This window comes from Paraburkholderia sp. 2C, from assembly GCF_054589215.1.
In genome coordinates this window covers 88,177-145,847 of the sequence record NZ_BAAILL010000041.1, presented here as the reverse complement: position 1 = coordinate 145,847, position 57,671 = coordinate 88,177, and the positions used below count along the sequence as shown (strand labels likewise).

The 57,671-nt window shown below is 63.8% G+C and carries 47 protein-coding genes; 20 read left to right on the top strand and 27 right to left on the bottom strand.

Annotation, left to right across the window (positions count from 1 at the left end):
* Window positions 1-201: 201 nt before the first annotated feature.
* On the bottom strand, window positions 202-1,011 hold the full coding sequence (locus tag ACYPXD_RS19250) for an SDR family NAD(P)-dependent oxidoreductase (RefSeq protein ID WP_459714584.1): 810 nt from the start codon (window positions 1,009-1,011) through the stop codon (window positions 202-204).
* A 137-nt stretch (window positions 1,012-1,148) separates the two neighbouring features.
* On the opposite strand from ACYPXD_RS19250, the gene ACYPXD_RS19245 reads away from it, so the two are divergent.
* Window positions 1,149-2,087: a GlxA family transcriptional regulator gene (locus ACYPXD_RS19245; RefSeq protein WP_459714581.1), complete on the top strand. Its 939-nt coding sequence runs from the start codon at window positions 1,149-1,151 to the stop codon at window positions 2,085-2,087.
* A gap of 88 nt (window positions 2,088-2,175) precedes the next feature.
* Here ACYPXD_RS19245 and ACYPXD_RS19240 read toward each other — a convergent pair whose 3' ends face one another.
* On the bottom strand, window positions 2,176-3,597 hold the full coding sequence (locus ACYPXD_RS19240) for an aldehyde dehydrogenase family protein (protein WP_459714578.1): 1,422 nt from the start codon (window positions 3,595-3,597) through the stop codon (window positions 2,176-2,178).
* Between the two features lie 114 nt (window positions 3,598-3,711).
* Here ACYPXD_RS19240 and ACYPXD_RS19235 point away from each other — a divergent pair, with 114 nt between their 5' ends.
* Window positions 3,712-4,611, top strand: coding sequence for a LysR family transcriptional regulator (locus ACYPXD_RS19235; protein ID WP_459714576.1), 900 nt, complete (start codon window positions 3,712-3,714; stop codon window positions 4,609-4,611).
* A gap of 57 nt (window positions 4,612-4,668) precedes the next feature.
* Here ACYPXD_RS19235 and ACYPXD_RS19230 read toward each other — a convergent pair whose 3' ends face one another.
* The 7 genes from ACYPXD_RS19230 to ACYPXD_RS19200 all read right to left on the bottom strand — a co-directional run bounded on the left by ACYPXD_RS19230 (window position 4,669) and on the right by ACYPXD_RS19200 (window position 13,189).
* Window positions 4,669-5,508, bottom strand: a complete 840-nt coding sequence (locus ACYPXD_RS19230) for a DUF2242 domain-containing protein (RefSeq protein WP_459714574.1) — start codon at window positions 5,506-5,508, stop codon at window positions 4,669-4,671.
* Window positions 5,509-5,644: 136 nt separating this feature from the next.
* On the bottom strand, window positions 5,645-6,844 hold the full coding sequence (locus ACYPXD_RS19225) for a hybrid sensor histidine kinase/response regulator (protein WP_459714572.1): 1,200 nt from the start codon (window positions 6,842-6,844) through the stop codon (window positions 5,645-5,647).
* A gap of 9 nt (window positions 6,845-6,853) precedes the next feature.
* Entirely contained in the window at window positions 6,854-7,477 is a 624-nt protein-coding gene (locus tag ACYPXD_RS19220; protein WP_459714570.1) for a chemotaxis protein CheB, read from the bottom strand.
* 154 nt (window positions 7,478-7,631) lie between these two features.
* Window positions 7,632-8,480, bottom strand: a complete 849-nt coding sequence (locus tag ACYPXD_RS19215) for a CheR family methyltransferase (protein ID WP_459714567.1) — start codon at window positions 8,478-8,480, stop codon at window positions 7,632-7,634.
* A 61-nt stretch (window positions 8,481-8,541) separates the two neighbouring features.
* Complete coding sequence (locus ACYPXD_RS19210) at window positions 8,542-12,234, bottom strand: response regulator (protein ID WP_459714565.1); 3,693 nt, start codon at window positions 12,232-12,234, stop codon at window positions 8,542-8,544.
* Between the two features lie 293 nt (window positions 12,235-12,527).
* Window positions 12,528-12,893, bottom strand: a complete 366-nt coding sequence (locus tag ACYPXD_RS19205; protein WP_459714942.1) for a DUF4148 domain-containing protein — start codon at window positions 12,891-12,893, stop codon at window positions 12,528-12,530.
* A 53-nt stretch (window positions 12,894-12,946) separates the two neighbouring features.
* Entirely contained in the window at window positions 12,947-13,189 is a 243-nt protein-coding gene (locus tag ACYPXD_RS19200; protein ID WP_459714563.1) for a hypothetical protein, read from the bottom strand.
* A 230-nt stretch (window positions 13,190-13,419) separates the two neighbouring features.
* On the opposite strand from ACYPXD_RS19200, the gene ACYPXD_RS19195 reads away from it, so the two are divergent.
* Window positions 13,420-14,148: a FadR/GntR family transcriptional regulator gene (locus ACYPXD_RS19195; RefSeq protein WP_459714561.1), complete on the top strand. Its 729-nt coding sequence runs from the start codon at window positions 13,420-13,422 to the stop codon at window positions 14,146-14,148.
* Window positions 14,149-14,372: 224 nt separating this feature from the next.
* Here ACYPXD_RS19195 and ACYPXD_RS19190 read toward each other — a convergent pair whose 3' ends face one another.
* Window positions 14,373-16,115, bottom strand: coding sequence for an IlvD/Edd family dehydratase (locus tag ACYPXD_RS19190; protein ID WP_459714559.1), 1,743 nt, complete (start codon window positions 16,113-16,115; stop codon window positions 14,373-14,375).
* Window positions 16,116-16,436: 321 nt separating this feature from the next.
* Between ACYPXD_RS19190 and ACYPXD_RS19185 the strand changes: the two genes are divergently transcribed.
* From ACYPXD_RS19185 to araH, 5 genes are all read left to right on the top strand, one after another.
* The gene (locus tag ACYPXD_RS19185) at window positions 16,437-17,360 is read left to right on the top strand and encodes a dihydrodipicolinate synthase family protein (protein WP_459714557.1); all 924 of its coding nucleotides are present in this window, start codon (window positions 16,437-16,439) and stop codon (window positions 17,358-17,360) included.
* Between the two features lie 36 nt (window positions 17,361-17,396).
* Entirely contained in the window at window positions 17,397-18,326 is a 930-nt protein-coding gene (locus ACYPXD_RS19180) for a Gfo/Idh/MocA family protein (RefSeq protein ID WP_459714555.1), read from the top strand.
* Window positions 18,327-18,532: 206 nt separating this feature from the next.
* Window positions 18,533-19,537, top strand: a complete 1,005-nt coding sequence (locus tag ACYPXD_RS19175; protein ID WP_459714552.1) for an arabinose ABC transporter substrate-binding protein — start codon at window positions 18,533-18,535, stop codon at window positions 19,535-19,537.
* A gap of 93 nt (window positions 19,538-19,630) precedes the next feature.
* Window positions 19,631-21,175, top strand: a complete 1,545-nt coding sequence (araG, locus tag ACYPXD_RS19170) for an L-arabinose ABC transporter ATP-binding protein AraG (protein WP_459714550.1) — start codon at window positions 19,631-19,633, stop codon at window positions 21,173-21,175.
* A gap of 52 nt (window positions 21,176-21,227) precedes the next feature.
* A complete protein-coding gene (araH, locus tag ACYPXD_RS19165) occupies window positions 21,228-22,226 on the top strand; it encodes an L-arabinose ABC transporter permease AraH (RefSeq protein ID WP_459714548.1) in 999 nt (332 codons plus the stop codon).
* Window positions 22,227-22,464: 238 nt separating this feature from the next.
* Here the strand turns inward: araH and ACYPXD_RS19160 are convergent, their stop codons facing one another.
* From ACYPXD_RS19160 to ACYPXD_RS19150, 3 genes are all read right to left on the bottom strand, one after another.
* A complete protein-coding gene (locus tag ACYPXD_RS19160; protein ID WP_459714546.1) occupies window positions 22,465-23,643 on the bottom strand; it encodes an acyltransferase family protein in 1,179 nt (392 codons plus the stop codon).
* Window positions 23,644-23,888: 245 nt separating this feature from the next.
* Entirely contained in the window at window positions 23,889-24,650 is a 762-nt protein-coding gene (locus tag ACYPXD_RS19155; RefSeq protein WP_459714543.1) for an SDR family oxidoreductase, read from the bottom strand.
* Between the two features lie 119 nt (window positions 24,651-24,769).
* Window positions 24,770-25,729, bottom strand: a complete 960-nt coding sequence (locus ACYPXD_RS19150) for a GlxA family transcriptional regulator (protein WP_459714541.1) — start codon at window positions 25,727-25,729, stop codon at window positions 24,770-24,772.
* Between the two features lie 50 nt (window positions 25,730-25,779).
* On the opposite strand from ACYPXD_RS19150, the gene ACYPXD_RS19145 reads away from it, so the two are divergent.
* From ACYPXD_RS19145 to ACYPXD_RS19125, 5 genes are all read left to right on the top strand, one after another.
* Window positions 25,780-26,037, top strand: a complete 258-nt coding sequence (locus ACYPXD_RS19145) for a hypothetical protein (protein ID WP_459714539.1) — start codon at window positions 25,780-25,782, stop codon at window positions 26,035-26,037.
* Between the two features lie 291 nt (window positions 26,038-26,328).
* On the top strand, window positions 26,329-27,246 hold the full coding sequence (locus ACYPXD_RS19140) for a LysR family transcriptional regulator (RefSeq protein ID WP_459714537.1): 918 nt from the start codon (window positions 26,329-26,331) through the stop codon (window positions 27,244-27,246).
* 151 nt (window positions 27,247-27,397) lie between these two features.
* Window positions 27,398-28,591 (top strand): CaiB/BaiF CoA transferase family protein, encoded by a 1,194-nt coding sequence (locus ACYPXD_RS19135; RefSeq protein WP_459714535.1) that lies wholly within the window; start codon window positions 27,398-27,400, stop codon window positions 28,589-28,591.
* Window positions 28,588-29,532: a hydroxymethylglutaryl-CoA lyase gene (locus ACYPXD_RS19130; protein ID WP_459714532.1), complete on the top strand. Its 945-nt coding sequence runs from the start codon at window positions 28,588-28,590 to the stop codon at window positions 29,530-29,532. The genes ACYPXD_RS19135 and ACYPXD_RS19130 overlap by 4 nt, the downstream gene beginning before the upstream one ends.
* Before the next feature lie 130 nt (window positions 29,533-29,662).
* On the top strand, window positions 29,663-30,994 hold the full coding sequence (locus ACYPXD_RS19125; RefSeq protein WP_459714530.1) for an MFS transporter: 1,332 nt from the start codon (window positions 29,663-29,665) through the stop codon (window positions 30,992-30,994).
* A gap of 43 nt (window positions 30,995-31,037) precedes the next feature.
* Here ACYPXD_RS19125 and ACYPXD_RS19120 read toward each other — a convergent pair whose 3' ends face one another.
* Entirely contained in the window at window positions 31,038-32,165 is a 1,128-nt protein-coding gene (locus ACYPXD_RS19120; protein ID WP_459714528.1) for an aminotransferase, read from the bottom strand.
* Window positions 32,162-33,097, bottom strand: coding sequence for a helix-turn-helix domain-containing protein (locus ACYPXD_RS19115; protein WP_459714525.1), 936 nt, complete (start codon window positions 33,095-33,097; stop codon window positions 32,162-32,164). Before ACYPXD_RS19115 ends, ACYPXD_RS19120 begins: the two co-directional genes overlap by 4 nt.
* A gap of 190 nt (window positions 33,098-33,287) precedes the next feature.
* Between ACYPXD_RS19115 and ACYPXD_RS19110 the strand changes: the two genes are divergently transcribed.
* From ACYPXD_RS19110 to ACYPXD_RS19100, 3 genes are all read left to right on the top strand, one after another.
* The gene (locus tag ACYPXD_RS19110) at window positions 33,288-34,187 is read left to right on the top strand and encodes a DMT family transporter (RefSeq protein ID WP_459714523.1); all 900 of its coding nucleotides are present in this window, start codon (window positions 33,288-33,290) and stop codon (window positions 34,185-34,187) included.
* Between the two features lie 313 nt (window positions 34,188-34,500).
* Complete coding sequence (locus tag ACYPXD_RS19105) at window positions 34,501-36,684, top strand: NHL repeat-containing protein (protein WP_459714521.1); 2,184 nt, start codon at window positions 34,501-34,503, stop codon at window positions 36,682-36,684.
* 134 nt (window positions 36,685-36,818) lie between these two features.
* Window positions 36,819-37,091 carry a hypothetical protein gene (locus tag ACYPXD_RS19100; RefSeq protein WP_459714519.1) on the top strand — a complete coding sequence of 91 codons (273 nt, stop codon included), beginning with the start codon at window positions 36,819-36,821 and terminating at the stop codon, window positions 37,089-37,091.
* A 117-nt stretch (window positions 37,092-37,208) separates the two neighbouring features.
* On the opposite strand, the gene ACYPXD_RS19095 is transcribed toward ACYPXD_RS19100, so the two are convergent.
* The 4 genes from ACYPXD_RS19095 to ACYPXD_RS19080 form a co-directional block, all read right to left on the bottom strand.
* Window positions 37,209-38,933, bottom strand: coding sequence for an FAD-dependent oxidoreductase (locus ACYPXD_RS19095; RefSeq protein WP_459714517.1), 1,725 nt, complete (start codon window positions 38,931-38,933; stop codon window positions 37,209-37,211).
* Between the two features lie 91 nt (window positions 38,934-39,024).
* On the bottom strand, window positions 39,025-40,017 hold the full coding sequence (locus ACYPXD_RS19090) for a DedA family protein/thiosulfate sulfurtransferase GlpE (RefSeq protein ID WP_459714515.1): 993 nt from the start codon (window positions 40,015-40,017) through the stop codon (window positions 39,025-39,027).
* A 353-nt stretch (window positions 40,018-40,370) separates the two neighbouring features.
* Window positions 40,371-40,628: a hypothetical protein gene (locus ACYPXD_RS19085; protein ID WP_459714513.1), complete on the bottom strand. Its 258-nt coding sequence runs from the start codon at window positions 40,626-40,628 to the stop codon at window positions 40,371-40,373.
* Between the two features lie 205 nt (window positions 40,629-40,833).
* The gene (locus ACYPXD_RS19080; protein ID WP_459714511.1) at window positions 40,834-41,385 is read right to left on the bottom strand and encodes a DinB family protein; all 552 of its coding nucleotides are present in this window, start codon (window positions 41,383-41,385) and stop codon (window positions 40,834-40,836) included.
* A 551-nt stretch (window positions 41,386-41,936) separates the two neighbouring features.
* Here ACYPXD_RS19080 and ACYPXD_RS19075 point away from each other — a divergent pair.
* Window positions 41,937-45,734: an ATP-binding protein gene (locus ACYPXD_RS19075; protein ID WP_459714508.1), complete on the top strand. Its 3,798-nt coding sequence runs from the start codon at window positions 41,937-41,939 to the stop codon at window positions 45,732-45,734.
* A gap of 20 nt (window positions 45,735-45,754) precedes the next feature.
* Here the strand turns inward: ACYPXD_RS19075 and maiA are convergent, their stop codons facing one another.
* A complete protein-coding gene (gene maiA, locus ACYPXD_RS19070) occupies window positions 45,755-46,432 on the bottom strand; it encodes a maleylacetoacetate isomerase (RefSeq protein WP_459714506.1) in 678 nt (225 codons plus the stop codon).
* 217 nt (window positions 46,433-46,649) lie between these two features.
* Here maiA and ACYPXD_RS19065 point away from each other — a divergent pair, with 217 nt between their 5' ends.
* From ACYPXD_RS19065 to ACYPXD_RS19055, 3 genes are all read left to right on the top strand, one after another.
* A complete protein-coding gene (locus ACYPXD_RS19065) occupies window positions 46,650-47,723 on the top strand; it encodes a catalase family peroxidase (protein ID WP_459714940.1) in 1,074 nt (357 codons plus the stop codon).
* A complete protein-coding gene (locus ACYPXD_RS19060; RefSeq protein ID WP_459714504.1) occupies window positions 47,720-48,286 on the top strand; it encodes a cytochrome b in 567 nt (188 codons plus the stop codon). Before ACYPXD_RS19065 ends, ACYPXD_RS19060 begins: the two co-directional genes overlap by 4 nt.
* A gap of 260 nt (window positions 48,287-48,546) precedes the next feature.
* On the top strand, window positions 48,547-49,959 hold the full coding sequence (locus tag ACYPXD_RS19055; RefSeq protein WP_459714502.1) for an MFS transporter: 1,413 nt from the start codon (window positions 48,547-48,549) through the stop codon (window positions 49,957-49,959).
* Here ACYPXD_RS19055 and ACYPXD_RS19050 read toward each other — a convergent pair.
* The 7 genes from ACYPXD_RS19050 to ACYPXD_RS19020 form a co-directional block, all read right to left on the bottom strand.
* On the bottom strand, window positions 49,859-50,830 hold the full coding sequence (locus ACYPXD_RS19050; protein WP_459714499.1) for a LysR family transcriptional regulator: 972 nt from the start codon (window positions 50,828-50,830) through the stop codon (window positions 49,859-49,861). The two genes, ACYPXD_RS19055 and ACYPXD_RS19050, sit on opposite strands and share 101 nt — an antisense overlap.
* Window positions 50,831-50,970: 140 nt before the next feature.
* On the bottom strand, window positions 50,971-52,548 hold the full coding sequence (locus ACYPXD_RS19045; protein ID WP_459714497.1) for a UbiD family decarboxylase: 1,578 nt from the start codon (window positions 52,546-52,548) through the stop codon (window positions 50,971-50,973).
* Window positions 52,549-52,682: 134 nt separating this feature from the next.
* The gene (locus ACYPXD_RS19040; protein WP_459714495.1) at window positions 52,683-53,408 is read right to left on the bottom strand and encodes an enoyl-CoA hydratase/isomerase family protein; all 726 of its coding nucleotides are present in this window, start codon (window positions 53,406-53,408) and stop codon (window positions 52,683-52,685) included.
* A gap of 76 nt (window positions 53,409-53,484) precedes the next feature.
* Window positions 53,485-55,821 carry a xanthine dehydrogenase family protein molybdopterin-binding subunit gene (locus ACYPXD_RS19035; RefSeq protein WP_459714492.1) on the bottom strand — a complete coding sequence of 779 codons (2,337 nt, stop codon included), beginning with the start codon at window positions 55,819-55,821 and terminating at the stop codon, window positions 53,485-53,487.
* Complete coding sequence (locus ACYPXD_RS19030; RefSeq protein WP_459714490.1) at window positions 55,818-56,333, bottom strand: (2Fe-2S)-binding protein; 516 nt, start codon at window positions 56,331-56,333, stop codon at window positions 55,818-55,820. The genes ACYPXD_RS19035 and ACYPXD_RS19030 overlap by 4 nt, the downstream gene beginning before the upstream one ends.
* A 42-nt stretch (window positions 56,334-56,375) precedes the next feature.
* Window positions 56,376-56,864 (bottom strand): SRPBCC family protein, encoded by a 489-nt coding sequence (locus tag ACYPXD_RS19025; RefSeq protein ID WP_459714488.1) that lies wholly within the window; start codon window positions 56,862-56,864, stop codon window positions 56,376-56,378.
* Window positions 56,865-56,933: 69 nt separating this feature from the next.
* Window positions 56,934-57,671, bottom strand: a 738-nt coding sequence (locus ACYPXD_RS19020; RefSeq protein ID WP_459714486.1) for an FAD binding domain-containing protein, incomplete at its 5' end; no start/stop codon positions are given.

Here is a 57,671-nt window from a genome sequence, read left to right as displayed (position 1 = left end):
CGAAGCGGTTGACGATACATCGGTCGTGTCGCTCTCCGTATCAAACAGTGGTCGAGAAACCGCATCCACGCGCCCGATTCTACGGAGCACTGCATCGGGGCTTGCGATACCGCGTCCACACATTCGCCCCGGCTGGATGCGAAGGCGCCGCGACGTTCGCTCAACGACGCGGCGCCGGTACTCACCGATGCACTACAGGCATTACGTTGCTTGTGCCACCTCAAAACGCTCGGCCGGTTTGCTGCGCGACAGATTCGGCATCAACGCCTGGCGTGCCGCTTCGAATGCGTTCCAGTCGGCCACATCGGGCAGCGACGGGATCGTCACCGTTTCGCCCTGATCGAAGCCGGCGAGCGCGGCGTCGACCATATCGCCCGCGTCCATCACGATCTGCGCGGGCAGGTTTTCGACCGGCTGACCTGCGATGCCCCAGAAGGCGGTGCGCGTGGCGCCCGGCAGCACGGCCTGCGCACGCACGCCCTTGTCGCCGAGTTCATGACGCAGCGACTGCGTGAGCGCGACCACGAACGACTTCGTGCCGCCATACACGCCGTTCAGAATCTCCGGCGCGACACCCGCGATCGACGCGACATTGATAATGCTGCCGCCGCCGCGCGCGACGAAGGCCGGCGCGATGGCGTACGTGAGGCGCGTGAGCGACACGACGTTGAGCTTGATCATCGATTCCATCGCGTCGACGTCCGAGTTCAACAGCGGCAGCGCGGCGCCGATGCCGGCGTTATTGACGAGCATCGTGATGCTCGCGTCGGTGCGCAGCACGTTTTCGACGCGACGGATGTCTTCGTCCTTCGAGAGGTCGGCGGTGACGATTTCCACCGAGCGGCCCGTTTCGTTCGTAATGCGCGTCGCCAGCTCTTCGAGGCGCGAGCGGTTGCGGGCAACCACGATCAGGTCGTAGCCGCGGCGCGCGAGACGTTGCGCGTAGACAGCGCCAATGCCAGTCGATGCGCCCGTGACGACAGCGGTACCTTTGAATGATGTGTTCGACATGTTCAGCCTCCAGTAAGTGAGTGGATTCAGTTCGGTTCGAATGCGATGCGTTGCTGCATGACCCGAAGAATAGGTGCATACTCACACGGCGGCAATGTCATAGATGCCACCTTTTAAGACATGAGTAAGGAATCGCTATGTTGCGCGTGGGCGTGGTGCTGTTTCCGGGCTTTCAGGTGATGAATCTGTCGGTGCTGTCCGTATTCGAATTCGCGAACCGGGTGGCGGACAAGCCGGTATACGAGTCTGTGCTGCTTTCCGAAGACGGCGGTCCGGTGCGGGGTTCGTCGGGGTTTTCGGTGACGACCGAGAAATTCGACGACAGCCCGTTCGACACGCTGCTCGTGGTCGGCGACAACGACGCGCTGGTGTCGCCGCCCGGGGTCGTCGAATTTTTGAAGCGCTCGGCGCCGCATGTCCGGCGCATCGGCTCGACGTGCACGGGCGCGTTCAATCTTGCCGAAGCGGGGCTGCTGGCCGGCCGGCGTGCCACGACGCACTGGTTTTTCGCGGAAAAGATGCGGCGCGATTATCCGGACGTGAAGATCGAGGAAGACCGCATTTTCATCATCGACGGGTCGGTGTGGACCTCGGCGGGCATGAGCGCGTGCGTCGATCTGGCGCTGGCGCTCGTCGAGAAGGACGCCGGCATCGACACGGCGCGCACGGTCGCGCGGCAACTCGTGCTGTATCACCGGCGCGCGGGCGGGCAGTCGCAATTTTCCGCGCTGCTGGACCTCGAGCCGAAATCGGATCGCATTCAGAACGCGCTGACCTATGCGAAGCAGAATCTGCGGGCCGAACTGTCGGTCGACGAACTGGCGAGCGCCGCGCATCTGAGCCCGCGGCAGTTCACGCGTGCGTTCCGCGCGGAAACGGGGCAGACGCCCGCCAAGGCGGTCGAGCGGCTGCGCGTCGAAGCGGCGCGGCTGATGCTCGAAAGCGGGCGCCACGGTGTCGACGTCGTCGCGCACGAGACCGGCTTCGGCGACCGCGAAAGAATGCGGCGCGCGTTTCTGCGCGCGTTCGGCCAGCCGCCGCAGACCATTGCGAGGACGACGAGAAACTTGATGTGAGGCGCGCGGGGTGGGGCGCTGGATCTTGAACAGCGGTGGCTGTGCAACCTGCAGCGGGTGACATTGCCGCGCGCGGCTTCCCGTCGCCCTAAAACGTCCCCATCACCGACTTCGCCTCCAGATAAGCCTCGAACCCCATCGTCCCCATCTCGCGGCCGATGCCCGACTGCTTGAACCCGCCGAATGGCACGGCGGGATCGTGCGTGATCGCGTTGATCATCACGCGGCCCGCGTCGATGCGCGAGACCACGTGGCGCGCCTTCGCCGCGTCGGCCGAGACGACGTAGGCCTGCAACCCGTAAGTCGTGTCGTTCGCGATGGCGATCGCCTCGTCGAGATCGCGATACGCGATGATCGACAGCACCGGACCGAAAATCTCTTCGCGCGCGATCGTCATATCGTTGCGCACGTCGGTGAACACCGTGGGCCGGACGAACCAGCCGGACTTGAGCCCATTGGGCCGCCCTTCGCCGCCCGTCAGCAGACGCGCGCCTTCGTCGATACCAATGCGGATATAGCGCTGCACGCGGTTCCACTGCTTTTCGCTGACCATCGGACCGATCACGGTCGCCGGATCGCGCGGATCGCCCGACTGCGTTTGTTCCGCCGCGGCGCGAATCCGCGCCTCGAATTCCGCGAGGCGCTGCTGCGGCACGAGAATGCGCGTGCCGGCGATGCAAGCCTGCCCGTTGTTCATAAAGCCCGCCTGCAGCGCGAGCGGCACCGCTTCGTCGAAATTGGCATCGTCGAGCACGATGAACGGCGACTTGCCGCCCAGTTCGAGCGTGATGCGCTTGAGCGTATCGGCGCCGGCACGCAGGATCGTCTTGCCAACCACGGTCGAGCCCGTGAACGAAATCTTCGCGACGTCCGGATGCGCGCTGATCGTGGCGCCCACCACCTCGCCGCGCCCCGTGACGATATTGAACACGCCGGCCGGCAGGCCCGCCTCGTGCAGCGCTTCGGTGACGATGCGCGTCTGGATCGCGCTCATCTCGCTCGGCTTGATGACGGCGGTGCAGCCCGCCGCCATCGCGGTCGCGAGCTTGTTGCAGATGAAATGCGCATTCGCGTTCCACGGCGTGATCAGGCCGGCGACACCGACCGGTTGCATCACGAGTTCGCTCGCATTGATGCGCCGCGTGAAATCGTATTGCCGCAGCGTCTTTGCGGCTTCGATCATGGCGGTCTGCGCGTACTTCGCCATCCAGCGCGCGCGGACCACCGGCGAGCCGTATTCGTCGATGATCGCTTCGTAAAGCTCGTCCTCACGCGCGGCGACTGCATTGGCCATGCTTTGCAGCATGTCGAGCCGCTCGCTTTTGCTGGTTTGCGAGAACGACGCAAACGCGCGCTTCGCGGCCGCGATCGCGCGGTTCGCATCATGTTCGTCGGCCAGCCGCACGCGGCCGATCACCTGCTCGGTCGCCGGGTTGAACAGATCGAACATCTCCTCGCCGTGCGGCGTCACAAATTCGCCGTCTATATAGATTTTGTCGATGGTTTGCATGAGTGGGAGGTCCTTTACGTGCATGAATGTGCGGAGTGGCTCTCAAAGATAGGTCCAGTCGGGTGGCCTGACTAGCCATATAATCGAGCACGACTTGTTGAGCAATTTGGGACAATGGAAACTTCCGGGCTGACGGAACTGGAGGCGGTGCTGGCCGTGGCGCGCCACCGCAGCTTTCGCGCGGCGGCGACCGAACTGGGCGTATCGAAGTCGGCGCTCAGCCATGCAATTGCGACGCTGGAAGCGCGCATCGGCGTGCGGCTGTTCAACCGGACCACGCGCAGCGTCTCGTTGACCGAAGCCGGCGCCCAGTTCGCCGACAGCGTCGCGCCCGCGCTCTCGGCGATCCGCACTGCGCTCGAGCAGGCGGGCAGCCACCGTGATACTCCATCGGGCAATTTGCGAATCAATACATCCGCAGGAGCGGCTCGCCAGGCGATGCCGATCTTCATCGAATTCCTGCGCCGCTACCCGGACATGAAACTCGACATCGTCACCGAGGGCCGGATGATCGACATCGTCGTCGAAGGTTTCGATGCGGGCATTCGCCTCGCGGGGTCGGTGCCGCAAGACATGATCGCGGTGCCGTTGGGTCCGATGCTGCGCTTTGCGGTGGCGGGCAGCCCCGCCTATTTCGCGCAGCATCCGCCGCCGCGCACGCCGGCCGATCTTGCCGCGCATCGCTGCATCCGCACGCGCATGCCGAGCGGCGCGATCTATCACTGGGAATTCGAACGCCGTGGCGAGGCGCTGACGGTCGACGTGAAAGGCGCGCTTACGCTCGACAATCCTGAACTGATGCTTTCGGCCGCGCGCGCCGGACTAGGGCTCACGTACCTGACCGAATGGACGGTCGGCGCGGATCTGAAGGCCGGTACGCTGCAACGCGTGCTGGCCGACTGGACGCCGCCATTCGATGGTCTGTGTCTTTACTATCCGGGGCGGCGCCATGTACCCGCGGGGTTGCGGGCGTTGATCGATCTGATTCGCGAGCGCGGCGGGGCGGACGCTTAGGAACAGGCGCTTAGAGACAGGCGCCTGGAGGCAGGCGCCTGGAGGCAGGCGTTAGGCCTACTGCGGCTGCGGCGCGATCGCAGGAGGGCCCGAGGCGGGCGCGGCGGCGCCCGCGTGCTCTGCGATGGGCTCGAGGCCCGGCGCCGGGGCGGCCGCCGCAGCCACCGCGGCGGCGCCATCCGAGGCGGCCGCCGCGGGCAACGCCTTCGCAGGTGTCGCCGTCACGGGAAGCGCGGCGACAGGTGTAGGCGGCGCAATAACTGTCGCGGGCGCCGCAACGAGCGCCGGCGCGGGCAAAGGAAGCGGATCGCCGGGCAACGATGTCGCATCGACTGTGGTGCCCGGCACTGGCGCCGTACGCACGGAGGCCTGCAGATAGCGCCCGACCAGATCGAAGAACCGGTCGTAGAACCTGTCGGACTGGATCGTCTCGCTTGAGATCTTGACCATCGCATCGCTGTTCGAGCGAATCGGCAACGACACTGAGCCGAGAATGCTCAATCCGACGCTGGCCGACGTATCGCTCTTCTTCAGCGCATAGCCGTTTTGCACGGCGTTCGCGTAGACCACGCTTGAATTTGATGCGTCGTCGCCTGCCGCGCACACCACATGGAATTCGACCGTGTAATGCGAGTCGCTGGCCGGCTGGAAATTTTTCGACGCATCGATCGTGTCGGGCCGCGCGGCCGTCGTCATATAGCCCTGGCTCAGCAGCGCGCGCCGCGCCGAATCGCACGCTTCCGCGCTCGACACGCCGAACGTGTGCATGAACGGACTCGAGTCGTTGCTGAGAAACTCGTCCTGCAGCTTCGGTTTGGGCGTGGATGAACACGCGGCAAGCGCGACGGCGAGCCCGGGCAGCAGCGCGAGCGCGAATCGGGATGAACGGGTGAGCATGTTGAAAACGAGCGAGTCAGCAAACAGCGGGCAACGACAGCGTCGACGCGCGACGCCTCGAAACAGCCGGGATGCATTGTAGAGCGGTTCGCCCCGGCGAGGTAAATCCGCGCTGTTTTTGCAACGTCGCGCGCCGTTAGCGCGACACGCCGGGCGCCGCGCGCGGTAATTCGATCGTAAATACGGTGCCGCGTTCCGCATCCGATACGCTGGACACTTTGCCGCCATGCATCTGCACGACTTTACGCACGATATGCAGGCCGAGCCCGAGGCCTCCGCGCGGGCGGGCGTCCGCGGGTTGGCTTTGCGCGAGGCCATCCGCGGGCTGCCGGCCGCTGGCGCCGAGGTTGTCCATCGCGCGCCGGCCCGGCGTCGTGCTGCCGAACGCGTCGAATAGATGCGGCATCACGCTTGCCGGAATCATGCCCTTGTTCGCAATGGTCAGCGTAATGCTGTGCGAGTGTTGGCCTGCTTCGCCGCCGTCGATATCGACGGCAATGCGGCCGTCCTGCGCGCCGTGATGCAACGCATTGCTGATCAGATTGGAAATGGCTTGCCAGAGCAGATCGGTGTCCCAATTGCCGCTGCAGTTGCCACGCGCGTTTAGCGCAATGCGCTCGACGCCTTCCTGCGTTGCGAACTCTTCGATCACCGAACGGCAGAGCGACGCAAGATCGGCGTTGCGCGGCGCCAGCGGCATGCGGCCGCCTTGCAGCCGCGCGAGGTTCAGCAACTGATGCACCATGCGCGACATGCGCAGCGAACTGTTCTTGATGCGGTTTGCGACAGTGGCGGCATGTTCGTCCGGCGCATTGCGCACCAGATATTCGGCCGACGCGAGCACGGTGCCGAGCGGCGTGCGCAGATCGTGCCCGAGCACGGCCATCAGCATCTCGTTCGCTTCGAGCAACTGACGCGTCGCGAGCAGCTGCTCGGCGAGCTGCCGCTTGTGCTGTTCTAGCTGCACGAATACATCGACCTTCGATTGCAGAATGCGCGGATCGAACGGCTTGTGCAGAAAGTCGACCGCGCCCGCTTCGTAGCCGCGGAACGTGCGCGATGCATCTTCGGTGGTGGCGGTGAGAAAGATGATCGGCACATGCGACGTGCGCGGGCTGCCGCGCATCAGCGACGCGAGCTCGAAGCCGCTCATGCCCGGCATATTGACATCGAGAATCGCGAGTGCGGCATCGTGCTTGAGCAGCAGGTCGAGCGCCGCGGTGCCCGAACTGGCGACGAGCAGTTCGACGCCGGGACGCGACAGCAACGCTTCGAGCGCCGTAATGTTATGGGCGATGTCGTCGACGATCAGAATATTGACTGATGAATGCGCCATGGCGTCGGATCACGATGAGGCCTGCAATGCGGCGAGCCGCTGGGCCATGATAGTTGGAGAAAGAATGTCGTCGACCGCTCCCCGAGCGATCGCCGCGCGCGGCATGGTGGCTGAGCTTGCCGTTTGCGGGTCCTGCACCCACGCGACGCCACCCATCGCGCGGATCACTTCGAGGCCGTGCGCGCCGTCGTCGTTCGCGCCCGACAGCAGAATGCCGAGCAGCCGCGACGCGTACACATGCGCCGCCGATTCGAACATCACGTCGATCGACGGCCTCGAGAAGCGCACCGACGAATCGATCGACAGCGCGATCGTGCGCTCGTCGTCGACGAGCATGTGATAGCCGGGCGGCGCGACATGCACGCGGCCCGCGACGACGCTTTCGCCCGAATCGGGTTCGACGACCGGCAGCCTGCAGCGGTATCGGAGCGATTCGGCGAGATAGCTGGGCGTATCGGCCGGCAGATGCGAAACGACGAGCACGGCCGGCGCGAAGTCCATGGGCAGCGACGCCAGCAGCAGCGCCATCACTTCCGTACCGCCTGCCGATCCGCCGAGCACGACCGCGTCGAACGCGCGCGCGGCGCAAGGCGCCTCCGGCGGGGCGGCGGCACTGGCTCGGTCGTCTCGCATACGGGTCCTGTTTGGTCGGTCGATCGGTTGCGCGTGGTGTTCGGTGCCGTGTTCAAGATAAGCGGTTTAACGTCCACCGGGTTTAACGTCAATTTAAACGTCGAATTTAGCGCCGATTGGGGCGCGGTGTTTGACGCTGCATTCGTTGCCGCATTTACCGTTTCTGATAGATGCGTTCGTGTTCGCGAAACTCTTCGAATCCGTCGTAATGATTCGAAAAGCGCAGGCTTTCCTTGCTGCCGAGCCCTAAAAAGCCGCGCCGCACGAGCGAACGCTCGAACAGGCCGAGCGCACGGTCCTGCAAGCCGCGATCGAAATAGATCAGCACATTGCGGCACGACACGAGATGCGCTTCGAGAAACACTTCGTCGGTCGAGAGGCTATGGTCGGCGAACACCACGCGGTCGCTCAGCGAACCGGCGAAGCGCGCCCCGCCATACGCCGCATGGTAATAGTCGGACAGCGAATGCTTGCCGCCCGCGGCGAGGTAGTTGCGCGTAAAGCCGGCTATACGGTCGAGCGCATAAATGCCCGCTTCGGCGCGCGCGAGCGCGCCCGGGTTGATGTCGGTCGCGTAGAACAGCGTGCGTTCGGTCAAACCGGCTTCGTCGAAGAGAATTTTCAGCGACCACAATTCCTCGCCCGTGCTGCAGCCCGCCACCCACACCTTGATCGACGGATACGTTTGCAGCAGCGGCAGCACGTGCTCGCGCAGCGCGAGAAAGTATTGCGGGTCGCGGAACATGTCGCTGACCTGCACCGTCAGGTAGTGAAACAGCCGGCTGAACTCGGTTTCGCTGCGAATGATACGGTCCTGCAGTTGCGACAGCGAGGTCAGGCCGAATTCCTCGAGCGCCTGCGCAAGCCTGCGCCGCAGCGACGACATCGCGTAGTGGCGGAAGTCGTGCTGATACTTGAGGTAGATCGCTTCGAGCAGCAGCTTCAGTTCGATATCGAAATCGTGCATCCGCTGCGGCGACAGCTCGTAGGACGAGCGGCTCATCAGGTTCGGCTCCATGCGATGCTGCTTTCCATTCGATCCGGCACGCGTTCGACCGGGCGCCCTATCGCTGCCGCAGCCATACGCGGCACAGCGAGATCAGCTTGTCGACGTCGATCGGCTTCGAGATATAGTCGTCGGCGCCCGCTTCAAGACAGCGCAGCCGGTCGTGCGCCATCGCCTTCGCGGTGAGCGCGATGATCGGCAACTGCGAGAAACGCGGGTTGGCGCGAATCTGCGCAGTCGCGGTCAGGCCGTCCATCTCCGGCATCATGATGTCCATCAGCACGAGGTCGACGTCGGCGCCCTGTTCGAGCAGATCGAGCGCTTCGCGGCCGTTGCGCGCAATTTCGAGCCTCGCGCCGAGCGGCTCGATCACATGCGACAGCGCGAAGATATTGCGCACGTCGTCTTCGGCGAGCAGGATCGTGCGGCCTTCGAACGCGTTGTCGCGCTGGCGCACGGTGCGCAGCATGCGCTGCTGCTCGGGCGCGAGCGACGATTCGACGCTGTGCAGAAACAGCGTCACTTCATCGAGCAGCCGTTCGGGCGACTTCGCCCCTTTGATGATGATCGACTTCGAATAGCGGCGCAGACGGTGTTCCTCGTCGCCGGACAGCATGCGGCCCGTGTAGACGATCACCGGCAGCGTCTGCAGGGCCGTGTCCGCCGCCATCCGTTCGAGCAGATCGTAGCCGGTGCCGTCGGGCAGCGCGAGATCGGTGACGACGCAATCGAACTGCGTACGGTCGAGTTCTTCGAGTGCTTCCCCGAGCGTCGCCACGGCGACGATCTCGGTGCTGTCGCTTTGCAGCAGCGCGCGGATGCTTTCGCGCATCGCGTGGTCGTCTTCGATCACGAGCACGCGCTTCATATGCTGCTGCAGGCGCGTTTCGAGGCGGCGAATCGCGGCCTCGAGCGTGGTGCGCGCGGTGGGCTTCAGCGTGTAGCCGACCGCGCCCAGGTGCAGCGCTTTTTCCGCATGATCGGTGGCCGACACGATATGAATCGGAATGTGGCGCGTGGCCGGATCGTTCTTCAGCCATTCGAGGACCGTCAAACCCGAGCGGTCCGGCAGGCCGACGTCGAGCAGCACCGCGGTCGGCTGCAGGTCGCGCACCATCGCGACGCCGCTTGCGGCGTCGGTCGCGTGGATGAAGTCGAATTCGAGTTCGTGCGCGAGATCGCGCAGGATTTCGGCGAACGCAAGTTCGTCTTCGATGGCGAGAATCAGGCGCTGGTCGTGCTTGCGGTCGTCGCGGTCGTCGTCGATCGGTTGCCGCGCGGCGTCGGCACGCGAACCGCCGAAGGGGCGCGTGCCGGTAAGCGTGCTGGCCGCCGATGTCTCGGAGGCGCGCGGCGCGGCGCCGCTGTCTGTGCCCGCCGGCGTGGCTGCCGCGCCGCGTTCGGCGGCGCGTGCAAGCGCTGCGGCGGCGCTTGCGTCGCCCACGATGACCGGCGCGCCCGATGCGCCGGATATGCCTGACGCGCCCGACGTGCCCAACGATGTGCCGCCCACATTTCCCGCTGGCGTCGGCGCGGCCTGCGCCATCGTCGCCGCGGCTTCGGCCGGCAACCCGGTCGGCAGCCACAGCGTGAACACGCTGCCGCGGCCAAGGTCGCTGACCACGCCGATGCGTCCGCCGAGCAGCCGCGCGAATTCGCGAGAAATCGATAGCCCAAGGCCGCTGCCGCCGAACTGACGGCTCGTCGAGCCGTCCGCCTGCTGGAACGCGTCGAAAATCATCTCGAGCTTGTCCTCGGCGATGCCGATACCGGTGTCGCGCACGTCGACACGGAGCACGCCCGCTTCGTCGGCGGCGATGTCGAGCACGACCTCGCCGCGCTCGGTGAACTTCAGCGCATTGGCGAGCAGGTTGCGCAGAATCTGCGTCAGACGCTGGCCGTCGGTGACGATCGTATCCGGCACGCCGGGCGCGCGCTGCGCGGAGAATTGCAGATGCTTCGCGGTCGCCATCGGCTCGAACATTTCGCGCAGCGACCGCAGCAGTGCGTCGACCGACACGCTGACCGGCTCGATCGTAATCTGCCCGGCCTCGACCTTCGACAGATCGAGAATGTCGTTGATCAGCACGAGCAGATCGCTGTTCGATGCGTGAATCGTTTCCGCGTAACGCACCTGTTCGTCGGTCAGATTGCCGTTGCGGTTTTCCTGCAGCAGTCTCGCGAGAATCAGCGAGCTATTGAGCGGCGTGCGCAGCTCGTGCGACATGTTCGCGAGGAACTCCGACTTGTAGCGGCTCGACTGTTCGAGCCGCGCGGCGTTCGCGGCGAGTTCGTCCTGCGCGGAAAGCAGATCGGCCTTCTGCCGTTCGAGCCGCTGCGCGTATTCCTCGAGCTGCACGTTCGTCTGTTCGAGTTCCGCCTGCTGGGCTTCGAGCCGCGCTTGCGAGTCGACGAGCGCGCGGCCGCGTTCCTCGAGACCTTCGTTCGACACGCGCAGCTCTTCCTGCTGCACCTGCAATTCCTCGTTGAGCTGCTGCGTTTCGGCGAGCGCATCCTGCAGCCGTTCGCGATACAGCGCCGCTTCGATAAAGTCGCCGATGCTGGTCGACACGAGCTGCAGGAATTCCTGATCGCGCGCGTCGGCGGCCCGCATAAAACCCATTTCGACGATGCCGTTCACGGCGCCGTCGTTTTCGATCGGCTGCACGATCACGCTGGTCGGCGCGCCCGCGCCCGTGCCGGAAACGACCTTGATGTAATTGTCCGGCACCTGGTGAAGGACGATGGTCCGGCGCGACGCCGCGGCCTGGCCGACCAGACTTTCGCCGTCATGGAAGTTGCGCGTGTTCTGTTCGCTCTCCGCGCTGAAGCCGTAGGTCGCAACGCGCCGCAATTCGCCGTTGATCCGGTCGCGCACATACAGCGCGGCGACGACGACGTCGAGGTATTGCGCCAGAAACTCGAGAATCGCCCGGCCGACGAGCGGCGCCGTCGCCTGGCCGATCACTTTCTCCGCGAGCAGCCGCTGGCCGGAACGCAGCCAGACCTGCTGCTGCAGCTGCTCGGTATGCGCAACCTGCTGCTGCAGCACCGCGTCGTAGTTGGCGGAAAGATTCAGCAGATCGCGGCGGCCGCGAAACGCGAGCAGCGCGCTGATCAACAGGCTGAACACCAGGAACACGGCGACGGTCGTGCCGGTCAGGCTGCGCGCCGCATCCGCGCGCTGATGTCGCAGACCTTGCTCGAGTTCGAGAAATTCGCCGAATATGCGGCGCGTCTCGTCGAATTCGGCCTTGCCGCGGCCGGCCGCAATGACGTCGGTGACGTCCTGATGCTTGCGCTTCAGGTCGATCATCTGCTGCGCGTAGGCGTTCCAGCGCGCCTGGATCGCCTGAATGGACTTGAGCCTTTCGATTTGCGGCGGATTGTCCGACACCAGCCCGGTCAGATCGGCGATCTGCGACTGGAAGCGCGGCTGGCCAGCCTGATATGGCGCGAGAAAATCGTCGTCGCCCGTCAGCAGGAAACCGCGCAGCGACGACTCGCGATCGACCGCGAGGCGCAGCGCTTCGTTCGAATCGCCGATCACCCGCTCCGAGTGTTCGACCCAGTTCATCGTCGAAACGAGGTACGCGATCAGTACGGCGAACACGGCGACCGTCACGAGCCCGACTGCGAGCGGCAGCGCGATATTGCGCCGGATAATGCGCCTGAAATTTGCCTGGTCGACGGCGGTGACGCCGGCGGTCCTGCCGGGCTTCCCGTCTGCTTGTTCTAGTGATGTCGGCATTTTTGGCTGGAATAGCGTGGGCTTGTCGGATTGTCGTATACCAAGGCCGGATGTCGCAATGCGAGCGCACATACCGGCCTTCGAGCGTCCGAAGTATCACATAGACGCTTTGCCCGCGTGCACGAGGTGCGCAGCGCCGCGGCCGGTTCCGGCAACGCTTACGGCGTGAAATGTTGGCTGGCCCGCTGCTTCAGCCGCGAGGCCCGGCCGTATGACAAGCCCGTACGGCGCGGTGTCGGGCGAGCCGTGCCCCGCAGCCCGCACCTCGCACGCCGCGCTGCCGCGTGCGCCGGCTACTGGCTCCCGCCTTGCCCGATGCCGGCTTTTCTCTGCGCGTTCTGCAGATCTTGCGGGTAATTCGGATCGTCGCGCCCAGGCTGGTAACCGTTCTGTTCAAGCTGCTTGAGTTCGGCATTGCGCTTCGCGCGCGCCTCCTTGCGCGCCTGCTTTTGCGCGGCTTTGCGCTGTGCCTTGGTCATGCTCGCGGCGCCCGGTGCCGGATTGGCCGTGCCGTTCGCCGACGGATTCGCCGGCTGTACCGTGCCGCCGCCTTGCGTGTTGCCGGTCGGCGCGTTGTCCTGCGCGAAAGCGCCGGTTGCCGCTCCCATCGCGAGCGTGGCGCCCGCGAGCCACGCGGCGAGCTTCGTGGTGGACTTCATGGTGCGTCTGTTATGAGCTGAAGTCTTCATATGAGTACTCTCCGTTTTGAGTTTTACTTCCCATCGTTGTCGGACGACGAGGACTGGAACATCTTCTTGCATGGCGGCGACAGCTGGTCGTAGTGCTCCTTCATGCAGGCCTCGATCTTCTCCTTGTCTGGAATTTCCGATGAGCACAGCCGGAAAGCGTCGTGACGGCATGCCTTGTTCCCGTCTTTATCCGACGATGCGGCGAACGCGACACCATTGCCGGCCGAAATCAAGGCCAGCAGTACAGCGAAGAATTTACGTTTCATCGTCATGTCCCTCGCGAAAAAGGCGGTGCATCTTCCGCCCATCCGACAAGAGCAAAAAGCGAACCTGCTCGTCTTACCTGGTCTCTGTACCAGGCCGCAACACGCGACTCGCATGCTATGCTTGGCTCACCCCGGCGGGCCCCGCCCCTGTGTGCCGGTCGACAGCGGTTCGGCCGCAATCAGTTCCGCGCACAAAGTCCGCATTCGAGCGGCTTCCAAAACAAACGGCAATGGACTATCGGCACCTCCAGCAACGAAAAAGCATGCATGCCCGCATCGTGCAGGAACTGGGCATCGAGATCGTCAGCGGGCGGCTGCAGCCGGGCGAGCGGCTGCCGGCGGAATCCGCCCTCTGTGAACAGTATGGAGTGAGCCGGCCGGTTTTGCGCGAAGCGACGCGCGTGCTGGTGGCAAAAGGGCTCGTCGTGTCGAAGCCGCGCGTGGGCAGCATCGTGCGCGCGCGCGACGAATGGCACATGCTCGATCCCGACGTGCTGTACTGGACGCTCAACAGCATCCCGGAAGGCGAGTTCTTCCGCGCGCTGATGACGGTGCGGCGCATCATCGAACCGGCGGCCGCGGCACTCGCGGCGACAGCCGCCACCGACGAAGACCTCAAGCGGATCAACTCCGCCTACGACCAGATGGAACACGCGCAGAACGCCGGCGCGCTGCTCGAGCCGGACCTCGAATTTCACCGCGCGATCATGGCTGCAACGCACAACGACATGCTTGCGTATATCGGCAACATGATGTCGCTTGCGCTATCGGAGTCGATCAAGCTGACGAGCCGCCATCCGGACACGCATGCGCTGTCGCTGCCGCGGCATAAGGCGATCCTGACGGCGATCCTGAACCGCGATGCGCTCGGTGCGCGGCAGGCGAGTCTCGTGCAGCTCGAGAACGCGCGCGCCGATGCCGATTCGATTCTGGGACTCGCTGCCCGCGGGCTAGGCTAGGGCGGCCCGGACGGGCGCGGGCGCACGGTGAACGCCGCGGGTCGCGGCCCGCGCGCCCCGGCGAAGGTGGTTGCCGGCGCAACCATCGCGATCCTGCCGGCTTCATCTGAAGAAGAGAAAGCGGGATAGGGCCTTGAAGGCCCTCTAAGGCCCTCTAAGGCCCTATCCACGCCGAGCGCGCTGAACGCGCAAATTACCCGTGCGAAATGCTCGGTGCGAGATGCTCAGTGGGAATGCGACGGCACTTCCGCGCCGCGGCAACCGACGAGGAAGTCGAAGTCGCAGCCTTCGTCGGCCTGCAGCACGTGCTCGACATACAGGTTCCGGTAGCCGGTCGCATCCTTCGGATTCGGCGTTTGCGCTTCCTTCCATTCGGCGAGGCGCGCGACCATTTCCTTTTCGTCAATATCGATGTGCAATTTGCCGGCGTCGCAGTCGAGTTCGATCCAGTCGCCGTCGCGCACGACCGCGAGCGGTCCGCCCGCGCGCGCTTCAGGCGCGACGTGCAGCACGACGGTGCCGTACGCGGTGCCGCTCATGCGCGCGTCGGACACGCGCACCATGTCGGTTACGCCTTGTGCGAGCAGCTTTGGCGGCAGGCCCATGTTGCCCACTTCAGCCATGCCCGGATAGCCTTTCGGACCGCAGTTCTTCATGACGAGCACCGAATCGGCCGTGACGTCGAGTTCCGGGTCGACAATCCGCTTTTTATAGTCGTCGAAGTTCTCGAACACGACCGCGCGGCCGCGGTGCTTGAGCAGCGCGGGCGTCGCGGCCGACGGCTTGAGCACCGCGCCGTTCGGCGCGAGGTTGCCGCGCAGCACGCACAAACCGCCGTCGGCGACGAGCGGCTTGTCGAGCGGACGGATCACTTCGTCGTTGTAGTTCGGCGCGTCCTTCACGTTGTCCCATAGCGACTGGCCGTTCGCCGTCAGCGCGTCCGGATGCGGCAGCAGGCCGGCTTCGCCGAGGCGGCGCAGCACGGCGGGCAGGCCGCCTGCGTAATAGAACTCCTCCATCAGGAAACGCCCCGACGGCTGCAGGTCGACGACGGTCGGCGTGCCGCGGCCGATGCGCGTCCAGTCGTCGAGGGAAAGCTCGACGCCGATGCGGCCGGCAATCGCCTTCAGGTGGATCGCCGCGTTGGTCGAGCCGCCGATCGCCGCGTTCGCGCGGATCGCGTTTTCGAATGCTTCGCGCGTGAGCAGCTTCGACAGGCGCAGGTCCTGCAACGCCATCTCGACGATGCGCATGCCGGACAGATGCGCGAGCACATAGCGCCGCGCGTCGACGGCGGGAATCGCCGCGTTGTGCGGCAGCGTCACGCCGAGCGCTTCGGCCATGCACGCCATCGTCGACGCGGTGCCCATCGTGTTGCAGGTGCCGGCCGAACGCGACATGCCCGCTTCGGCGGACATGAATTCGTGAATCGAAATCTTGCCGGCCTTCACCTGTTCGGATAGCTGCCAGACCACGGTGCCCGATCCGATATCGCGGCCATGATGCTTGCCGTTCAGCATCGGCCCGCCGGTCACGAGAATGGCGGGCACGTCGCAACTTGCGGCGCCCATCAGCAGCGCGGGCGTGGTCTTGTCGCAGCCGGCGAGCAGCACGACCGCATCGATCGGATTGCCGCGAATCGATTCCTCGACGTCCATGCTCGCGAGGTTGCGCGTGAACATCGCGGTGGGCCGCAGGTTCGACTCGCCGTTCGAGAACACCGGGAATTCGACCGGGAAGCCGCCCGCTTCGAATACGCCGCGCTTCACATGTTCGGCGAGCTTACGGAAATGCGCATTGCAAGGCGTCAGTTCCGAGAACGTATTGCAAATGCCGATGATCGGCTTACCGTTGAATTCGTGGTCCGGAATGCCCTGGTTCTTCATCCAGCTGCGGTACATGAAGCCGTTCTTGTCGGCGGTACCGAACCACTGGGCCGAGCGGAGCTTGCGGGGTTGATCAGTCATGTTGTCTCGATCGGATTTGTTCAATATAGTAAGACTATATGCGATGCCGGCCATCCGTGCCAAGCCTCGCTGTAGCTAGACTTTTGGCTGCGGCGGCGTCGGTTGAATTCTGGAGCGCGTGAGCCAATGACACCAGTATTACGTGCCGCATATCGGGAATTTACTCTTACTGGCGACCAAATAGAATGACTTTTTATGCTGCGAGAATGGGGGAAAACACTAATCACTAGACGGATCGCTCGCGCATATAGTTTGGCTAATTCAAGATTGCGCCTCGGATTGTGCTCGTTGCGCACGGCAGAACAACAGGAGTCTCAAATAGTGGTTAACTCGCCTCGCTTCTCCGGTCTTTTCCCCGTCGCGCCGACGCCGTTTACCGCGTCGGGCGAACTCGACCTCGACGGCCAGCGGCGCGTGATCGATTGCATGGTCGATCAGAAGGTCGACGGCATCTGCATTCTCGCCAACTACTCCGAACAGTTCGTGCTGACCGACGCGGAGCGCGACACGCTCGTCGATCTGTGTCTTTCGCATACCGCGGGCCGCGTTCCCGTGATGGCCACCTGCAGCCACTTCAGTACGCAGATCGCCAGCGAGCGCGCCCGGCGTGCGGTCGCCGCGGGCGCAAGCATCATCATGGTGATGCCGCCGTATCACGGCGCCTCGCTGCGCGTCGACGAAAACGCCATGTTCGAGCACTTCGCGCGCATTGCCGATGCGGCCGGCGTGCCGATCATGATTCAGGATGCGCCTCTTTCCGGCGTCGCGCTGTCGGTGTCGTTCCTCGCCCGTGTCGCACGGGAATTGCCGCTTGTGCGCTACTTCAAGATCGAAGTGCCGGGCGCGGCCGCCAAGCTGCGCGCGCTGATCGCCGCCGGCGGCGACACGATCGAAGGGCCGTTCGACGGCGAGGAAGCGATCACGCTGATGCCGGACCTCGACGCCGGCGCGACCGGCACGATGTCGAGCGCGCTGCTGCCGGACCTGATCCGGCCCGTGTTCGACGCATTCCGCGCCGGCCGCCGCGACGAGGCGCGCGCCGGTTACGCGCGCATCCTGCCGCTCATCAACTACGAAAACCGCCAGTGCGGGTTGCGTGCGGCTAAAACCGTCATGATGGAAGGCGGTGTGATCAAAAGCGACGCGGTGCGTCATCCACTGGAAGCATTGTCGGGCGCGACGCGCGCCGAACTGCTCGAGCTCGCGCGCGAAGCGAATCCGCTTGCGTTGCGCTGGGGCCGCTGAGCGTAACCGTTAAAACATCAACGATAAAGCAGCGGTATGAACAGAAAACTTTCGATCGGTATCGTCGGCGTCGGCAAGATTGCGCGCGACCAGCATCTGCCCGCGATCGCGGGGCTCGAGCGCTTCGAACTCGTCGCGTGCGCGAGCCGCAATGCGTCAGTCGAAGGCGTGCGCAACTACCCGACCATCGACGCGCTGCTCGAAGGCGAGCCCGATCTCGATGCGATTTCGCTGTGCGCGACGCCGCACGTGCGCTTCGATCAGGCGCGCGCCGCACTCGCGGCCGGCAAGCATGTGATGCTCGAAAAGCCGCCGGGCGCGAGCGTCCATGAAGTGGACGTGCTGCGCGAAATGGCGCGTGCAGCCGGCCGCACGCTGTTCGCCACGTGGCATTCGCGCTATTCGCCGGCCGTCGAAGTGGCGCGCGAATGGCTGGCGCAACGTGCGATTCAATCGGTTCAGGTGCGCTGGAAGGAAGACGTGCGGCGCTGGCACCCGGGCCAGGAATGGATCTGGACGCCGGGCGGTCTCGGCGTGTTCGATCCGGGCATCAATGCGCTGTCGATCGTCACGCGCATGCTGCCGCGCGAGGTGATTCTGAAGTCGGCTGAGCTGTACGTGCCGTCGAACCGTCAGACGCCGATCGCCGCCGAACTCGATTTCGTCGACGAAGCGGGCGTGCCTGTGCATGCATCGTTCGACTGGCGCTATGGCCCGGTCGAGCAATGGGAAATCGAAGTCGCGACGAGCGACGGCACGTTGTTCCTCACGGAAGGCGGCAAGCGCCTGTCGATCGTGGGCAAGCCTGTCGATCTGGCGGCCGAACGCGAATATCCGGCGCTGTACGAGCGTTTCCAGTGGCTGATCGATCACGGCGAGCAGGACGTCGACGTGCGTCCGCTGCGCCTTGTGGCTGATGCGTTCCTGCTCGGCAGCCACCATGCAGTCGAGCCTTTCGAGGACTGAGCAGGAAAAAAACAGGCAATGAGAGAAAAGCGGCGCCGCGAGCACCGAGGGCATCGACGTGCGCAGGAAGCCGCAATCAAGGCAATTCAGGCAACAAACGCGACAACCGCAACAACCGCGACAAACGAAACCAGAGCAACAAGCGCAACCAGAGCAATCAACGTACTTAACCGCACCTACGATTCGACGACTCAAAGGAGACACGCATGACCAACCCGATTCGCCGCCTGACGCTGTCCGCGCTCGTGGCCGCCATGTGCGCGGCGCCGTTCGCGCTGCCCCTGTCCGCTCACGCCGACGCGCCGCTGAAGATCGGCGTGCTCGTGAAGATGCCGGAGCAGGCATGGTTCATCAACGAAGAAAAGGCAGCGACCGCGCTCGGCCAGAAGGAAGGCTTCTCGGTGGTCAACATCGGCACGCCTGATGGCGAGAAAGTGCTCGCCGCGATCGACAACCTCGGCGCGCAAGGCGCGCAAGGTTTCGTGATCTGCCCGCCGGACGTGCGTCTCGGACCGGCGATTCAGGCGCGCGCGAAGCGCTACAACATGAAGTTCGTGACGGTTGACGACCAGCTCGTCGACTCGACCGGCAAGCCGCTCGCGGGCGTGCCGCACCTCGGCATGTCGGCGTTCAAGATCGGCAATCAGGTCGGCCAGGCGATCAGCGACGAAATGAAGAAGCGCGGCTGGAAGCCGGAAGAAGTGGGCGCGATCCGCATCACCGACTACGAACTGCCGACCGCGAAGCTGCGCACCGACGGCGCAACCGAAACGCTGCTGGCCAACGGCTTCAAGAAGGACAACATTTTCGACGCGCCGCAAAAGACGACCGACGACGAAGGCGGCTTCAACGCGGCCTCGCCGGTTCTGTCGAAGCACCCGAACATCAAGAAGTGGGTGATCTTCGCGCTCAACGAAGAGACGGTGCTGGGCGGCGTGCGCGCCACCGAGCAGGTGCATATCCCGGGTTCGGACGTGATCGGCGTCGGCATCAACGGCGCGGGCGAAGCGTTCGCCGAGTTCCAGAAGAAGGAAGCGACGGGCTTCTACGGCACGATCGCCGTGAGCTCGACGAACCACGGCAAGCAGAGCACGCAGAACCTCGTCGACTGGATCAAGTCGGGCAAGCAGCCGCCGGCTGACACGCAGACCACCGGCAAGCTGATGACGCGCGAGAACTGGAAGGACGTGCGCGCGGAACTCGGGATTTAAGCGGGTCCGCCATGAGGCCGGTCTCTTCGCGAGGCTCGCCTCATGTAACGCGCAGTAGCAGTACTGCGGGATGCAACAACGGAAACATCAACGATGACGGTCAATGCTGAAACAAGCGCCGCTACGCAGCAAGCGAAGCCGCGCGCCGAGGGCGGCACGTATCTGGAGCTCGACGGAATTTCCGTGAGCTTCCCGGGCGTGCTTGCGCTCGACAACGTGTCGTTCCAGGTGCGCGGCGGTGAAGTGCACGGCCTGATGGGCGAGAACGGCGCGGGCAAATCGACGCTGCTGAAGGTGCTGTCGGGCGTGAATCAGCCCGCGTCGGGCGCGCTGCGCCTCGCGGGCGTGGAGCACAAGTTCACGACGACGAAGGCGGCGATCGAGGCCGGCATCGCGATCATCTACCAGGAGTTGCATCTCGTCCCCGAACTGACGGTGGCCGAAAACCTGATGCTCGGGCAGTTGCCGAACCGCTTCGGTGTGCTCGACGAAAAGGCGCTGGTCAAGCGCGCGGTCGACGAACTCGAGCGTCTCGGCGAATCGATCGACCCGAACACGCAGGTCAAGCGCCTGTCGATCGGGCAGCGGCAGATGATTGAGATCGGCAAGGCGCTGATGCGCGATGCACGCGTGATTGCGTTCGACGAGCCGACGAGTTCGCTGTCCGCGCGGGAAACGGAAAATCTTTTTCGAATCATCAATGCGTTGCGCGCGCAAGGTCGCGCAGTGATCTACGTCACGCACCGCATGGATGAAGTCTACGAACTGTGCGACCGCGTCACGGTATTCCGTGACGGGCGTCGCATCGAAACGTTCGACTCGGTTGCAGACCTCGACCGCGACCGGCTGATCAGTTGCATGGTCGGCCGGTCGATTCGGGATGTCTATGGTTACCGTGCACGCGAGACCGGCGACGTGCAGCTCGCAGTGAAAGGGCTGCTCGGGCCGGGGCTGTCGGAACCGGTGTCGTTCACGGCGAAGAAGGGCGAGATCGTCGGCTTTTTCGGGCTCGTCGGCGCGGGGCGCTCGGAGCTCATGAAGCTGATCTACGGCGCCGTTGCGCCGACCGCGGGCCATATCGAACTGAACGGCAAGCCGATGGCGTTCTCGACGCCGCGCGACGCGGTGCGCGCCGGCATTGCGCTGTGCCCGGAAGACCGCAAGCAGGAAGGCATCGTCGCGATCGCGTCGGTGGCCGACAATCTGAACATCAGCGCGCGGCGCCATTTCAGCGCGGCGCGCTTCCTGTTGAACGCGAGGCGCGAACGCGACCTCGCGCGCGAGTACATCGACAAACTGTCGATCAAGACGCGCAACACCGAAACCGCGATCGGCACGCTCTCGGGCGGCAATCAGCAGAAAGTGATTCTGTCGCGCTGGCTCGCCGAGCGCATCGACATTTTTCTGCTCGACGAACCGACGCGGGGCATCGACGTCGGCGCGCGTTCCGAAATCTACGAACTGCTGTATGAACTCGCGGAAGCAGGGCGCACGGTCGTCGTCGTTTCGAGCGACCTGGCCGAAGTGATCGGCATTGCCGATCGCGTGCTGGTGATGAAAGAAGGGCGCGTTGTCGGCGATCTGCCGAAGGCCCAGGCCACCCCTGACCAATTGATCAAACTGGCTCTGCCGCACTGAGCCGCCGACAGCAACGGCGCGTGGGCTCGCGCGCCACTGAATGAAGATGACCATGCAAACTCCGACCACCCAAGCCACTCGTGCCGTGCAGCCCGGCGCGTCGTCGCACGCCGCGCGCACGTGGGATCTGATCAACAAGTCCGGCATCGTGATGGTGTTCATCATCCTGTTTGCCGTGCTGTCGGTGACCGTGCCCGACTTCCTGACGAGCCGCAACATGCAGGGCCTGTTGCTGTCGGTCACGCTGATCGGCTCGATTTCGGTCACGATGATGTTCGTGCTCGCGCTCGGCGAAGTGGACCTGTCGGTCGCGTCGATCGTCGCGTTTTCGGGGGTGGCCGCCTCGACCCTGATCACGGCGACGCATAGCGTCATGCTCGGTATCGCCGGCGGCGTGCTGGCGGGCGGCGCGGTCGGACTCGTGAACGGCGTGCTCGTCGCGCGCTACAAGATCAACTCGCTGATCGTCACGCTCGCGATGATGGAAGTCGTGCGCGGCCTTGCGTACATCACGTCGAACGGCGATGCGGTGATGATCTCGGAAGAGCGCTTTTTCGATCTCGGCGGCGGTTCGTTCCTCGGCATCTCGTATCCGATCTGGAGCAACATCGTCGGCTTCGTGCTGTTCGGCTTCCTGCTGCGCAAGACCGTGTTCGGCAAGAACGTGCTCGCGGTCGGCGGCAATGGCGAAGCGGCGCTGCTTGCCGGTTTGCCGGTGACACGCATCAAGATCACCGTGTTCGTGCTGCAAGGGCTTGTCACGGGATTTGCCGGCGTGATGCTCGCATCGCGGATGAGCCTTGGCGATCCGAAGACATCGGTAGGCCTCGAACTCGGCGTGATTTCGGCGTGCGTGCTCGGCGGTGTGTCGCTGACGGGCGGTGTCGCGACGATCTCGGGCGTGCTTGTCGGTGTGCTGATCATGGGCTCGGTGCAGGACGCAATGAGCTTGTTGAATGTGCCGACGTTCTATCAGTACCTGATTCGCGGCGGCATTCTGCTGCTCGCCGTGCTGTTCGACCAGTTCCGCCGCAGCCGCCGGAAAGTTTGACGCGTGCGTCGCGAATGGCCTTGATCTGCCGCTCCGGTGTGCGGCTGATCAAGGTGAGCGTTTTCGGGAGCGAGTGCCCTGGGCACTCGCTTTTTGTTTGGACGCAGCGAAAGCAGCGCTTTTTAAGGGATATTTGCGAGGGCCGATGCGAAGCGGCGGCCGCGAACGAACGCAAAGGTGAGGATTTTCGGGAAGCGCGCGGTATGGGTGTACCGCTGGTTGCTGCTGGTCACCGCTGTCAAACAACCGAACCGGCCTTTTTCAGGCTATCGCGCTTTCTCGGTGCGAACTTCCTCGTCAGATACGCGCGCACCGGCTCTTCGATCAGCCTGGTTGCGATCACGGAGACCACGACGGTCAGCGCGACCGATACCGCGATCGCCTGTACCGGATGCTGCTCGCTGTGCGGGAAATAGATAAAGACGAGCCGGCCGATCGGGAAATGCAGGCAGTAAACCGGATACGACAGCCAGCCGAGGAAATGCGCGAGCTGTGCGCCGATGCGTCCGCTCGGCGCGATGCTCGCGCCGCGGTAGACCATCAGCGGCGCGACCGCGAAGATCACCGCCATCGGAAAGAGGCCCTTGATGCCGAACGGGCACGCGACGATAACGGTCAGCAGCACGTAAAGTGTGATGTCGTGGCGAATCATGCCCGATAGCACGCGGCCGAAGCGTCGCGGCAATGGCTTTTCATGCAGCAAGTACACGAGCACGCCCATCGTGAAACCATACGCGACGCGAATGAAGCCCACGAAAAAGTTGTGCGTGCCCCAACCCGCGCCGAAAAACATCGGTACCGCGCCTTTGTTCTCCCAGCCGAGCAACGCGCCAGTGGCGAGCAGCAGAAGCGCGCTGCCAGCGATGATTCGCATCAGATCGCGTTTTTGCAGTCGCACCAGCGCGAGCAGTGCGACGCTCGCGACCATTTCGAAGAACAGCGACCACGCCGACGGATTGGCCGGAAAGACTTCGCCGACGGTAAATTTCTCGACGGGGAATTGCGCGGCGGCGCCCACGAAGTTGCCGACGCCGTGATCGCCGAGGTAGGGCATGAACAACAGATTGTTCAGCGATGCGACGATCATGGCGCGCAGCGGATAGTCGGCGAGGCGGGCCGCCGCGGCAATCAATAACGCGGGAATACCGATTGCCATTGAAATGGCAAACATCGGGTAGAGGCGGATGATGCGCTTTCTGATGTACTCGCGGGCACTGAGTCCCAACAGGAGTTTTTTCCTGTACGAGTGCATCAGCACGAAGCCGCTCAGAATAAAAAACAGATCGACCGCGATATCCGCATTCTTGAATAGCGGATTCGCCGTATTTTCGGAGTAGTGCATCAGCATGACGCTGATCGCGGCCACTCCTCGTAAACCGTCCAGTACTTCATACCGCCTTTCTCGCACGTGTTCCATATATCGGTCAGTTGTGCCGAGATCGTGCCGCTTCGAATGTACTTATGTCGCATACATTCAGTAGCACTGACATGATTGCCAGAAACCTCGTTTATCCATGAGTTTGTCTGGCCAAGCTACAACGAATGGCGGTTAAAAAAAATGTCTGAGGGTTTGTCTAAAAAAATCGGCTACTGGGTAGCCGATTAAAAATATTCGAACGGTATCTGCTGCCCGAAACGGCGATAGCGCCGCGTGCTGTGCCGCTATGGCAGTTCCCGCAGATCGGCGGTCGGTGTCGTGCCGAATGCGTCGCTCAACACGTAGTCAATCATCTTGACCGCGGCATCGTGCGGCGTCGTCAGCTTGCCGGTGCGCTTGTATTCCACGAAGCGTTCGCGCATCGGGAACCGGTCAACCGTCGATTCGCGCAGCTCGGCCTGCATGTCGGTATCGAGCGTGCCGGGCGCGATGCTGCAGATGCGCAATGCGCGGCTCGAATCGAGTACCACCGAACGCGCGTGATGATCGAGCGCGGCCTTGGTTGCGCAATAGACGCTCCAGCCCGCATAGGCGTTGCGCGCCGCGCCGCTCGAGAGATGAACGATGCGCCGGTCCGCGGCGCCGGCGCTGGCGGTGGTGAAAGCGGCGGACAGCATCAGGGGCGCCGCGACGTTCAGGATGACCGACTGCGCAACGAACGACGGATCCTGCACATCGAGCGGACCGATCGGCCGCAAGGTTCCCGCGTTATTGAACAGCACCACGCGTTGCGCATCGCCGATAAAGCGCTGCAGAGGGTCGCGGGCCAGCCATTGCGCGATGTGCTCGACATTCGACAGATCGAGTTCGACCTGGTCGAACGTGGCCTCGCCGCGCGAGACGAGCGTCGTATGCCGGTTACGCGATAGACCGAGCACCGGAATGCCGCGTGCGAGCAGCGCTGTGGCGAGTGCTTCGCCGAGACCGCGTGTGTGCCCCGTGACGATCGCACGGATGGAAGACGAAGAAGAGGAGGCGTCGGACATGTGATGGATCCCGTGAAAGGCGGCTATGAGTGCCAGTTCCATTTTCTCACGGGATGTTGAGGATTCGGCAGCGCGCGCGGCCGCGGCCGCGTCATGCGCGCGGCCCATGGCGCGTTACGCTAGGTGTTCTTGAAGCGTTCGCGATACTGCATCGGCGTTGCGCCAATGCGCTTTGTGAACACGATTCGCATGCGGTCGGCCGTGCCGAAGCCGCAGTCGTAGGCGATCGTCTTCAGCGCCAGGCTGGTGCTTTCGAGCATTTTGCGCGCGGCATCCATACGTGCGCGCTCGATGAACTCATGCGGCGTGACGTGAGTCTCCTGCACGAACACGCGCGCGAAATTACGTGCGCTCATACCCGCTACATCGGCGAGCTGCTTCACCGTAAAGCTCTCGCTGATATGCGCCATCACATGCGCCTGCACTTTCGCCACCGGCGAAGTCTCGTCGGCCGGCGCGGTCAGATAGGGGCTGAACTGCGACTGTCCGCCCTGGCGCTGCGAGAACACCACGAGCCGTTTCGCGACCGCGAGCGCGACTTGCGGCCCATGATCTTCGGCCACGAGGGCGAGCGAGAGATCGATACCCGCAGTGACGCCCGCCGATGTGACGAGACGTTCGTCGCGCAGATAAATACGGTCGAAGTCGACATTCGCGCGCGGAAACTGTGCGGCGAGTTGCGCCGCATGTTGCCAGTGTGTCGTGACGTTGCGTTCGTCGAGCAGGCCCGCGTGGCCGAGCGCGAATGCGCCGGTGCAGATCGAGCCATAACGTCCGCAGCGTTCCGACGCATAACGTAGCCACTCGAGCAGGCGCGCGTCGGGTGTGGCCTCGGGCAGTGCCGGGCCGCCCGCGACGAGTGCGAGATCGAAGCTGCGCCGCTCTTCTTCGAAGGTCGCGTCAGCCGTCAGCGACATGCCGTTCGACGCGCGCATCGCGCCGGCGTCCGCGGCGACCAGCGTTACCGCGTAGTGCTCCGCGCGGTCGATAAAGCCGTTCGCTTCTGCAAAAACGTCGACCGGCCCGGCGACGTCGAGTGCCTGTACGCCCGGAAAAATCGCGATCGCGACGCTCGGCATGCATTGTTCTCCTCGAATGATCGTCCGCTACGCGTGGCAGAGGACGCTGTATGTCTGGCAGCGTTCAACGGTGCACGGCGATTGTGGGCAACGCGCTGCGCGCCAATACTGAACGTGACGTCACCCCCTTTCATGCTTTTGAGGAGCGCACGATGGAACAGCATATCAAACCCGTTTTCGAATCTGGCGAAGATTCGTTTCCTGTCAGGAAACAGAGCGCGAGCGAGCATGACGACTGGCTCATCGATCAGGCATTGATGGACACATTTCCGGCGAGCGATCCGATCTCGTTGTGCGCGATCGATTGAATCCGGCAGCTCGATGACGAAGGTGCTTGAAGCAGGGTTCGCGGGAAGTGAACGATAGCGGCGCCCGAGCGACCTTTTGCAAAGGCTCGACGCGCTGAATGTCGGTCAGACCGAGGCAAAGTGCAAGCCGAAGCGCAGGGCGGCTGCGCGAAGCAAAACCGTGGCAATTCCAGTGTGCAGCGCGGAAAAACGCCATTCATAACATGTTTTGCCCGATTCGCCAGCACCGTGCGCCGCATCGCGGCAAAATACGGACCGGCTCCCACTTCCCGCTCTTATGCACCCCGACCTATGGTTTTAAAGAACCTGCTGAGACGACTCGATCTCACGACGCTTCAATTATTCATCGCCGTTTACGAAGAAGGCACGTTGACGCGTGCGGCCGAACGCGAAGCGATCGCGATTTCGGCTGCCAGCAAGCGGCTGCTTGAACTCGAACAGGCAGTCGGTGCGACGCTGTTTCAGCGTACCGCGCGCGGCATGACGCTGACAGCGGCCGGCGAAACGCTGCTGCATCACGCGCGGCGCGTGATGCGGGACGTCGAGAATATCGGCATCGAGCTCGCGGGTCATGCGACCGGTGTGCGCGGTTATGTGCGCATGATGGCCAATCTGTCGGCGATCGTCGAATTCCTGCCGGAAGACTTGCGCGGCTTTCTCGCGGTCAACGAGCAGATCAAGATCGATCTCGAAGAGCGGCCGAGCGGCGGCGTCGTCGAAGCCGTCGCCGATAGCCTCGCGGACCTCGGCATCTGTTCGGGCGAAGCCGATACGCGCGGTCTGCAGGCCACGCACTACCGGCACGATTCGCTTGTCGTCGTGATGCGCGAAGACCATCCGCTGGCGGGCCGAGAGCGCGTGACGTTCGCGGAAACGCTCGATAGCGATCACGTCGGCCTTCATTCGGCAAGCTCGATCAATGCGCGCACGCATATGGCCGCCCGCCAGGCCGGCAAGCCGCTCAGGCTGCGCATTCACGTGCCGGGCTTCGACGCGGTATGCCGGATGGTGCAGGCCGATATGGGCGTGGGCGTGCTGCCCTCGAACGTCTTTCAGATCATGGGGCGGCCGCTCGGCCTCGTCGCCGTCAAGCTCGAAGACGAATGGGCCGAACGTAATCTGGTCATTGTCGTGCGCGATGCCGGTGCGCTTTCGCCGGTCGGGCGGCTGCTTTTCGACCATCTGCGGGCGGTGGAAACGGCGGCTTGATGCACTGCGAAATAATCAATTTTCGCTGAAACGAGCGGCAAAATGACCTTTCGCGAATCGCGAAAGGTCATTGGTAAATTGAGGTTGGACGCTGTATTGGCGCGGCTTCTAAGCTGTCTTCCAACGCCTTCAAGCATTAGGAGACAGCCTCATGAGTGGCCCTCTTTCGGGTATCCGCGTCGTCGAGATCGGCACATTGATCGCCGCACCGTTCGCCGCACGGCTTCTCGCGGAATTCGGCGCCGAAGTGATCAAGATCGAAGCCCCCGACGGCGGAGACCCCCTTCGCAAATGGCGTAAGCTGCATGAGGGAACGTCGCTCTGGTGGTACCTCCAGTCCCGCAACAAGAAATCGATCTGCGTCAATCTGAAGTCGGCCGATGGCGCCGACATCGTCAAGCGGCTCGTTGCCGACGCCGACATCCTCGTTGAAAATCTCCGCCCCGGTGCGCTCGAAAAACTGGGCCTCGGCTGGGACACCTTGCACGCAATCAACCCGAAACTGACGATGGTCCGTATATCCGGTTACGGACAGACCGGCCCGTATCGCGACCGGCCTGGCTTCGGTGCGATCGGCGAATCGATGGGCGGCATCCGCTACACGACCGGCGAACCGGACGGCGCACCGGCGCGTGTCGGTATCAGCCTCGGCGATTCGCTCGCGTCGCTGCACGGCGTGATTGGCGCGCTGATGTCGGTGCTGCGCGTGAAGACGGGCCAGGGCGAAGGCCAGGTGGTCGACGTATCGCTGGTCGAGAGCGTGTTCAACCTGATGGAAAGCCTCGTGCCCGAGTACGACCTGCTCGGCCACGTGCGCGAGCGCAGCGGCGGCGCGCTGCCGGGCATTGCGCCGTCGAACACGTATCGCACCGAAGACAACGCCTACGTCGTGATCGCCGGCAATAGCGATCCGATCTTCAAGCGGCTCATGCAGGTGATCGGCCGGCCCGACCTCGCCGACGATCCCGCGCTCGCGCGCAACGACGGTCGTGCCGCGCAAAGCGCGATGCTCGATGCGGCGATTACCGCGTGGACGTCGCATCATTCGACCGAAGATGTGATGGCCGCGCTCGAGCGCGCCGAAGTGCCGGCGGGCCGCATCTACTCGGTCGCGGACATCGTTAGCGATCCGCACTATCAGGCTCGCGAGATGTTGTTGCAGGCGCAATTGCCGGGCGGCGCATCGGTGAAGATGCCGGGCATCGTGCCGAAGCTGTCCGAAACGCCGGGCGAAGTGCGCTGGAGCGGTCCGGCGCTCGGCGAGCATACGGACGACGTGCTTGCCGCGCTCGGCTATGCGCCTGCCGACATCGAGCGGCTTCGTCACGAAGGAGCAGTGCAATGAACTTCGACATCGAATACGACACGTTGATCGTGCAGGAAGTCGCCCCGCGCGACGGGCTGCAAATCGAAAAGACATGGGTCGATACGCCCGACAAGGTTGCGTTGATCGATGCGCTGTCCACGGCCGGTTTCTCGCGCATCGAAGCAGGCTCGTTCGTCTCGCCGAAAGCGATTCCCGCGCTGCGCGACGGCGAGGCCGTGTTTCATCAGATCCGCCGCAATCCCGATGTGATTTATGTCGCGCTGATCCCGAACCGGCGCGGCGCGGAACGCGCGCTCGAATCGCGCGCAAACGAGCTGAACCTCGTGATGTCGGCGAGCCAGACGCACAACCTCGCCAACATGCGGATGACGCGCGACCAGTCGCTCGCCGGATTCGCGGACATCGTCGAGTTCACGCGCGGCGCGCAGGCCTCGCTGAACGGCACGGTTGCGACGACGTTCGGTTGCCCGTTCGAAGGCAAGATCGACGAAGACCTCGTGATGTCGATCGTCGACCGGTATCTCGCGCTCGGTTTTCAGGGCATCACGCTCGCGGACACGACCGGCATGGCGAATCCGCGCCAGGTTGCGCGCATCGTCAAACGCGCGCTCGAGCGCATGCCGGCCAGCGCGCTGACGCTGCATTTCCATAACACGCGCGGCCTCGGTCTTGTGAACGTGATGGCCGCTTACGAAGTCGGCGCGCGCCGCTTCGACGCGTCGCTTGGCGGCCTCGGCGGCTGCCCGTTCGCGCCGGGTGCATCGGGCAACATCTGCACCGAAGACCTCGTGAATATGTGCGAGGAAGTCGGCATTCCGCACGGCATCGATCTCGACAAGCTCATCACGCTGTCGCGCGCGCTGCCCGCGCTGCTCGGCCACGAAACGTCGGGACAGATCGCCAAGGCCGGCCGCAATAAGGATTTGCACCCGGTGCCGGACGGCATCGTCTGCATGTGAGCGTGGCGAGTCTTGGCGAATCGCGAACGGCAGTGGCCGTTCGAACCCCTGACAACCTGAACGAAACACCGTCCACAAACAACACCGACGACCGGAAGGCGCAAGCCGAATCCGGCATGGAGACGCAAAAATGAGTGATCTGGGCGTAGTCGCAGCAGACAAACCGACAACGAGCATTGAAGACGCAGCGCAGCTGATCCGCAAGGTCGCATGGCGGCTCATGCCGCTCATCATGATCTGTTATCTGTTCGCCTTCTTCGACCGGATCAACATCAGTTTTGCGAAGTTCCAGCTGCAAAGCGATCTCGGCTTTTCGAATACCGCGTATGGTCTCGGTGCGAGCCTGTTTGTCGTGGGCTACGTGATCTTCGAAGTGCCAAGCAACATGCTGCTCTTCAAGGTCGGCGCGCGACGCTGGATTGCACGCATCATGATTTCGTGGGGCCTCGCGACGGCGGCCATGGTGTTCGTGCATACCGAATGGCAGTTTTACGGTTTGCGCTTTGTGATCGGCGCGATGGAAGCGGGCTTCGCGCCCGGCGTGCTCTACTACCTGACGCTGTGGTTCCCGGCGAGCTTCCGTGGCCGTATCACGTCGCTGCTGTTTCTCGCGTCCGCGTTTTCCGGCCTGTTCGGCGCGCCGCTGTCGGGCCTTGTGCTTGGCAATATGGATGGCGTATTCGGCATTCGCGGCTGGCACTGGCTGTTCCTGCTTGGCGGCCTGCCCTGCATCGTGCTGGGGCTGCTCGTGCTGAAAGTGCTGAAGGACCGCGTTGAAGATGCGAGCTGGCTCACGCCGCAGGAAAAGCTCTACCTGTCGAGCCAGATCGAAGGTCAAACGCAGCAGAAGCATCACAGCCAGTCGTTCGGCGAGGCGATCCGCACGCCGGGCTTTCTGACGCTCGGCCTCGTGTACTTCCTGATTCAGATCGCGTCATACGGGCTTAACTTCTGGGCGCCGCAACTGATTCGCAGCGCCGGCACGCACAATCCGACCATCATCGGTCTGTTGACTGCGATTCCCTACATTTGCGGCGCGTTGTGCATGGTGATCGTCGGACGCATATCCGACGCGACCGGCGAGCGCCGCAAGTTCGTGGCGGGCCTGTTGCTGATGGCGACGGCCGGCTTCTTTGCCGCGGGCATCTTCGACAAACAGACCGTGTTTCTCGTGATCGCGCTCGCGGTGATGGGCGGCGGCGTCGTCGCTTCGATTCCGGCGTTCTGGGCCTTGCCGCCGAAGCTCGTGAGCGGCGCGGGCGCCGCGGGCGGCCTTGCGCTGATCAACACGCTCGGCCAGTTGGGCGGTATCGTAAGCCCGGTGATGGTCGGCCGGATTCGCGACGTGACCGGCAGCACGACGCCGGCGCTGTATGTGATCGGCTGCATGAGCCTTGTCTGCGCGGCGATTCTGATGTTCGGCTTGCCGGAGGCGCTGCGCAGGAAAGATCATACGACGTAAGTTCGATCTTGACGCTGGTGTGCGCCGTGCGTGTGGACCGACCCTAACGGCGCGCAAGGTCCCTCAAAAAACCGGACACTCTCGGCAGCCCCTGCTCCAGCACCTCGGTGCGATTCGCATAGCCGATCCGCACATAACCCTCGATATCGAGCGCGCTGCCCGGCGTGAACATCACACCGGTCTGTTCGACGAGCGCGACGCAGAAGTCGCGCGAGTTCATATCGACGTCGACGCGCACCAGCGCGGTCGTGCCGGACTTCGGTTTCACATACGATAGCGCCGGCTCCGCTTCCACCCAACGGTCGAGCAGCGCGAGATTCGTGCGCAGAATGCCGTGATTGCGTGCGAGCAGCTCACGGCGATTTTCGAGCGCAATCGACGCGAGCAGATCGTTGATCATGCCGACGCTGATTGTGTTGTAGTCGCGATGCGTGCGCACGCGCGCGATCACATCGGTGCCTGCCGCAATCCAGCCGACGCGCAGCCCCGCGAGCGACCACGTCTTCGACATGCTGCCGGTGCTGATGCCGTTCTCGTAGAGGTCCGCAATCGACGCCGTAAAACCGTTGCCGTGCTGATCGGTGCCGCGATAGACCTCGTCGTTGAGCACATACGCGCCGCATGAGCGCGCGATATCGACGAGCCGTTCGAGAAACGCGCGGTCCATCAGCGAGCCGGTCGGGTTGTTCGGATTGTTGATCGCGATCACACGCGTTTTAGCGGTTACCATGCGCTTCAGTTCGTCGAGATCGGGCAGAAAGCCGTTTTCTTCGCGCAACCGCAGGATATCGACCCGCGCGCCGTAGCTCTCGGGAATCGAGTAGTGCTGCTGATAGGTGGGCAGTATCGAGATTACGTGGTCGCCCGGTTCGACGAGTGTTTCGTACACCAGCGCATTCGCGCTGATTGCGCCATGCGTAATCAGCACATTCGGCACGCGTTGCGTATCGTACAGCGATGCGATATTCGCGCGCAGCCGATCGCTGCCGTCGATCGCGCCATAGGTCAGTTTCATCGGCAGGATGTCGGCGAGCAACGCTTCTTCCTTGCCGGCAATGCGCAGCAATTCGCCGACCGTCAACGATTCGACGCAGGTTTCGGCGAGGTTCAGCTCGCAGCGATTCTCATATAAATCCATCCAGCGTTCGACGCCGAATTCGCGGATTTTCATCGTGTTTCCTCGTCTCGCAACGCGCTTCGATAAACGATCGGCGCCGCGCCGACAGCCTCGCGGAAGCGATGGCTGAAGTGGCTTGCATTCGCATACCCGCAGCGCGTCGCGACGTCGGCGAGCGGCAGCGCGGTGGCGCGCAACAGATGACGCGCGCGGTCGATGCGCTGTTGCGCGATCCACGCGTGCGGCGGCAGCCCGAACGAAACCCTGAACATTCGCGAAAGATGATACTCGGACAGATTCGCGACGCCCGCCAGTTCGCCGAGCGTGAGCGCTTGCGCGAGGTGCGAATCGATATAGTCGCGCAGCCGCCGGCGCGTCGCCACGGCGAGGCCGCCCTTGAGCGCCGCATTCGCGCGGCTCACGCCCTGCGAGCGCAGCAGCAGCGACAGCACCTCATGAGCGGTTTCGTTGGCGCGCAAACGGCCGTCGGCATCGTCCCAGCGGTGGTTCACGAGCGACTGGCACAGGGTCGCGATGCGCGCATCTTCGAAGTACGTACGGTCGGCCAGCGTCAGTTCGCGCGGCTCGCGGTCGAGCTCGCGAACCGCGCGCTGCGTGAAATGCTCGGGCAGGAAGTACAGATGCACGAAATGCATATGACCGCGCACCCACCAGCGCGATTCGTGATCGCCGGGCAGCGCGCAAAGCCGGCTTGGCGCGCCGTAGCGGCCCGGCAGCTTCTGGCGCTCGGTCCGGTGTCCGCCGTCGAGATAGCACGACAGCGTGTGATGGCCGGGCTGCTCGTAGACGGTTTCGGCCTCTCTCGTTTCGCGGGTCCAGATGGCAATCGCGAGGTTGTCGCCAAGCCATGCAAAACGATCGAGCGTCGCATCGGACACGGCCAGCGTGTGGCAGATCGAATGAACGCCGAACGGCGGATCGACCGGGTCTGCGGCAGCAGCGTCGGGGAGCGGGGCGGAGGTCATATTGGTCGGCGCATGAGCGGTCAGCGCATTTCGTCAGCTCGTTCTGGTGAACTCATTTGGGATCTGGAAGAGTATAAGTCGCACGGCCGGCCCGCTCGTCCGCACGTGAAGAAAATGCGCAATTTCAGACATGCGCCATGGCGTACCAGAGGGCATAGTCGGATTCTCCCTTTTTATGCAGGCGCGCTTGATGAATCTGCTGCTTTATGTGGTTACCGTGCTCATCTGGGGCACCACGTGGATCGCGATCAAATGGCAACTCGGCGACGTGCCGCCGCCGGTGTCGATCGCTTACCGCTTCTGGCTCGCGTCGGCGGTGCTGTTCGCGCTGGCCGCTGTGATGCGGCGTCCGCTGCGGCCGCCGCGTGGCGCATGGCGATATCCGGTGGCGCAGGGACTCGCGCTGTTCTGCGTGAACTTTCTGTGCTTTTACTATGCGGAGCGCACGGTGCCGAGCGGCCTCGTCGCCGTCGTGTTTTCGACTGCGCCGCTGCTCAATTCGATCAACGGGCGCGTGTTTCTCGGGCGGCCGCTGCAGCCCGCGGCGATTGCCGGCGCATTGCTTGGCTTTGCCGGCATCGTCTGCCTTTCGCTGCAGCAGATCAGCGGACATTTCGGCGAACAGGCCGTATGGCTCGGCCTTGCCGTCGCATTCGCGGGCACGATGTGCTTTTCGGTCGGTAACCTGTTATCGACGAAAATGCAGGCGATGGGCCTGCATCCGCTTGTCACCAACTGTTGGGGCATGCTGATCGGCGCCACAGTGCTGACCGTCGGCAGCGCGCTTGCGGGCCTGTCGTTCGCGCCGCAGACCGACGCGCGGTATCTGGGTGCGCTCGTCTATCTCGCGGTGCCGGGTTCGGTGATCGGTTTCACCGCGTACCTGACGCTCGTCGGCCGCATCGGCCCGGAACGCGCCGCCTATTGCACGGTGCTGTTTCCGTTCGTCGCGCTCGCGGTATTGACGGTATTCGAAGGCTACCGCTGGTCGGCGCTTGCGGTGACCGGCCTCGCGCTCGTGGCGGTCGGCAATCTGGTCGCATTCGGTGTGGTGCCGCGACTTCTGTTTCGCAAGGACGGTTTGCTTTGACCGGCTCGAATCGGCTCAAATAAAAGGTCTTGAATAATTCGTGAAATTTAATCGAGTCCTTTAAAAACAAATGCAATAATCGATATATTAAAGGGTCGTATTGTTATACCGCTTTCGCAGGATAAGCCGGCAAAGCAGATTTCAAATCGTCTAATAGAGCGGTATTTCCATCATTTCAGGCCGGCTCTGCGGCCGGCGGGGCAAGGTATTCTCCGGACGAATCCTGGCGTAACCCTGATCCGCTGCATGATGCGCCGGATCCCGTGTCACGCCTGCGATTTGCCCCGTCATTCCCCCCGCAAGGACGCAGAACTTGAAGACCCTATCCCATCTGGGCGCGGCGCTGCTCGTATTGAGCAGCATTGTCCCCATTAATTGCAGTGCTCAATCAAAATTGAATTACGCCACGTCGTGGCTTGGCAATACCTTCGGTTATGGCGACGGTAAATGGATGCAGCAGGATATTCAGGCTATTAACGTCGCGCCGGACGGCAGCGTCTATGTCAATTGCGGCTGGGACGAAAGCGGCGCCGAAATCGCCGCATATAAAAACGGTGACAGGCTTGCCGTCGGCGGCGCGACGCACGGCTGGGGCGCGAGCGGCGGCGAAGCGATCACGTCGAACCACACGTATGTGTATGCCGCGATGTCGATCGGCAATCAGAACAACGGGCTCGTCGGCGCGGATTATCCGTCGGGCAACCAGCAGTGGTACGGCATCACGCGGCGGCTCGTCAGCAACATCGCGCAGGGCGCGCCGTTTGCCGGCGGTATCGCCAACAGCGGGAATGCCACGAAGCACAGCTTTCTCGTCGTCGATACGGTGACGACAGGCATCGACGCCGGCATTCGCGGCCTCGCGGCCAACGACACGACGCTCTACGTGTCCGACCAGTACGCGAATCAGGTCGTTGCCTATGACGCGAACACCATGCAGCGCTTGCGCTCGTTCAACGTGACATCGCCCGGTCGCATCGCGATCGATACCGATTCGACGGTGTGGGTCATCACCGGCGCGATGACTGGGCAATATGCGATCGCGCACTATTCGTCGACCGGCGCGCCGATCGCCGGCGCACCGGTGCTTGCCGCCGGCGTGGTGCCGACCGATATCTCGATCGCGCCATCGGGCCAGCTGTTTATCTCCGACAACGGACCGAGCCAGCAACTGCTCATCTACAACAAGACCGCAAGCGGCCAGACGACGCCGGCCGGTTCGATGGGCACGGCGCGCGGCATCTTTCATAACGCGGGTGCGGTGCAGCTCGGCAGCTACAACGGCATCACCGGTTTCGGTTTCGATCAGGCGGGCAATCTCTATGTCGGACAGAACAGCGAAGGGCCGCGCCAGCTGAACTCGCCATCGGTCGGCGCCGGCGCGGTGCTGCAGGCGTTCACCGGCGTGTCGCGCGCGCTGCGGTGGGAGCTCGACGGATTGCTGTTCGTTGATGGCGCAACCTTCGATCCGGCATCGGAGAACACCATCTACACCGGTTCGAAAATCTTCACGATGAACTGGAACAACCCGGTCGGAAAGCAGTGGACCTACTCGGCGTTCACCGTGGATCGCCTCAACTATCCGGGCGATCCGGAACTGCATCTCGGCCGCCTCGTGCGTGGCGAACCGATGTTGCGGCGCCTGAACGGCGGCAAGCCGTACCTCTATGCGCTGGATACGTACTCGCACGAACTGTATGTTTATCGCTTCGACCCGGCACATGGCAACATCGCGATTCCGTCGGGCATGTTCGCGGAACTGCCGATCGCGGGCGGGTATCCGGCGGGTCAGCCGGCGGTCGGAGAGTGGATGTGGCGCGATACGAACGGCAACGGCAGCATCGACGCCAACGAAATAACGAGCAATCCGTCGGTATTGAGCACGATCGGCAACAGTTTTATCTGGGTCGATTCGCTCGGCAACGTGTGGTTCGGCACACCGTCTAAGGGCGTGCGCGAACTGCCGTTGCAGGGCTTCGATTCGCTCGGCAATCCGATCTACGACTACGCCGCCGCGAAAACCTTCCCGACGCCCGCGATCTTCACCGGCACCGGCCGTGTGCTTTATGTGCCCGAAACGGACACCATGTATATCACGGGCTATACGGCCGCGAGTCCGTGGAATTCGTCGTTGTGGAAAGAGGCGGGGCCGATCCTCGCGCGCTACGACAACTGGACCACGGGCCATCCGACGCAGCGGTACGTGGTGCCGTTGCAGTGGAACCTGCAGTCGAATCCGCCGGTCACGACGGTCGGCGTGGCCACGGCGGGCAACTATGTGTTCGTCGCGCAGCTCTATACGCAGCGGATCGACGTGTACGACGCGAACACGGGGCAGGAAGTCGGGTACATGACGCCCGGCGCGACGGTCGGCAACACGAGCGGGCAGGTCGATGTCGAGCTCGGTATCAGCGCGACGCTGCGCTCGAACGGCGAGTACGACGTACTTGTCGAAGACGACGCGCGTGCGAAAGTGCTCGTGTATCAGTGGAAGCCGTGAGCACCGCTACGGGCACTGCCGCACCCATCGAACCCGCAAGCGTGCGATCGCGCGCGTGACGGCTGCGCGCGATCGGTATATAACGAAAACAATGCTTCCGATCCACGATGGACTAACCGAAACGGCACACCACCATGACTGGCGATGCTCCTGAAAAACGGCCCGAGGGCGCCGCGCCCGGCGCCGAACATCCCGACCTCGAACATCTCGACGCGGCAGTCACGCATGTCGGCGAGATGGTGCAGTCCGGCCATATCGCGGTCAGCGCGGCACGCGGCATTCTGTACAGCCTGATCGAGACGCTTGGCACCCTGGTCGGCGATCCCGACCTGCCCGAGCACGCTCGCGCGGGCTATGAAGGCCTGCTCGAGACGGCGCGCGAATTGCGCGCCAAGGTCGAACACTGAGGGTTGAGCGAAGCAGGCCGGATGAGGCAGGCGGGGCGAAAAGCGGTCGAGCCCGGGTAGTGCTCGACCGTGACGAGGCTGCGCTTATTAGCGACTTTTTAGGCGCTTATCTGATGCTTAGGCGCCGAGTGCGACTGCCTCTCCGTCCTTCACGGCCAGCATCTGATGGATCTGTGCGACCACCGCCGCGCCTTCGCCGACCGCCGCCGCGACGCGCTTCGTCGATCCGGCGCGCGCATCGCCGATCGCATACACGCCTTCGACTGAAGTGACGAGATCGCACGCCGAATCCGCGCCGGTCAGCACGAACCCCTTCGCATCGAGCTGCACGCCGCAAGTGCGCAGCCATGCGGTGTTCGGATCGGCGCCGGTGAACAGGAACAGGTGCCGCGATTCGAAGCGGTCCTGGCCGCCCGGCAGCGGCGACTTCAAACCGATCGTCGACAGGCCGCTGTCGTCCGCATCGAGCCAGCCGATCTCCGAATGCGGATGCACGGTGACATTCGGCAGCGAACGGATCCGGTCGATCAGGTAGCGCGACATGGTCGCTTCGAAACCGCTGCGGCGGATCAGCACGTGAACGTGCGCCGCGTGCGACGCGAGATAGACGATGCCTTGCCCGGCCGAGTTGCCGCCGCCCACCACGACGACCTCCTGGTGCTTGCACAGCTTCGCTTCGACCGGCGACGCCCAGTAATAGATGCCGCGCCCGTCGAAACGGTCGAGTCCTTCGAGCGACGGACGCCGGTAGACGGCGCCGCTTGCGATCACAACGGCATGCGCGCGCACATTGCCGTGCCGGATGCCCGCATTGCAGGTCAGCTCGAGCCGATGCGGCCGTTCGTCGCAATGCAGCGCTTTCACCTTGAGCGGAATCGCAACGTGCGCGCCGAACTTCTGCGCCTGTACGAAGGCGCGGCCCGCGAGCGCCTGGCCGGAGATGCCGGTCGGAAAGCCGAGATAGTTTTCGATGCGCGAACTCGCGCCCGCCTGGCCGCCCGGTGCGCGGCTGTCGAGCACGATCACGGACAAGCCTTCGGAGGCCGCATAGACAGCCGTTGCGAGGCCCGCGGGGCCCGCGCCGACGATCGCGACGTCGTACACATGCTTCTCGTCGAGATCGGGCAGAAGACCGAGGCACGAGGCGAGTTCCGGATCGGTGGGGCGGCGCAGCACGCGGCCGTCGGGGCAGATCACGAGCGGCAGGTCTTCGGATTGCGCGCCGAACTGTTCGATCAGACCCAGCAATTCTTCGTCGCGCTCGTTGATGACCGAGTGCGGGTGGCCATTGCGCGACAGGAAGCTTTGCAGCGCGACGAGTCGCGCGTCGTAGCTCTTGCCGAGCAGGATCGGGCCGCCCGCGCCTTTTTCGATCAGCGCCACGCGCCGCAGAATGAGCGCGCGCATGATGCGTTCGCCAAGTTCGGCTTCGGCGACGATCAGCGCGCGCAGGCGCTCGGGCGGGATCAGCACCGCGCTGACCGGCTTCAGCGCAATCCCGTCGACGAGCGCGGGCTTGCCCGACAACTGGCCGACTTCGGCGAGAAATTGCCCCGGCCCGTCGTGTTCGACGACCGGATGCTCGCGGCCGAGCCCATCGCGCTGCGTGATGCGGACCGCACCCGACAGCATCACGATCATGCCGGGGCCCATATGACCGGTGCGGAACAGGTACTCGCCCGCATGCCAGTGATTGAGATCGCCGAAGCGCCGCACACGCTCGATTTCCGTAGGCGTGAGGGCGGGGAACATCTGGTGCCTCCGTGTCGACAGCGTCGAGTACGGCGCTTCCGCGACGACTTCGCTGCTTTGCCCTTCTCCATCGCGGGTTGCTACAAGCATCGGACCGCTCCTTGCGTCGTTTGCATCAGTCGGTTGCATCAGTCGGTTGCATCAAATCTGGAATGATCGGTGTGGTCGGGGCGCGGATTCGCTACACGGCCTTCGGCGAGATCCCGACGTCGCCGACGTGCGGCGCGGGTTCGTCGGCCAGCGGTTCGAGCTGGCGGCCAGCGTCGCGCCACGCATCGAGGCCGCCGCGCAGCGGCACCACGTCCTTGAAGCCGGCGTCGCTCAGCGCTTTGGCCATCCACGCCGCCGACACCTCGTTCGGGCACGAGCAATAGATGACGAGCTTCTGATCACGCTGATAGTTTGCGACGATCTCGTCGAGGTGCCGTTCGTCCGCGAACTTCGAGCCCGGAATCACGAAAGGATCGAGCTTGCGCTTTTCTTCCGAGCGGATGTCGAACAGCACGGGCGACTTTTTATTCAGCATCAGATCGTACAACTCGTCGACACCCATGCGCGCCTTCGCGAGCTTGTTGAGCAACTGACGACGGCGCGTCCAGCGGTACGCGGCGTAAAGCAGCAGCAACGCGACGACGACGACCGCGGTCAGCTTGCCGAGCCGGCTCGCCTCGGCGAACAGCATGTCGATCTGCTGCGCGAACAGCGCGCCGAGCGTGAGGCCAAGGCCCGCCCATAGCGCGGCGCCGATGCTGTCGAATGTGAGGAAGGTGCGGTACGGTGTGCCCATTGCGCCCGCCAGCGGAATCGAGACGATCGACAGGCCCGGAATGAACTTCGCGACCGCGAGCACGCGCACGCCCCACCGCCCGAAAAAGCGCTCGGTCTTCTTGACGCAGCTATCGCGCGACAGCGACAGCTTGCACAGCGTTTTTAGCGTATTGCCGCCGTAGATGCGGCCGGCGAGATACCACGCGCTGTCTCCGATCAGCGTGGCGAAGATGGCCAGTACGAGCACCGAAACGAGCTGCGTGCCGACGGTTGCCGGATTCATGGCGGCCATCGCGCCGAACAGCACGAGGGACGGCATCGCGGGCACGGGCAGCCCGATCGATGCGGCGAGCACATTGGCGAAGACGATCGCCGGCCCGTATTGCTCGACGAGATCATGTAGCATCGGTTTACTTTTCGCGGCGTGGGAAGCCGCAAGTGCGTCAGGTAAGTTAAGAATTATGGACGCATTTCCGCTGCGTGCAAGCAACGGGGATAACACCCCGTCAGCGCTGAAGCGGCTGCTACAGACAGCCATTCCGTTTGCGCCGGGCGGATGGCTGGATGCCGTCCGCGAGGCTCACGGACGGCATTCGGACGGACACTCGAACGGTCGGCAGACTACCAGAAAAACGGCCGGGAAAATGACAGCGGTCTGCGGCGAAGAAAACTGAAGCGGGGCTTGAAGCGACGGCAGAGGGAACGGCAGGAGCGGGAGAAGCAGCAAGACGCGGCATCGCGAACGCGACGCCGCGCGGATCAGGTTGCGTGCCGGTGGTTGTGCTGTTCGCCCGGCAGTTCCGCGCCGTGCGCGCGGATGGCGGCGATCAGTTCGGCGGGTGTAATTTCGTAACGCACTTCGCGATGAATGCCCGGTTTGCGCTCGTCGACCTCTACGAGAAGAATGCCTTTACCGTCTTCTGTCGCTTCGAGCCGTAGCGTGCGCAGTTCGCGCCCGGTCGCGTCGTCGTACTCGGTGAGCAGGGCCATTGCCCCGGAAGACCCGGTGGTGCGCATCGAAAATTTCCTCATCCGTTATAGAACAAGCATTGTACGGGGAGCTTCACCGTTCTGTCGCGCGACCCGGCAAACCATGCGCCGAAGCCGCGAGCGAATGCTGGAGCCAGTTTAACGCGAGTGCCGCGTTGCCGAACGCATTTTTTGTGCCCTGTTGCGGTGCGGTCGCCCCTTCATGTCGACTTCACGTCGGTTCTCGCCGTTTTTACTTGAGCGTTGCCAGTTCGCGCTCGCGCGCGGGTGCATCGGCAAGCAGAAAGAACTCGTCGAGTTGTGGCGGCGCCACGGCGGTGCCGGCGAGCATCGCGTGCGCCTGGCCCCGGTGATGAATCTGGTGAATGAACAGATGCGGCAGCACCGCGCCCACCGTCTCGTGCTGCAGACCGATGTCCGGCCCGCGATCGATCAGCACGTCGCGCTGCAGGGCGATATCGTCGAGCGCGTCGCAAAACCCGATCAGTTGACGGTCGATCTCGCGCTGCGCTGGCCACAGGTCCGCGCAGCGCGGATAGGCCACTTCATCCGCAAAAATCGCGAGACCTGCGCCGCCGTCGACGAGCGCGTCGAAGTAGTAGCGGTCGACGAGCAGGATATGGTTCAAGGTCAGTTGCAGCGAAGGAAAGAAGCTCACGCGGCGTTCGGCAAACGCCTCGTCGGACAATGTCAGGCATGCGCGATAAAGGCGCGCGTTCGACCAGGCGTTGTTGCGGGCCATCGCGGCAAAGTGCGCCGATAGCGCGGCGACAGGGGCATGCATCGCGATTCTCCTTGCCGGTTGGGATGAATAAACGCGAAAGAGCATGAGACGAACCCGCGGTGCATGCCGGTTCAACGCTGCGCTCGCATGGAACGACCAGCGTAACACCGTTCGATGACCGTTCCTGGACTCGAGGTTCGGTTCAGTCGCATCGCGCGGCGATGCGCATACGCTGCTAAACCGCCGCGTGGAAAATTATGCCGAGACCGATCGCATGCCGGTATTTATTGCTCTCAACGGTCCTTTCTTCCGGCCGACAAAAAATAGCCCGTCCCACAGGGGACGGGCCGCTAAAACGCCGTTGTTACTCGGGTCAGCCGGCCCGCACACACTTCGGGGCGCTGACGATCATCATCCTGACGGGCCAATAACGCTTTGTCGAGGTGGGGCTAACGCCGATCCATCAGACATAACATCGCCCGCCGCATCGAAACGACCTATAGTGAATTCACCCTGTCGCCCGCGAACGGCGGCGCTCATGCTGCATGCGGACGTATGCAGGCGAAGCGTGAGGCGCGCCTTGCCGCGGCGCACGTCACTTGCCCGATGCGATGCCCAACATCCTCGACCGCACGCAGGAGTCGCTGGCAGACGCATTCGCCTCGCTCGCGGCGAATGCGCGGCGCCAGCAGCGCCTGTACTTTGCAACGATTGCGGTGCTGATCGCGATCGTCGCGATGTCGGTCACGCTGCTCGCGGCGCTTGCGATCGACAAGCAACTCGATGTGCAGCGCAGAATCAGTGCACAGAATGCATCCGACGTTTCGCTGTTTCACCATCGCGGCGTGTCGTTCCTGACGCGTACTGAATTGACGGTGCAGTTCTACCGGCAGACGGACGATGCGCGCGACGCGCCGGACGAACTCGTCAGGCAGATCGCCGGGTCGGGCGTGGCGGTAAGCCGGTCTTCGACGCTGGGCGCCCCGTTCGACGTGATGGTGTCCGGCGCGACCCTCGCGAACTGGGGCGCGGATGAGCGTAAGCAGTTATGGCGCCTTGCCAAAATTGCCGAAGCGACCCTCGCGACCCGTGAGGCATTTGAATTGCCGTATCAGGTGATGCTGATCGGGCTGGACGGCGACTATGCAGCGGTGTTGCCCGCTCCCGGCACGCGCACGGAGCGGAAGGCGCCGCTGCCCGGCGGCCGCCTGGCGGGCGCGTTGCGTGAAACGATTCTCGGCGCATTGGCGGCCCAGACCGGCGCACGCGTACTCGCGAAGGGCGAACGCACGCTGGTCGGGCCGTACATCGATCCGCTGCTCGGTGTGCCGGTCGTTGCCGCATTGAGTATGCAGCATGTCGCGGACAAGCCGGTCATGCTGATCGCGATGACCATCCCGGCTAGTGCACTGATGCTGGGGAAGCTTAGCCAGCCGCCTGGCTCGGCGACGCTATTGCTGGGCTCGGCGCGGCACCGTCCTGTCGCGTCGAAACCGCCGCTCCCGATATCGGACACGCGATGGCTGCAAGCGCTTGGAGAGCGCACGGCCGCCGGCGGTCTGAGCTTCACGCTGCGCGGCGTGGTGTTTGTCGACGCGGTGACGCCGGGGCATGCTCTGCTTGTCAGCTACGTGCCATGGCGCGCGGTCATCGTCGCCGCTGCGTTGCAACTCGGCACGATCATCGGACTTGGCTTGCTGCTTGTGATCGCGATGGCGCTGACCGCGAAATTCTGGGGCATGCGGCTGCTGCGCGACTGGCATGACGAGGCAAGGCGCGCGCTCGAAAACGAAGCGATCAATCATATTGTCGTGAGTGCGACGCCGGTTGGGCTGTGCATCGCGAGGCAGCAGGACTTTGCGGTGGTCGCGTCGAACCAGCTAGCACGCGATCTGATGCGCCTCGGCGACGCCGCGCATTTGCCGCCGCATATCGCCGCAGCGTATACCGAGCATAGTCTGCATGCGATTGCGTCCGCTTCTGCGGCGGACGATTCACGTGCTTCTTCGATCACGCCGGTATCGCAGCCCGTGTCGTCGCCCGGTGGCGAGACAACGCTCGAGCGCAATCACGCCGAATTTATCGTGGCCGCGCTACCGAAGCAGGTCGATGCGCCGCGCGTGTCGAACGTGGCGAACGCACCAAACGCACCAAACGCACCAAACGCACCAAACGCATCAAACGCATCAAACGCATCAAACGCATCAAACGCATCAAACGCACCAAACGCCGCGGACGTGCCCATGCTGCAGATCAACTACGAATCGGCACGCCACGACAACGAAGACGTACTGTTCTGCGCAATCCTCGATATCTCGACCCGTTATGCGCTCGGCCAGCAATTGCAGGCGGCGCAGCGCGAAACGGAAGCGATGATGCGCGCGCAAAGCAATTTCTTCGCGGCGATGAGCCACGAAATACGCACGCCGATGAATGCGCTGCTCGGCAATCTCGAACTGCTGTCGACGAGCTCCGGACTCGAGCAGCACGAACCGCGCGTGCGTGCGGTTGGCATGGCGGCGGACGGATTGCGCCGCATCGTCAACGATATTCTCGACTTCTCGAAGATCGATGCCGGCATGATGAAGCTCGTCAGCGAGCCGTTCAATCCGCTCGACGATCTCGAGAATCTGGCGCTATCGTACGCGCCGCTTGTCGGCAAGCGGCCGCTGAACTTTCATGCGTATCTGTCGCCGTCCTTGAATCGCGTTCGGCAGGGCGACAGCACGCGCATCGTGCAGATCGTCAATAACCTGCTGAGCAATGCGTTCAAGTTCACCTCGAGCGGCAAGGTTACGCTGAGCGCGCATATGCAAGCGGACGAAGCCGGGAGCGACATGCCTGTCGCGGGAAGCACCATGCTTGTCTGTCGTGTCAGCGATTCCGGCATCGGCATGGATGCGCAGCAGGTCGCGCGCATTTTCAAGCCGTTCGTGCAGGCGGAGCCCGGCACGGCGAGCCGCTTCGGCGGCACCGGGCTTGGCCTGTCGATCTGTGTGCGGCTCGCCGGACTGATGGGTGGAAAAATCGCCGTGGAAAGCGTGCAGGGGGTCGGCAGCGCATTTACGGTGAGCCTGCCGCTCGCGGCATCGGCCGGTCATGCGCAACGCGTTGCGCAGGCCGCGGCGGCATCGGGGCTTGCGCCTGCGAGGCGTGGCAGTGCTTTCGTCCTTTGCCAGCAACACGCGGGTGTGAAGTGGTTCGAGGAGGTGTTGGCGCTGCAAGGGTGGCAGGCCACCTGCGTGACGTCGCTCGATGCGGCGCGGAACTGGCTGCGCGTGAACCGGCCCGCCTTCATGATCGTGACGGGCGAGTATGGCGAAGACGCAATCGCGCAGTTGCGCGCGTGCGGGTCGGCCAAGGTGGTGTGGATGACGCTGGACGGGCCGCCAGGCGCGGCTGCGCGTGACGATGGCGTGTTCGAGGTGACCGCGTTCAGCCAACGCGCGCTACACGCGGCGATCGAACGCGCGGTGAACGATGGTAAGCATGACGAAGTATCGGACGACGACGCATACGGCGACGAGCAGGATGATGCATCGCTGCGCGCGCGGAGCTTGCGTGACGCAGCCGGTGCGGCGCAATCGCGCACGCCGCCTGCCTTCGACGACTCACGCGAACAGCACGCGCGTGCAACCCCGGGTCACGCGCACCCGCTGGAACCGTCCGCACTTGCCGGCTTGCGCGTGCTTGTCGCCGAAGACAACCCGCTGAATCAGGCGCTCGTCACCGACCAGTTGACGACGCTCGGTTGCGAGCCGATCGTCGTCGGCGACGGCAAGCAGGCGCTCGCCGTCCTGTTGCAGAGCGAGGTCGATCTCGTGCTAACCGACATCCATATGCCGGAGATGGACGGCTATGCGCTGATGGCCGCATTGCGCGACGCCCATCCCGCACTGCCCGTTATCGCATTCAGCGCAGTGACCGGCGCGGAGCAGGCGCAGGAATGGCGGCAACGCGGCTTCGCCGGCTACATTCCGAAGCCCGCGTCGCTGCAGCAGTTGCGAACGGGCCTGCTTGCATTGCGGGAAGACGCGGCGGCGTCGAAACCCCAACACCATGCCGCGGAAGAACCTGATTCGCCGGAGACGCCGGAAGCACAGCACACACTCGACATCGTCGACCAGTCGCGCTACCTCGCCATGCTAAGAGATCACCTCAGCACAGATCTTCCGAGGCTGGCGGGCATCATCGACGCTTGCGATTGCCCGGCATTGCGCGACTGGGCGCATAGCGCGGGCGGGGCGTTCCTGATCGTGCGCGAGCCGCAATTTGCCGACCGGTGCCGCGAACTGCAGCGCATGTGCGATGCGGCGCGCACGTGGACGCCCGCGATCGCACAATATGCGCTGTCGCTGCACGATACGTTGCGCAGCCACTTCGGTCTCGACGAACCGTCGTTGCACTAACTAACCGTGCAACGCGTACGTCAACCGCGCATCGGCACCGGCGGCGCGCCGTTCTGCCGGTACGGCGCGGCCTTCAGAAACGCCTCATGCAGATCGCACTGCGCGACGATGCGGTCGATGGTCGGCGTGTTCGGAATCGAGATCTGGAACACGCGCATCACCGCGATGATGCTGGCGAGCGAGATATCGGCGAACGTCGGCGAATCGCCGTGACACCAGATGCCGGTGCCGGGTTCGGTGGCGAGGCGCTTTTCCACTGCGCGAATTCCCGCGGTGAACCACTGGATCTGCCAGTCGCGCCACGCGGCGAGATCGAAGCCGCCACGCTCCATCAGATAACTCTTCACGCGCGGCACGACGAGCGGATGCGTATCCGCAGTGAGCATCGACGCGATCGAGCGCACCCGCGCGCGCCCGCGAAGATCGGACGGCAATAGCGGAGGATCGGGTTGCAGCTCCTCGAGATATTCGAGAATCGCGTTCGATTGCGTGAGCGGCTGCTGCCCCGGTTCGATCAGCGTCGGCAGCGCGCCGAGCGGATTGACCTTGAGAAACTCAGGGGTTCGCTGCTGACCGGCATCGAGATCGATGGTCATCTCCTGCGCGTTCATATTCTTCAGATTCAATGCGACGCGCACGCGATAGGTCGCTGACGATCGCCAGAAACCAAATAGTTCAAATTGGCTGCATTCAGACATGGTGAGGTTTCCCCGGACAAGTTCAAGCGTGCCTAGGATAAACGTGACGCTAATTGTTTGCATTGCTTCGTTAAGCGCCTCTGCAAACGTTTAACCTTACATTTATACGACTTGTGAACGTGATGGAATAAACCCGTGAGACCTGTGTTCGCCCATTTGAAAATTTCACGCTAAGGTAGGTTTCATGAACGAACGACCGTTTTCGTTGGCCGAGCTTGTGCGCCATCCAGGCCAGCATCTCGGCGAAATCGGCAGGCTATGCGCAATCGGTGTCGTGGTGCTCGCTGCGGGCGGAGCTTTCGTCTACGTTGCGGGTTTTGCCGCGCCCGACAGATTGAGCCCGCAACGCATCGTCAATAAATTTGAAACATATGGCGGCGTGCATGCGGGTTTCAGACGCAATCATGCGAAGGGAGTATGCGTTGCCGGTTATTTCGAAGGCAACGGCAAGGCATCCGGTATTTCGCGGGCGGAGGTATTCGATCCGGTGCGTACTCCGGTAATCGGGCGCTTCGCCATTCCCGGTCCGAATCCGGTTGCACCGGACGGCGGCACGCCGGTACGCAGTTTCGCGCTCGAATTCCAGTTGCCCAATCATGCGCAATGGCGCACCGGCATGAACAATACACCGGTGTTCGTGGTCCACACGCCGGAGGCGTTTTATGAGCAACTCGCGGCAGGCAAACCCGACCCCGCAACGGGCAAACCCGATCCGGCTAAACTGAAAGCGTTTTACGGCGCTCACCCTGAGACACAGCCGTTCCAGAAGTGGGTCAAGGCGCATCCGCCTTCGAGCAGCTTCGCCAATGCCGCGTACTACAGCATCAACGCGTTCCGCGCGATCGATGCGGATGGCGATACCTCGTTCATCCGCTGGGCGATGGTGCCCGAAGCGGCTTATGCGCCGGCGAAGCCGAGCGGCAATGCGCCGAACTACCTGTCCGATGAGTTATCGGACCGGCTCGCGCAAGGACCGTTACGCTGGCATCTGATTCTGACGGTCGCCGCGCCCGGCGACGTGACGGACGACGCCACCCAGGCATGGCCCGACGATCGCAGGCAGATCGACGCGGGAACGCTCACCATCGAGCATGAGACCGCTCAGGCCGACGGCGATTGTCGCGATATCAACTACGATCCGACGGTGCTGCCCGATGGACTCAAGCCGTCCGACGATCCGCTGCTCGCGGCGCGCTCGGCTGCTTACGCAGTGTCGTTCAATCGCCGGATTCGCGAAGAAGCGCATAGTCCGGCAGGTTCGAATTCATCGACAGTAGAAGGGCATCAATGAAAGCAGGTCACGCACATTTCAGTTTGCCGGCGCGATTCTTCCATTGGCTAATGGCGCCGCTCGTCGTCGCGATGCTGTTTATCGGCGTCGGCATGGTTGCAACGGTCTCGCGACTGCATCTCACGCTCATTGCGATCCATCGGCCGCTCGGCATTGCGATTTTCGTGCTCGTGGTGCTGCGTCTGATCGTGCGCATCACGCATCGTCCGCCGCCGTTGCCGAGCGACATGCCGGGCTGGCAGCGTTGTATTGCGCACGGCTCGCACTGGATGCTTTACCTGCTGTTGTTTGCGATGCCGCTCATCGGCTGGTCGATGCTTTCGGCGGGCGGCTTTCCGGTACACATGTTCCCCGGCTTCGATCTGCCGCCGATCGTTCCGCAGAACCCGCGTCTCTATGCGTTCCTGCGTGGCGCGCATACGTGGCTCGCGATGCTGCTGTTCGTGAGTTTCCTCGGACATCTGGCTGCGGCGATGTTCCATGGTCTGATTCGCCGCGATGGCGTATTTTCGAGCATGGCGCGCGGCAATCGGGCCGAGCCCGTGGTCGAGCGTCGCGGTTAAGTGTCCTTCGAGCGACGTTCATGCAGCATCAGAATTGAGTTTTATTGAAGTTTGCCGATTCATCGAATCGTTCGATGAACCAATCATGATTCGTTGATTCCCTTCGCTGGTGCGATTTACTACACTCGTGGGCGGCTTGCGGCCTGCTTCGGCAGCGGGCCACGACAAACTGGAAGCTGCCTGACGAGACAAAATCCCGCGCGAGAAGCGCGGCCGCACCGTTCGCCGGCAAAGGCGACCTGCGCAGGGAGGAGACGAACATGATCGTGGTTTCAACGACCCACGACGGCGCCGACACGGCTGCCATCCATCGCCCCACTATCGACGTTTCCGCGCTCGTCGAGCGACAGAAGCTCGGCGGCTTCGCGATCGGCCTGATCGCATGGTGTTTTCTGATCGTGCTGATCGATGGCTACGATCAGGTCGCCGTCGCATACTCCGCCCCCGCCCTGATCGCCGCATGGCATACGAACGCCGCGGGCTTCGGACATGTGTTCGGATTCGGATTGTTCGGCGTGCTCGTCGGTTCGTTGCTGCTCGGTTTTAGCGGCGACCGGTTTGGCCGCCGGCGTACGATCATCTACGGCACGCTTTTGTTTGGCGTGCTGACGCTGGCAAGCGCACGCGCATCCTCGCTCGGCGAAATGACGCTGTTGCGTTTTCTCGCCGGGATCGGCATGGGCGGCGTCGTGCCGAACACCGTTGCGCTCGTTTCCGAGTACGCACCGAAGGCGCGCCGTGCGACGTGGATCACGCTGATGTTCTCCGGTTTTTCGATCGGCGCGGGCGGAGGCGGCGCGGTCGCTTCGTGGCTGTTGCCGCATGTCGGCTGGCCGGTGGTGTTCGTGGTCGGCGGTGTCGCCGCGGTGGCAGTTGCGTTCGCCTCGTTCGCGTTGCTGCCCGAGTCGATCCGCTTTCTGATCATGAAGGAACGCGATCCGCAGCAGATTGCGCGGCTCGCGCGCCGTCTCGGCGCGGATGAAAACGCAAACGCCGCTGCGCGCTACGTGCTCGACGACGAATCGCAAACGCGGCGCGCGAGCATCGCTGCGTTATTCGGCGACGAACTTCGCCTCGTCACGCCGCTGCTGTGGATTGTGTTCGTGCTCAATTCGCTCGCGCTGCATTTTCTGCAGAACTGGTTGCCGATTCTGCTCAACCTGAGTCATCTCGAACCGGTGCGCGCCGCGCAGGTCGCGATGATGTTTCCGATCGGCGGCACGGTCGGTGCGCTCGCCTTGAGCCGCTGCGTGGACCGCTATGGCATGGCCGTCGTACTGACGCTCGCGGTGCTCGGCTGCCCGATCGCGGCATCGCTCGGCATGTCGATGCCGATTGCGCTGCTGTTCGCGGCGGTGTTCGCGAGCGGCGTCTGCGTGATCGGCACGCAGTTCGGGCTGTATGCGGTGGCGGGGATCGTCTATCCGACGACGCTGCGTTCCGCCGGCGTCGGCAGTGCGATCGGCGTCGGCAAGCTAGGCTCGGTGGCCGGGTCGATGCTCGGCGGCGTGCTGCTTGCGATGCATTGGCCGCTTGGCCGGCTCTTCGTGAATGTATCGGCGGTGTTCGTGTTTATCGCGCTGTTTTCCGCGCTGCTTGCGTGGTCGCAGCGGCTCCACCGGCCTCGGCCGCCGCAGGCCGTTGTTGAGCAGCCTGTGCAAACATCTCCGTGAATGTATCGAGCACCGACAGCGTGTCGCGGCCGCTGCGCGTGATCCTGTAGAACGAAAACTCCACCTCCGGCCGGATCACGTCGATCTGCACGCGATAGTGCTTGCAGATGTGTTCGCAGAACGAAGGCATCACGGCAATGCCGAGCCCTTCGTGCGCCATCGCAATCGCGGTCTGCAGATGCCCGACCACCATGCGCCGGCTGACGGTCACTTCTTCTTTCGAGAGCGTCGCTTCGATGAGCCGTTGCAGCGGATTGTCTTTCGGCAGCGTGATGAGCGGCAGCCCTTCGAGCGCGCTCCAACGCACGCCATGCCGCTCGCGCGCCGCGGCGCCGCCCAGCGACAGGTCGTTCTCCGCGGACACGGCGACGAGCCGCGTCGGAAACATCGGGACGCGGTCGATGCCGGAAAGCTGCGAGAAAAATATACCGAATGCGGCGTCCAGGTCGCCGTCTTCGACCATCCGCAACAATTCGCCGGGCGGCCGGTCGACGAGCTCGACGGTCGACGCCGGATTGGCCATCGCAAACCGCCCGAGCACCTGCGGCATCAGGCTCGCGGCGATCATCGGCGTGCAGCCGAGCAGCAGCGACTCCTGCTTCTGGCGGCCGAGCTCGTTCAGTTCGACGACCGATTTTTCGAGGGTTTCCACGATTTTCATCGCGGTCGGATAGAACGCGCGGCCGGCTTCCGTCAGCGCGACCGTGCGCGTCGTGCGTTCGAGCAGGCGGCATTGCAGCTGGGTTTCGAGTTCCCGGATGATCGCGCTAAGCGCAGCCTGGCTCAGGTGCATGCTTTGCGCGGTTTTCGTGAAGCTCGAGGCGTTTGCCACGCCAAGGAAAACTTTCAGCTGCTTGATGGACAGATTCATATCTACGGCGATCCTTCGTTTCCGACAAACGGATGCCGCCGATTTTATCCCGTTCGTTTCGTATGCAGAAGCATGGATTCGCAGGCGCTTTCGTTATTGGCGCATTTCGGGCTGGTTTTTAGCGCCCGCGTTACCCGATGCTACGAAAACGCGTACCGTCCTTCGCCATCGCGCGTGAGGGTGCGCGTTGCCTCGATGTCCTGGAGCCAGCGCACGACCTCACGTCCGTCGCGCGTGCCCGTCGCCGCCATCAGTTCGGCAAAGCGCTTCGGGCCATGTTCGAGCGCGGCTTCGAGCGACGCGAAGCGCGCGCCTTCGTAACGCGGCGGCGTCGGCACACGATGCTCGAGCGGCCGCTCGGCGCCCGGCGCGAGCAGCGGCAGCGTCAGATCGAAGCCCGCCTTCGCGGTGCTTGCCGTGCCGTGCGGGAGGCCGTGCAGGGAGGGATCGAGCGGCATCGCGCGCAAACCGTTCTGCACGACGAGATCGCGGTCCGCCTGGAAGCGTGTCGCGAGCGCCCAGTCCATCTGCTCTTCGGAAAAGATATCGATGTCCGGGTCGACCACGAATACGTGCTTGACGTTCGCGAGCGACGCAAACACCGCGGCGATCGCGTTGCGCGCCTCGCCGGGCACGCGCTGCTGCAGCGCGACGCGCACGTTGAACATGCCGCCTGTCGCGGCGCTGCAGTACACCGCCTTCACTTCGCGCACGGCCGTTTCGAGCGCGCGCCACACGGTCACTTCGGTGCGCAGCGCGGCGAGCTGCGCGGTGTCGGTGCGCGCCATCGAGCGGCCGCCGATCGTGCACGTCTGGAACACCGCGTCGCGCCGGTGCGTGATCGCGGTCAGATGGAACACGGGGTTGGTCTTCACGCCGCCGTAATAGCCGAGGAATTCGCCGTAGGGGCCCTCGGGTTCCGCGTGACCGCGCTCGTCGAGATAGCCCTCGAGAATGAATTCCGCGTCGGCGGGCACGAGCAGATCGTTCGTCACGCATTTGACGACGCCCATCGGCGTGCCGCGCAATGCCGCGACCAGTTCGAGCTCGTCGGCGGGAATGCGCATCGTCGCGCCGACATGATCGACCGGATGCGTACCGACGGCGAATGCGATCGGCAGACGCTCGCCGCGTTTCGAATGCGCGATGCTGATCGCGCGCAGATCGGACGGCGCGACGAGATCGATGCCGGCGGTGCGGCGGCCGCGCAGCATGAGTCGGCGAATGCCGACATTGGTCCAGCCCGTGTCGGGGTCGACCGCGAAATCGATGGATGCCGAAATATACGGCGCGCCGTCGAGATCGTGCTGCAGATGCACGGGCAGCGCGGTGAAGTCGCACGCGTCGCCGGTCAGCACGACCTGCTGCACGGGCGCTTCCTCGCGCGTTACTTCGACGAGCTTACCTTTGACCGCGAGCCGTTCGCGCACGGTGGCGAGCAGGTTCTGCGGCGTCGTATCGAATGCTTTGGCAAGGCGCGTGCGGCTGGCGGCGACGCTGCCCGCGAGCGAAATATTGCCGCCGCCCGGGCGCTTGAACCATACCGCGCGCGGGTTGCCTTCCATCATCGCGGCGACGTCCGCGAGATCGACGGGCGCTTCGCGCTGCTCGAGTTCGCTTTCGTCGAGCGCTTCGAGAAAGCGGCGCAGGCGGAACTGTTCGAGGTCCGGGGCCGCCGCGCCTTGCACGGTGGAAGGGATGACTGTCTTCGGTCTCACGTGAGGGTCCTCGTGCGATGCGTATGGGTAAGTCGTGCGTCGTGTTCGTTGTTTATGTTGCGTGCGTTGCTTGTGTCGTGTCGGCGCGCTGCCTCGTGGCCGCGGTGTCCGCTCGGTGTCCGCTCGACCGGAAATCAGAAGCGTGCCGATAGCGCGGTCGCCGCAAGATGCGCGGCAAAACCGCTCGCGCCCGTCGCCGGCATTTCCGGTGCGAGATGCAGGAACTGCTTGACCGCGCGCAATGTCACCGCGCTGCAGCCGAGCAGTGTTTGCGTGAGCGTGTGTGCGGCTGCATCGAGTTCGCTTGCGGCGGCCACGCGGCTCACGAGCCCCGCATGCAGCGCTTCGGTGGCGCTCAGCCGTTCGCGGCTCAGCACCATATGCGCGACCGTCTTCACCGGCACGCGGCCGATCAACGCGGACATCACGAGCGTCGGCGGAATGTCGCGTTCCATCTCCGGGATCTGGAACACCGCGCTATCGGCGGCGAGCGCGATGTCGCAGACACCGGCGAGCGCGCAGCCGACGCCGATCGCTTCGCCGCGCACGACGGAAACCACCGGCACGCGCACCGCTTTCAACGCGTCGTACAACGCGAGCGGCGGCGCCGCGACGACGCGGCGCAGGGTTTCCGCGGACGGCTTCGCGTCGGCCGGTGGCATCGGCGACTGGCGGCCTTTGCAGAAATCGGCGCTGCTGCTGCCGATGCGCACAAGCTTGACATCGTCGTCAATATTCGACACCGCGGCGATGATCGCCTCGCTCATGTCGGCATTGATCAGATTGCCGTTCTCGGGCCGGTCGAGCACGATGTCGACGAGCGGACCGTCCCGCTTGATTACAACGAATTCGGTGGACATACCGCAGGTTCCTTGTGTTCGGTCAGGGGCGCGCCTCGACGTTGCGCTTGAACGTTGCGCTTGAACGTCGCGCGTTTCACGCGGCATCGCGATGGATGTACTCCCAAACGATCTTCGGCGTAGCGGGCATGTCGAGTTCTTCGGTGCCGATCTCTTTCAGCGCATCGGCGAGCGCATTGAAGATCGTCGCCGTGGCCGGCGTAATGCCGCTTTCGCCGCCGCCTTTCACGCGCAGCGGGTTGCCGTGGGTCGGGTCTTCGGTCAGCTCGACGCGCAGCGGCGGCACGACGCCCGCGCGCGGCATGCCGTAGTCCATATACGAGCCGGTCAGCACCTGGCCCGTTTCGCGGTCCACGTAGCACGTTTCCGATAGCGCCTGGCCGATCCCTTGCGCGAGGCCGCCGTGCACCTGGCCTTCGACGATCAGCGGATTGATCGGCTGGCCGACATCGTCGACCGACGTGTAGTTGACGAGCGTGACGACGCCGGTATCGGGATCGACTTCGAGCTCGCAGACGGCGCTGCCCGTCGGATGCGCGGGCACGCGCGTATTGACTTCCGCTTCCGCGTAGAGCTTTTTGTTGCCCGGCTCGCCCGGCAGACCGTCGCTTGCGACACGGCGCGCGATTTCGAAAAGGCTCGCGCGGCGGCGGGTGGTTGAATCGACAAAATGACCGTCGGCGAATTCGACCTTGTCTTGCGCGATATCGAAGAGCGCCGCGGCAACCCGCTTGCCGGTCGCGACGATCTGCGCGGCGGTATCGACGAGCAGCATGCCGCCAAGGCGCATCGAGCGGTCCGAGTGGCTGCCGCCGCCGACGCTGACGAATGCGGTGTCGCCGGTGCGCAGCCGGACGGCCGACATCGGTACGCCCAGATGTTGCGCGATGACCTGTGCGAAGGTGGTTTCGTGGCCTTGGCCAGTAGACTGCGTACCGGACACGATGTCGATACGCTCATCAGGCAGCACCGTCAGCTCGATCCGTTCGCGCGGCGCGCCGACCGGCGACTCGATGTAATTCGCAAGACCGATGCCGCGCAGCTTGCCGCGTGCGCGCGACTGTGCGCGGCGCGCTTCGAACGTGTTCCATTCGGCCAGTTCGAGCGCGCGCTCCATATTGCGCGAGAACTCGCCGCTGTCGTACGTGAGGCCCATCGGGCTGCGATACGGCAGCTTGTCGTGCGTAACCAGATTGCGCCGGCGAATCTCGGTGCGGTCGATGCCGAGTTCCGCGGCGGCCAGATCGAGCATGCGCTCCATGACATGATGCGCCTCGGGCCGGCCCGCGCCACGATACGGCGCGGTCGGTACCGTGTTGGTCAGCACCGCGCTCACGTGCACGGCCGCGACCGGCACATCGTAGACGGTCGTCATGATGCGCGTGCCGTTCGACATCGGCACATACGACACCGTATGCGCGCCGACGTTGCCGATCCATTCGTTGTCGATTGCGAGTATGCGGCCGTCTTTCGAAAAGCCCATCGTTGAACGAATGATCTGGTCGCGGCCCTGATAGTCGGACAGAAACGCTTCGCTGCGGTCGCTGGTCCATTTGACGGGACGTCCGATGCGGCGCGCGGCCCACACAACGGCGAGCTGCTCGACATAGACGAACGAGCGCGGCCCGAAGCCGCCGCCCGTGTCGGGGCACACCACACGCACCTGCAGGGGCGGTACTTTCAGCGCACCGGCGAGCACGAGCTTCTGTCGCACGGCGCCCTGACTGCCGGAAATCAGCGTATACGTGTTGGTTTCCGCATCGTAGTCGCCGATCGCGCCGCGCGGCTCCATCTGGCAGTTGACGAGCCGGCTATGGTGAAACTCGCGTTGCAGGACGTGATCTGCGGTGGCAAGAATGCGGCGCGCTTCGTCGCGATCGCCGATTTGCGTCTGGAAACACAGGTTGCCCGGCGCGCCTTCCCACAGTTGCGGCGCATCTTCCTGCATCGCATCGGCGCCGTTGACCACGGCATCGAGCGTGTCGTAATCGACTTCGATCATCTCGGCCGCATTGCGCGCCTGCAGCGGCGTTTGCGCCACCACCATCGCGACCGCCTCGCCCACGTAACGAACGCGATCGACGGGCAGCGGAATATGCAGCTGATTGAAGATCGAACCGGTCAGCGACGTGAGAAATGCCTTCTTCGTCGCATCGACGGCATCGATCGGATTCGGTACGTGGTCGCAGCCGAGAAAGCCATCGTCGACGTAATCCTGGCCGACGAGCACCGCGACGACACCGGGCGCTTCGCGTGCCGCACTCGTGTCGATCGACGTGAGCGCGGCATGCGCATGCGGGGAACGCAAAAAGGCCGCATAAAGCTGGCCTTCGACGCGCAAATCGTCCGTATATTGTCCTTTGCCGGTGACGAAGCGCTGGTCTTCGACGCGCGGTATCGGTTTGCCGATCATGAGTGCTGTTCCTCCCGATGCGCGGCGCTCGCCGCCTGCTCCGGGTACATTTCGCGCGCTGCGTGCCGTACCGCCTCGATGATGTTCACGTAGCCCGTACAGCGGCAGATGTTGCCTTCGAGACCGTGACAGATGCTCGCTTCGTCGAGTGAAGGGGCTTCGCGCAGATAGAAGTCGCACGACATGATCATGCCCGGCGTGCAGAACCCGCATTGCAGACCGTGGCATTGCACGAATGCGTTTTGCACCGGATGCAGGCCCGTCGCCTGGTTCGGCTTCAGGCCTTCGACTGTGACGACGCGGCCGCCGCTCGCCTGCGCGGCGAGCACGGTGCACGATTTCACGGAAACGCCATCGAGATTGACCGTGCATGCGCCGCACTGGCTCGTGTCGCAGCCGACATGCGTGCCGGTCAGGCGCAGCGTCTCGCGCAGAAATTCGACGAGCAGCGTCTGGTCCGGCACTTCGTGCCGGACGTCGACGCCGTTCACCTGCAACTGGACTTCAACCATGATTCACCTGTTCCTTGCTATAACGGTCGCACGCCGTGGCGCTTATTTCGCTGCTGCTGCGCTGGGTTCCGCGGCGTTCGCGTTGCTGCTTTCGCTCATCGTTGAGTTGAAGCGCTTGAAAAACTCCGCCGCGAGCTTGTTCGCCACCGACGTAACGAGCCGCGAACCGATCTGCGCGAGCTTGCCGCCAACCTGGGCTTCAGCAACGTACGTCAGCAGCGTGCCGCCTTCCTCAGCGTCCGCGAGCGTGACGGTTGCCGTCATCTTGCCGAAGCCCGCGATGCCGCCTTCGCCCTGGCCCGCAATCTTGTAACCGTTCGTCGCATCGCGGTCGGACAGCAGCAGCGTGCCCTTGAAGCGCGCTTTGACGGGGCCCACCGAAGCGACCACGACCGCCTTGAATTCGTCGTCGCTTTCCGCGGTAAAGGCTTCGCAGCCCGGCACACAGGCTTGCAGCACGGCTGCGTCGTTCAGGCCACGCCACACGATCTCGCGCGATGCGGCGATGGTTTGCGATCCGGTGAATTCCATTTGTCTGTCTCCTGTGTCGGCCGGCGTCAGCGCTTTTAGCGATGACACCCGCCCCATGCAAAATTGGCGTTAAGCGGGTTGACGCAGCGGTTCGGCGAGTAGTGTTTGCAGTGCGCGGCGCGCGTACGTTTCGATCAGATGAGCGCGATAGGCGGCCGATGCGTTTGGATCGTCGGGCAGCGTCGACGCGTCCATTTTCACCGCGGCAAGCGACGCTTCGGAAAGCTCACGCGTCAGCGCGTCTTCGGCATCGCGCCAACGGAACACCGATGCGCCCGCACCGGTGACGCCGATGCGCACGGTGTCGGCGTACTGCGCGATGAATACGCCGACCACCGCATAACCCGACGCCGGCTGCCGGAATTTCGCGTAGGCGCCGCGCAGCGGAATCGCGTATTCGATTGCGGTGACGATTTCGTCGGGCGCGAGCGCGGTTTCGAATGTATCGACGAAGTAGTCGTCGGCGGCAATGCGCCGTTCGGACGTGACCACGTGTGCGTTCAACGCCATGACCGCGGAAGGATAGTCGGCAGCCGGGTCGTTGTTCGCGACCGATCCGCCCATCGTGCCGCGATTGCGCACCTGGGGATCGGCGATCACATTCGCGAGCTGCGCAAGCGCGGGAATCGCATCGGCGACGATCGGCGAAGCGGCGACTTCCGCGTGCCGCGTCAAGGCGCCGACGCGCAGCATGCCATTTTCGGCCGCGATGCCGCGCATCGCATCGATACGCGTGAGATCGATCAGGTGGGACGGCGCCGCGAGCCGCTGCTTGAGCGTGGGGATCAGCGTCATGCCGCCCGACAG

What these genes read in the sequence shown, in the direction of transcription:
- ACYPXD_RS19250 (WP_459714584.1), bottom strand. Translation starts at nt 1,011, where the DNA reads ATGTCGAACACATCATTCAAAGGTACCGCTGTCGTCACGGGCGCATCG.
- ACYPXD_RS19245 (WP_459714581.1), top strand. Translation starts at nt 1,149, where the DNA reads ATGTTGCGCGTGGGCGTGGTGCTGTTTCCGGGCTTTCAGGTGATGAAT.
- ACYPXD_RS19240 (WP_459714578.1), bottom strand. Translation starts at nt 3,597, where the DNA reads ATGCAAACCATCGACAAAATCTATATAGACGGCGAATTTGTGACGCCG.
- ACYPXD_RS19235 (WP_459714576.1), top strand. Translation starts at nt 3,712, where the DNA reads ATGGAAACTTCCGGGCTGACGGAACTGGAGGCGGTGCTGGCCGTGGCG.
- ACYPXD_RS19230 (WP_459714574.1), bottom strand. Translation starts at nt 5,508, where the DNA reads ATGCTCACCCGTTCATCCCGATTCGCGCTCGCGCTGCTGCCCGGGCTC.
- ACYPXD_RS19225 (WP_459714572.1), bottom strand. Translation starts at nt 6,844, where the DNA reads ATGGCGCATTCATCAGTCAATATTCTGATCGTCGACGACATCGCCCAT.
- ACYPXD_RS19220 (WP_459714570.1), bottom strand. Translation starts at nt 7,477, where the DNA reads ATGCGAGACGACCGAGCCAGTGCCGCCGCCCCGCCGGAGGCGCCTTGC.
- ACYPXD_RS19215 (WP_459714567.1), bottom strand. Translation starts at nt 8,480, where the DNA reads ATGAGCCGCTCGTCCTACGAGCTGTCGCCGCAGCGGATGCACGATTTC.
- ACYPXD_RS19210 (WP_459714565.1), bottom strand. Translation starts at nt 12,234, where the DNA reads ATGCCGACATCACTAGAACAAGCAGACGGGAAGCCCGGCAGGACCGCC.
- ACYPXD_RS19205 (WP_459714942.1), bottom strand. Translation starts at nt 12,893, where the DNA reads ATGAAGTCCACCACGAAGCTCGCCGCGTGGCTCGCGGGCGCCACGCTC.
- ACYPXD_RS19200 (WP_459714563.1), bottom strand. Translation starts at nt 13,189, where the DNA reads ATGAAACGTAAATTCTTCGCTGTACTGCTGGCCTTGATTTCGGCCGGC.
- ACYPXD_RS19195 (WP_459714561.1), top strand. Translation starts at nt 13,420, where the DNA reads ATGGACTATCGGCACCTCCAGCAACGAAAAAGCATGCATGCCCGCATC.
- ACYPXD_RS19190 (WP_459714559.1), bottom strand. Translation starts at nt 16,115, where the DNA reads ATGACTGATCAACCCCGCAAGCTCCGCTCGGCCCAGTGGTTCGGTACC.
- ACYPXD_RS19180 (WP_459714555.1), top strand. Translation starts at nt 17,397, where the DNA reads ATGAACAGAAAACTTTCGATCGGTATCGTCGGCGTCGGCAAGATTGCG.
- ACYPXD_RS19175 (WP_459714552.1), top strand. Translation starts at nt 18,533, where the DNA reads ATGACCAACCCGATTCGCCGCCTGACGCTGTCCGCGCTCGTGGCCGCC.
- araG (WP_459714550.1), top strand. Translation starts at nt 19,631, where the DNA reads ATGACGGTCAATGCTGAAACAAGCGCCGCTACGCAGCAAGCGAAGCCG.
- araH (WP_459714548.1), top strand. Translation starts at nt 21,228, where the DNA reads ATGCAAACTCCGACCACCCAAGCCACTCGTGCCGTGCAGCCCGGCGCG.
- ACYPXD_RS19160 (WP_459714546.1), bottom strand. Translation starts at nt 23,643, where the DNA reads ATGGAACACGTGCGAGAAAGGCGGTATGAAGTACTGGACGGTTTACGA.
- ACYPXD_RS19155 (WP_459714543.1), bottom strand. Translation starts at nt 24,650, where the DNA reads ATGTCCGACGCCTCCTCTTCTTCGTCTTCCATCCGTGCGATCGTCACG.
- ACYPXD_RS19150 (WP_459714541.1), bottom strand. Translation starts at nt 25,729, where the DNA reads ATGCCGAGCGTCGCGATCGCGATTTTTCCGGGCGTACAGGCACTCGAC.
- ACYPXD_RS19145 (WP_459714539.1), top strand. Translation starts at nt 25,780, where the DNA reads ATGTCTGGCAGCGTTCAACGGTGCACGGCGATTGTGGGCAACGCGCTG.
- ACYPXD_RS19140 (WP_459714537.1), top strand. Translation starts at nt 26,329, where the DNA reads ATGGTTTTAAAGAACCTGCTGAGACGACTCGATCTCACGACGCTTCAA.
- ACYPXD_RS19135 (WP_459714535.1), top strand. Translation starts at nt 27,398, where the DNA reads ATGAGTGGCCCTCTTTCGGGTATCCGCGTCGTCGAGATCGGCACATTG.
- ACYPXD_RS19130 (WP_459714532.1), top strand. Translation starts at nt 28,588, where the DNA reads ATGAACTTCGACATCGAATACGACACGTTGATCGTGCAGGAAGTCGCC.
- ACYPXD_RS19125 (WP_459714530.1), top strand. Translation starts at nt 29,663, where the DNA reads ATGAGTGATCTGGGCGTAGTCGCAGCAGACAAACCGACAACGAGCATT.
- ACYPXD_RS19120 (WP_459714528.1), bottom strand. Translation starts at nt 32,165, where the DNA reads ATGAAAATCCGCGAATTCGGCGTCGAACGCTGGATGGATTTATATGAG.
- ACYPXD_RS19115 (WP_459714525.1), bottom strand. Translation starts at nt 33,097, where the DNA reads ATGACCTCCGCCCCGCTCCCCGACGCTGCTGCCGCAGACCCGGTCGAT.
- ACYPXD_RS19110 (WP_459714523.1), top strand. Translation starts at nt 33,288, where the DNA reads ATGAATCTGCTGCTTTATGTGGTTACCGTGCTCATCTGGGGCACCACG.
- ACYPXD_RS19100 (WP_459714519.1), top strand. Translation starts at nt 36,819, where the DNA reads ATGACTGGCGATGCTCCTGAAAAACGGCCCGAGGGCGCCGCGCCCGGC.
- ACYPXD_RS19095 (WP_459714517.1), bottom strand. Translation starts at nt 38,933, where the DNA reads ATGCTTGTAGCAACCCGCGATGGAGAAGGGCAAAGCAGCGAAGTCGTC.
- ACYPXD_RS19090 (WP_459714515.1), bottom strand. Translation starts at nt 40,017, where the DNA reads ATGCTACATGATCTCGTCGAGCAATACGGGCCGGCGATCGTCTTCGCC.
- ACYPXD_RS19085 (WP_459714513.1), bottom strand. Translation starts at nt 40,628, where the DNA reads ATGCGCACCACCGGGTCTTCCGGGGCAATGGCCCTGCTCACCGAGTAC.
- ACYPXD_RS19080 (WP_459714511.1), bottom strand. Translation starts at nt 41,385, where the DNA reads ATGCATGCCCCTGTCGCCGCGCTATCGGCGCACTTTGCCGCGATGGCC.
- ACYPXD_RS19075 (WP_459714508.1), top strand. Translation starts at nt 41,937, where the DNA reads ATGCCCAACATCCTCGACCGCACGCAGGAGTCGCTGGCAGACGCATTC.
- maiA (WP_459714506.1), bottom strand. Translation starts at nt 46,432, where the DNA reads ATGTCTGAATGCAGCCAATTTGAACTATTTGGTTTCTGGCGATCGTCA.
- ACYPXD_RS19060 (WP_459714504.1), top strand. Translation starts at nt 47,720, where the DNA reads ATGAAAGCAGGTCACGCACATTTCAGTTTGCCGGCGCGATTCTTCCAT.
- ACYPXD_RS19055 (WP_459714502.1), top strand. Translation starts at nt 48,547, where the DNA reads ATGATCGTGGTTTCAACGACCCACGACGGCGCCGACACGGCTGCCATC.
- ACYPXD_RS19050 (WP_459714499.1), bottom strand. Translation starts at nt 50,830, where the DNA reads ATGAATCTGTCCATCAAGCAGCTGAAAGTTTTCCTTGGCGTGGCAAAC.
- ACYPXD_RS19040 (WP_459714495.1), bottom strand. Translation starts at nt 53,408, where the DNA reads ATGTCCACCGAATTCGTTGTAATCAAGCGGGACGGTCCGCTCGTCGAC.
- ACYPXD_RS19035 (WP_459714492.1), bottom strand. Translation starts at nt 55,821, where the DNA reads ATGATCGGCAAACCGATACCGCGCGTCGAAGACCAGCGCTTCGTCACC.
- ACYPXD_RS19030 (WP_459714490.1), bottom strand. Translation starts at nt 56,333, where the DNA reads ATGGTTGAAGTCCAGTTGCAGGTGAACGGCGTCGACGTCCGGCACGAA.
- ACYPXD_RS19025 (WP_459714488.1), bottom strand. Translation starts at nt 56,864, where the DNA reads ATGGAATTCACCGGATCGCAAACCATCGCCGCATCGCGCGAGATCGTG.